Source organism: Mycobacterium montefiorense (genome assembly GCF_003112775.1).
Lineage (GTDB): Bacteria > Actinomycetota > Actinomycetes > Mycobacteriales > Mycobacteriaceae > Mycobacterium > Mycobacterium montefiorense.
In genome coordinates, this window is sequence record NZ_BFCH01000017.1 from 57,260 (window position 1) to 114,930 (window position 57,671).

Below are 57,671 nucleotides of genomic sequence, written 5' to 3' on the forward strand. Positions count from 1 at the left end.
CCTGCCCGGCTCGACGGTGTTGGGCCTGCTCGACGACTACCCGACGCGATCCGGATACGTCATCACCCCAGTGGTGATCTGGGGAGGTGGACGGCTCGATCCCCATCCCGCCCCAGACGAGGTCGTGGCGGTGTACCGGGTGGGGCTACACCAACTGCAACGCGATGACTCGCCGCGGTTCATCACCATCTCGGAGAGCCCACGACCGGTGGTGCAGATCCCGTTGGGAAACGACCTCATCCACGCACCTACCGGCGCGGTGCTGTTGCAGCTGCGCTGGCTGTGTCTGGAAGGACGCCATGATGCGGTCGATCAGCTCGAGCAACCGGTCTTCGCGTGGAAGTAACCATCCGACAGCCGCTTTCGCCCGGATGGCTGTCAGCGGAGGTATGCCAGAGACGAGTGTAGAATTTCGTTAGCTGTGTGAACGAACATTCCGGCGCAGCGTGGCGCCGGCAGTCGTACTGATCTTCGTGAAGGGAGGCCGTGATGCCCCGAACCGCCGGTGACACCTGGGACATCGTGACGAGTGTCGGATTGACCGCGCTGGGAGTGTGCGCTGGACGCGCCCTCGATGCCGCCCTCGATCCGCCGTTGGCGAACGACGACTTCGCCGCCGGCGATCCGAATCTTAGTGCCGCGGTTGCTAACACCGATTTGAACAGCGCGGCGGCGTTCAACGCACAATGGGTGGGCGTGCGCACCCGGTTCTTCGACGACTACTTCACGCAGGCCGGACGCTCCGGGACCCGACAGGCGGTCATCTTGGCGGCCGGCCTGGATTCCCGTGCGTACCGATTGGCATGGCCTGCCGACTATGCGGTTTTCGAAGTCGATCAGCCGCGAGTGCTGGAGTTCAAGCAACGCGTCCTTGACGAGCGGGGCGCCGAGCCACTGGTGCGACGTGTCGTGGTCGCCACCGACCTGCGCGATGACTGGGCGGGTGCGCTGGTCGCGGCGGGATTCGACCCGAGGCAACCGACGGCTTGGGCGGTCGAAGGCTTGCTGCCGTATCTGCCTGGCGCCGCGCAGGACGCACTGTTCGAGAAGCTGCACGAGCTGTCGGCCGAGGGCAGCCAGATAGCCGCCGAATTGGGCGCCGAACCTGGGGAGGTCCGGGAATTCGCCGAGGGCATAGCCGCAATCGGCCAACTCGGCGGACAGCACCCGGTCGCCGACCTGTGGTATGACGATCCACGTGCGAGCACCAAAGATTGGCTGGCCGAACGGGATTGGTCAGTCATCGGCATCGACCTGATGGATAAGGCCGCCAACGAATACGGCCGACCACTCGACGGTCTACCGCCGGTCTTCGAGCGGTTGCTGCGGGACAAATTCTTCACCGCCGCTCGCGATCGCTGAACCGGCTACCTCGCAACGGGGCAGCACTATCAGGACGCACCAATCTGCGCGGTCGCGCACAAACATCGAGTCGATCTAGCCAGATATCGATGCCAGGAGCAAGATAACTGAGCAACGTTGCCGCTGATCGATTCAGGAGCGCCACATGACGACCTATGCGTTCGACCCGGAAATCGCTGCGGTGGTTCCACTTTTGCCCGATCTGCCGGGCGGCGACCCGTTGGCCATCCGGGCGGCGCTGTCGGACATGATCGCTCAATTTCCGCCACCGGACACCACCGGAGTGCAGATCGAGGACCGTGAAATCCCGGGCCGCGACGGCGATCCCGCGGTGCCGATCCGCATCTACCGTCCCGAACAGCGCAGCGCCCCGGCCGCTCTGTACAGCGTGCATGGGGGCGGATTCATCGCCGGCGACCTTGAAACCGAGCACGCCTTCAACGTCGTCCTTGCCCGCGAACTCGGCGTCGTCGTGGGGTCGGTGGATTATCGGCTCGCACCGGAAACACCGTTCCCCGGAGGGCTCGAGGACGTGTACGCCGGGCTGGTCTGGATGGCGGCGCACGCGGATGAATTAGCCATCGACCCGCAACGCATCGCGATTCAGGGCACCAGCGCGGGTGGCGGGCTAAGTGCGGCGCTGGCGCTGCTGGCTCGTGACCGGGGCGGGCCGCACATCGCGTTCCAGTATCTATCGGTGCCCGAACTCGACGACCGACTCACCACCGCGAGCATGACCGACTTCACCGATACGCCGATGTGGAGCCGGCCCCGAGCGATCATCAGTTGGGACTCCTACCTGGGGACCGGTCGCGCCGGCGCCGACGACGTGTCGATCTATGCCGCGCCGTCTCGCGCAACTGATTTGGCGGGCCTACCGCCCGCGTACGTCTCGGTTATGCACTTCGATCCACTGCGAGACGAAGGCGTCGCCTACTCGCTAGGCTTGCTTGCCGCAGGTGTGAGCGTCGAATTACATTTATTCCCGGGCACTTTCCACGGATCGATGTTGATCCAAGACGCGGCGATATCAAAGCGTGAGGGAGCGGAGAAGCTCGCGGTGCTGCGTCAAGCGCTCGCACTGTAACGCAGGGATCACACACGCAGGGCAAAACTAGCTCTGGCGGTGGCTATTTCGCCGCAACCGAATGGCCCGGCTTACGGCGGCGGTCAACGCCAGCGCAGCCATCACCGCCAGGATCGTCGTATCGGCCGCGCCGGACTCGACGGTGCTCAACAGCATCGGCAGGCCGAAGCCGAGGTAACTCACGGTGTAGAACGTTCCGGTGAGCACGCCGCGCAATCGTTGTGGCGCGGCGGCTTCCAGGTCGATCAGACCTTCGCGGAGCAGCAGGCCGGACGCGCAACCGAGAATCACCAGCAGTGACAAGCCCACGCCCAGCGGCATCGTCGAGGGCACCGCCGCGGTGACCGCGAAGCCGAGCGCAGCCAGCATCGCGCCAGAGGTCCCGGCTTGCGGGCCCCAGCGACGCGCTCGGGCGATCAGTTGAGTAAGGCCGCTGATGCCGTTGGCAATCAGGGCGGCGGTCCCCGCGGCAATCGGGGCCGCAAGCCCGGTGTGCACATGGGCGGGGATGGTGATGAATGCAAGAGTCGCCGAGGAATACACCCATGGTGAAAGTGGCAGCGCCCAACTCAATGCCCGCGTGATGTCCTGACGCACCGGAACCGACTGCTCGCCCCCGGCCGCGGCGACCGGCGCGGCCACGGCTGCGCGCTGGGCCGCCACCACTGCGACGACGGTCGCCAGCACGACAAGGGCGGCAGCAACCCCGAACGACTCCCAAAGCCCGGATTGCACAACCGAGGCCATCACGCCGGATGCGAACGGGCCGATCGCAAAACCGGCAGTGAGGACGGCACCGGCGACGGCGGCGCCACCCGGTCCCTTCATATCCGAAGCCCAGGCGGTGCAGGAACTGATCACCAGCCCGACACCCGCGCCGACCACTAGACGACCCCCGAGTAACACAGCGGAATGCTGTGACAGCAACATCGCGACCGTGCCCGCCAGCGAGGTGATCGACCCGGCCCACGCAACCGATTGCCGCCCACGCAGATCCGACACACGACCACCGACAAGCAGGGCGGGCAGCAGGCCCACCGCATAAATACCGAAGATCGCGTCGACCGTAGACCTACTGAGATGCTGCCGATCGCTGAGCGCTGGGATTAGCCCGGCGAAGTGGTTGGCTGCCCAGCCGGTCGCCAGCAGGATAGCCAACACCGCAGCGAATAACAGTTCATATCCATCAGATTCGCCGCGCTCGCTACGCCGATGCGGTTCCAACGACACCAGGCGCTCCCGGCAGGGCGCTGCCACAGTCGACCTGCACACTGAATTCCTCCCCCGTCTCTGCACGCGGGTTAATCGACGAACTCTGCGTTGCGGTGATATCAGCCACAGCGCTGTAACTCGACGTGCGCCGCGACAATATGCGCCGCAACCCCGTTCACAGACGGCGCCGTTCAAGCGCTTATTCCGCCGCCGCGCTACAACGCCGGTTGTCACGCGAGAAGCCTGCCCTGCGAGGACGGGTTTGAATCATCCCTATCGCGTTGCCATCGTGGGCGCCTTCGACCAGCGGCTGTTGCGGACCGGGCGGTAGAGGTCGCCGGTGCTATCTGCGCGGGCGCAGTACGGGTGTCACCAGCTCACCGGTTTCCAGGTAGCTGTCGAGGTTGCGAATGGTCAGCAGCGCCATCGCCCGCCGCGTTCGCGCTGTTGCGCTGCCGATGTGCGGTAACAGCACCACGTTGTCCAGATTGACCAGCGCCGCAGGCACATTGGGCTCATCGGCGAACACATCGAGTCCGGCACCCGCCAACGCGCCGCCAGCCACCAACTCCACCAGCGCGTCCTGGTCCACGACACTGCCCCGCGCAATGTTGATCAGATAGCCTTCGGGCCCCAACGCCTCGAGGACGGTGCGATCGACGAGATGACGAGTCCGCTCATCGCCGGTGGTAGCGACGACCAGCACGTCGACCGATTCGGCCAACTGCAGCGGGGACTCCGCGTAGCGATACGGCGACCCGTCAATGCGGTGTCGATTGTGATAGGCAATCGCACAGTCGAATCCGAGCAAACGGTCTGCGATAGCCAAGCCGATACGACCCAATCCCAGGATGCCGACCGCAAGGCCGCTGACGTCCCTGGCGTACGGGAACGCTCCCTCGCGTGCCCAGCGCCCCGCCCGCACGTAGCGGTCAGCGGCGCCAAAGCCGCGCAGCGTCATCAGAATCAGCCCCAGTGCTGTATCGGCAATGGTGTCCGACAACACATCTGGAGTGTTGCTCACCCCGATGCCTCGCAGCTTTGCCGCCTCTAGATCGATCAAATCCACGCCGGCCCCGTTGTTGACGATCACCTCCAGATTAGGCAGGGCCGCAATGGTTTCCGCGTCTACGCCGTATCGTCCCGAGGTTACTACCACGCGAAATCGCGTCGAATGCTCAGCCAGAAACGCGGTTCGCTGCGGCTCCGTGGGGAGCTTGGGGATTTCGTAGCGTGCCAGCAGCTCGTCTTCGAATGTGGGCTCGAAGTTGTCGCCGATCCGCAGCACGTCGTTCATCTTCTGCACCGTCACTGTTGCATCATCTCCCAAGTCGCCCGGCTTGGCGGCGCCGAGTGGCCAACAGGCAGGCGCCGGTGAGCAACTGCCAGAGGGTAATCGAGTACACGCTTGCGCGTTCCCAGGCCCCATCGGGCAGCAGGATGGTCTTTGCCGTCGCCGAATTGAGCATCAACACGACCATGCTCAACAGGCCCAGGGCGGCAAGGAGTTTAGAGATCCGGCGGTACCAAGGTCGCTCGGCAACCACCCGGATGGCCGTGATTCCCGTCAGAATGGCGGCGTTTCCTGCGACAATGGCCAATACAGCGCCGACGATGTGCACACTGCCGCTGTGGATTGTCCCAATCACGAAATTGCCGACGGCATTCACGGCAACCGTGCCCAAAAATATTCGGGCCCTTCGATTATCGGATACGCCGACCATCAAGGATGCTCCGAGAAAGAACAGCATGCCCTGCAGGTAGAACGCGATATGCATCAAGTAAGCACGCGGCGAATAGACCATCTGGCCGTGAATCAGCTTGCCGCGAGAAACGCCGAGATCGCTGATGTAGTTGTGCGCGTAGCTGTAGCCGGGCTCAAAACCCGCAGCGGCGACCGCCTCGAGGGCCAGGTAACCGATGGCCGCGACGACCCAGAGGGCTGCCCCACGCGTGGTGGCCAAGTTGGGCTGAACCTCCCGGGCAGGGCGGGCCGAAGCGCCCGCGGTAGCGCAATCTTCCCCAGAATGCTGTCACGCGGGGCCGGCTACCCGCACAATGGCGCGATGCCCAACGCTGACGGCGCCCGCCGATTCCTGTCGACTCTTCCATTACTGGCCGTGCTGGTGGCATGCGGTGGCCACCCGGGGAACAACCGGACTTCAGGCGCCGGTGGCGACGTCGCCAATCCGATCGAGATCGGCAATGGCCGGCATCTCTATCTGGAATGCCACGGAAAAGGCGGGCCGACAGTCATTTTGGAATCCGGCTACCACAACTCGTCGGATCCATGGAGTCTGTCCGACGTGGCCGTGCCGGCGGTAGGTCCCGGCGTCCTGCCTGCCCTCGCTGACGACCACCGGGTCTGCGCCTACGACCGGCCCGGCACCTTGCGATTTCCCGATCCACCCAGCATCACCGACCGCAGTTCACCGGTTGCAATGCCACGCAGCGCGCAGGATGTTGTCCAGGATCTGCATGCGTTGCTTGCCGCCGCGCATGTTCCGGGCCCCTACATTCTGGTCGGGCACTCGCTGGGCGGGCTGTTCGTTCGGCTGTACGCCCAGACCTATCCCGACCAGGTGCGCGCGCTGGTGTTCGTCGACGCATTTCCCGTCGAGATTCCGAGCTTGCTGGGATCGGACTGGCCGGTTTATCGCCAGCAGCTGGACCAGCCGTTGCCGCAGTTCGCGAATGAGCCTTCGTTCGAGGAGATCGACATCGAGAAGAGCGTCGCGCAGGTCGCCGCGGCCCCGGCTTTTCCGCCCGTTCCCACCGTCGTGCTGACCAGGACAGAGCCGTTCGCGATTCCCGGCAGCGTCCCAGCCGAGCAGGGCGAGAAGCTGGAACAGGCGTGGCGAGAAGCCACGGCGGATCTGATCACGCTGCGGCCACAGACGCCTCACCTGATCGCGACCGGCAGCGACCACTTCGTCCAACTCCACCAGCCCGACTTGGTCGTCGCCGCAGTCCGTCTGATGATGCAAAGGTCTGCCTCTAACCGCTGACCCACCGCAGCCGCCGTAGCAGTGGCCGGCGCCGACGGCGTCAGCGAGTCCTTGTCCGAGAGCGTTTGTCAGAAGAACGTTCCGGCATGGGGGGCTTCGCGAACCGCGAACAGCTCATCGGCCACGGCCAGTGCCGCGGGGTCCCCGGCCCGGACCATCCCGGCCACCCCGAGACTGCGCCAGCTGGTGCCGCCCAGCAGCACCGCCCCCAGCCCCTCGATCCCGACATGGAGGTCCGCGCGCCCGGTCGTCGATTCGGCACCGCCGCCGGTGATCGTGAAGCTAGCTGAATTGTGCAGCAGCAGTGGATCATTGACGGCGATGGTGACTGCGCCGTCTCCGATGTAGGACCGTGCTGCGAGCGCCCTGTGCGCGTCGATGACGCGTAGCCAGGTCTCGTCATGCATCGCGGTCACCTGCACCGCCCGGCGGTCGACCAATAGCGACGGCAGCGGATCGTCGAGCGGCAGCATCCAAAACGTCACTCGGTCAATGAGGTCCAGGCCGAGCAGGAAGCGCAGCAGCCCCAGATAGGCGGTGGTGGTCGGTGCGAAGAAATCCTCGACCACGATGGTGCGCTGGTCGCTGACGAACCACCGGTCGGTGTCGATCGGGCGGTAGCGAGCGAAACCAGACTCGGCACCGGGCTCACCGCACACCGCGACATACCAAGCCTCCGAGGATGCGTGCGCGCGACGGCGCACGCCCTCCCACCACATACTCGGGCGGGAGATGGTGCCCGGACGCGATGGCCGGTTGGCGTCATAGATCCGGGGCAGGATTTCCCAAGCTTCGTCGGCGGATACCAGTCGGACCGGACCCCCGGACCCGACATCGGCGCGAAATGTCGCCCGCGCGGTCGCAATCTGGACACTCTGCGCGCAACTTGCCACGCCGTAGCCGTATCGCTCATAGATGGTCGCCTCCGAGGCCCGCAACGACGCGACCACCTCGCCTCGCGCCGCGAAGTCGTTCAGCTGGTGATGCACCAGATCGGTGGCGATGCCTCTTCGGGTGAACGACGGCAGCACGCCGATGTCTGTGACGGCGGCGTGGCCCACATTGGCTCCGCCGGGCAGGGTCAGCGTGCTCGTCGCGGCATACGCGGAGCCGACCAGTTGTCCATCGACGAATGCGCCGATCATCCGCCCGGGGTCGAGCAGCTTGGTGATCTGCCCGGGCGGGAGATCCGGCATCGGCGGAAAGCCCACCATCGAGACGCGAAACACATTTAGCGCAGCGATGAGGTCGCACTCGCTGTCGAGAACGCGGATCTCGGTGGTCATTGCGCCATCATGGCTTGTCCGCGCCGCGGCTGCGTCGACGCCCCGGGAACTTAGTCCAACTGAACGCGCAGCCGATCAGTTAAACCCACCCAGAATCCAACTTGTCCTGCGCTCCCGGGACACCTAGCTTGGCGAGAGATGTCTGCGAAATTCTTCTGGTTTCTGCCCACCACCGGTGATGGCCGGTCGATCGTCGGCGGTTCCCATGCGTCGTCCAACCGCGATCTTCCCAACGGGTATCGCGCCCCGAGCCGGCGCTACCTGGCCGAGGTGGCTCGCGCCGCCGACCGGCTCGGCTTTGAGGGAGTGCTGACGCCGACCGGGACCTGGTGTGAAGACGCCTGGCTGACCTCGGCCGCGTTGTTGTCCGAAACGGAAAGGCTCAAGTTCCTGGTCGCTTTCCGCCCCGGACTGGTGCCGCCCACCTTGGCCGCACAGCAGACCGCGACGCTGCAACGGTTCTCCGAGGGCAGGGTGTTGCTGAATGTGGTCAGTGGCAGCGACGACGCCGAGCAACGCCGTTTCGGCGATTATCTCGGACACGACGAGCGCTACGCACGCACCTCCGAGTTCCTGCAGATCGTTCGATCGGTGTGGACGCAGGATTCGGTGAATTTCGCCGGGAAGCACTACACCGTTGAAGATGCCCGAGTCTCGTCGCCGCCGGATCCGTTGCCGGGAATCTACTTTGGTGGCTCCTCGGGGGTGGCGTTGCCGATCGCGGCCGAGTTTGCGGACGTCTATTTGACCTGGGGTGAGCCGCCGCAGGCGGCGGCCGCCAAGATCGAGAAGGTCCGCGCGGAGGCCACCGCGCGTGGCAGGAAGATCCGATTCGGGATTCGCCTGCACACCATCAGCCGGGATACCTCGGCGGCAGCCTGGGCTGTCGCCAACGAGTTGCTTGCCGATCTCAGCGACGAGCAGATCGCCAAAGCCACGGCGCTACATGCTAGTTCGGAGTCCGAGGGGCAGCGACGGATGACGGCGCTGCACGGTGGGCAGCTCGACAAGCTGGAGATCTATCCCAATCTGTGGGCGGGTGTGGGTCTGGTCCGCGGCGGTGCCGGCACCGCGCTGGTCGGCAGCCACCAGGAAGTCGCAGACCTGATCGGCGAATACCACGCGCTGGGCTTCGACGAGTTCATCCTTTCCGGCTACCCCCACCCGGAAGAGGCGTACTGGTTCGCCGAAGGCGTGTTGCCGCTGTTGGGAAAGACTGAACGAAATCGCGTTTCGGCGTAGCGTCTCGGCGCGGCAGCCTAATCGGGTCGCCGCATCCGGCGCATGACCGGCAGCAGGAGTAACGCCGCGGCCAGCCATGACACGGTGGGTAGCCAGGGCAACGCGGACGCCACCGCAGCAACCCGATCACCGTGAGCGGTCACCAGCGCGATACGCGCCATCGTCGCCACCGCGATCACCGAGAAGGTCGCACCGACCACCGTTCCCTCACGGCCGTCGCGGCCGATCGCAAAAGCCGCAACCACCGCGCTGACCATCACGGCGCCCCATGCCGCGCCGCAGACGAATTGAGCGATGCAAAGCGAGACGACGTCGGTGGCTTGTGCTGCGGCCCAGGCTGATCCGGCTGCCAGCAGTGCCCCCGACACCATGGTGAGCGCGCCGCCGAGGCGCTTCGTCAACAAGGAAGCCAAGGGCGTCAGCAGTGCGAATGCGACCCAGAACACCGACAACAGGGTTGGAACATCGCTGGGGCTAGCGTATTTGGCGAAGAGTCGCTGCGCATTGATCGAGGAATGCACCTGGAATCCCGTATGCGCCAATAAAACCGCCACCAGGAACACAACCAAGATGCCAACCCGGAATCTAGTGGGTCCGGCCCTCTCGGGCGGCGCGGCGCGGTGCAGCGTCTTTTCGGCCCAGCCGATCGACAGGGTCACTACAAGGACAGAGACGGCCGATGCGCCGAACAGGATTCGCGGATCGTATGCCGTGATACGTCCGGTGAGGAAAGGCGTCGACGCGGTGGCGACGCCCGCACCGAGGACGAACAGCGATGAGAGCCACGGTTGCCGGTCCGCTGTCGTGTAGCGACCGAGCAGCGCCAGCGGCGGCGCGCGCAGGGCAGAGGAGGTGATCGCCCACACGATGATCAACACGACGAATAGGTGAGTGCCGGAACGTGATACGAAGGGCAGCAGCAGAAAGGCCAGCGTCGAGACCGCCGTCACCGCCGCGATGATCTTGCCCACCCGGCCGACCACCCGCGCCACCCGGTCGACGGCGGCGCCGGCCGCCCAGTCGCACATCGCGAAGATGACCTGGTCGAACACCAGAAGCCAGCCCACCACGCCGGCGTTGATGCCGGCTTGCGCCGCGAGCCGCGGCAGGTAGATGACGTATCCCACCCAGGTCAGGCCGAAGACAAGCTGGAGCAAGCTGAAATAGAGCCCGACTCGGGTTGACACCGCACGAGGCATGATGGGGCCCTTCCGACGCAAGTACCTTCTTGAGTACTACGTAGCGGGCAGTCAAAGCTATTTAGGCCCGGACGATTAGCGCGCGGAAAGGGACGGAAAGCGCACCGTCATCCAATGGTGGTGATCCCCGCGTCAGAGATCGTGAACCCGTGACCCGGGGAGGTGGTGCAGGTGATTCCGTCGGGTTTCGACGTGCAGCTGAATGGTCCTACGCCGGCGGTTTGGCGGTAAGCCAGGGTCGGCGTGCCCTCACCCGCGTTGCCGACGCAAGACACACCCTTACAGCTGGTGATGACTCCGCCCGTGGACAGATGCGCGGACTGCGGCGGCTCGTTCGTCTGGCAATAGGCTTCATCGGAGATGCCCGGATCACGCTTGTAGTTGATCTCGCAGCTGATGTTTCGCGACGGAGACAAGAACGCGCACATCGACGCCGTGCAGACCGGGTTATCCGCGGCGGCCTGAGGAGTTCCCGCACAGCAGCCAACGAAGACAAATCCGATTGCCGCGACGACCGCACGCCTCACGAATCAGAAGCTATCAGAACTGACGGACCCGTATCCGGTGTTAACGGATGGGCAGTCCGGTCAGCGCCCGCGAGATCACCAGGCGCTAGATTTCGCTGGTTCCCTCGAAGATCGTGAAGATCTTCGCGTCGCGGTGCATCCGCTCAACGGGGTAGTCGCGGGTGTAGCCGTTGCCGCCGAGGATCTGGATAGCCTCGTCGGTGACGTATACCGCGGCCTCGCTTGCCACCAGCTTGGCCATCGACCCCTCCGCGGAGTCGAAGTTCTGGTTGTTGCGGGCCATCCAGCCGGCGCGCCACACCAGTAGGCGGGCGGCGTCGACCCGGCTCTTCATGTCGGCCAGCTTGAAGGCCACGGCTTGGAACTCGCCGATCTTACGGCCGAATTGCTCACGCTGGCAGGCATATTCGAGCGCGTACTCGTAGGCGGCGCGAGCCACGCCGACGGCCATCGCGCCGACTGTGGGCCGGGTGCGCTCGAAGGTCTTCATCGCCGCCTGGTTGCCCGCGGAGGTGCCGGATTTGACCCGGGCGATCCGGGCTTCGAACTTCTCGTGGCCACCGAGAATGCAATCCTCGGGCAGCCGGACGTTGTCGAGCACCACTTCGGCGGTGTGTGAAGCGCGGATGCCGTGCTTCTTGAATTTCTGACCCTGAGCCAGACCCTGGGTGCCGGGCGGGATGACGAAGGACACCTGTCCGCGCGCACCCAGTTCGGGATAGACCGATGCCACGATGATGTGCACATTGGCGATGCCGCCGTTGGTCGCCCAGGTCTTGGTGCCGTTGAGAACCCATTCGCGCGTCGCCTCGTCGAAGCGCGCCCGAGTGCGGATGGCACCTACATCGGAACCCGCGTCGGGCTCCGACGAACAGAACGCACCGAGTTTGGGGTCCCCCGGCGTACCGAACATCTCGGGCAAATACTGACCCAGCTGCTCGGGAGTTCCGTTGCCCGCCAAGGCCGCTGCGGCCAGCCCGGTTCCCATGATGGAGAGCGCTATTCCGGCGTCGCCCCAGAACATCTCCTCGAACGCGGTCAAAAAGCCGAGGCCCGTCGGCTCGGCGGCCTGCTGCGCGAAGAAGTCAGGGGAGTAGAGACCGACCTTTGCGGCCTCCTGAATCACCGGCCACGGGGTTTCCTCCCGTTCGTCCCATTCGGCCGCGGCGGGGCGGATGGTCTCGGCCGCAAACTGGTGCACCCAATCGCGCACCGCGATCACGTCGTCGCTCAGTTGCATTGAGAAGGTCACGATATGTCTCCTGGAAGATGTTGATGGGCTGGGTTTTCTAGGGTTTTTTGGGGTTGGTGTGCTGAGCGAGGACGCCGACGGTCTGGGTGACCCAGGCCTGGAAGTAGCGATCCTCGTCGACGTTGCCCGGCAACCGGCCGGACAGCGCCTGCAGCGTCGCCGCGTAGGACAAGGAACCGATCGCGACGGCCGCGGCGGCCTCGGGATCGGGAATGCTGGTACGGCCGGCGCGATTGGATGCCGCGAGCTCATCGGCGAACCGCTGATAGGCGTTGTCGGTGATGACCTGCCACGTCTTCTCGTCGAGATCGCCGAGCACTTCGGGTTCGCGCAGCATGACTTTGAGCAAATCCTCGCTCTGCTTCAGGTTGCTCCAGATCAGTTGGCCTGCGGTACGCACCGTCTGTTCGACGCTGCCCGGCCGCCCGGCGTCGAACTGCTCTCGTGCGGCCACAATGCTGTCGATCCGGTGGGTGACCGCGGCCTCTAACAGCTCGCGTTTGGAGGCAAAGTGCTTGTACAACGCGCCCGATCCCGGAGCGAGGCCGGACGCCCGCTGGATATCGGCGACCGATGTCGCCGCGTAGCCCTTGGCGGCGAACAGCTTCAGCGCCTCCGCCAGCAGCCGATCGCGCCCCGAGTCAGGCATGGTGAGAGAGTACTCACTCACTATCGCGGAAGGCAAACACAGGTCCGGGGTGTGCGCCCATCCGCAGGCGGTAGCCGGATGGGGCGGCGGTGCGCAATGCTGGCACTCGGGGGCCGCGGGTTCTCGGCATCCGGCCCCGAGCCCGGATCAGGCACCGACGGAGGGATCACAGTGAACGAAGAGCAACGCAACGCGATGGCGTCGGGGCGTGGCTTTATCGCCGCCCTGGATCAAAGCGGCGGCAGCACGCCAAAAGCCTTGAAGCTGTATGGGATTGAGCAGGACGCGTACGACAGCGACGAGCAGATGTTCAATCTCATCCACGAGATGCGTGAGCGCCTGATGGCGAGCCCAAGCTTTTCCGGCCAGCAGGTGCTGGCAACGATTCTGTTCGAGCAGACCATGGACCGGGCGATCAACGGCGAGGAGACCGCGGCGTTTTTGTGGAGGCAGAAGCACATCGTGCCGTTTGTGAAGGTCGACCAGGGGCTCAGCGATGCCGAAAACGGTGTGCAGCTGATGAAGCCGATGACCAAGCTCGACTCCCTGTTGAAGCGGGCCGTCGATAAGCGCATCTTCGGCACCAAGATGCGCTCGTTCATCCAAGAGCCCAACGAGGCGGGCATCAAAGCCATCGTCGACCAGCAATTCGAGTACGCCGACAAAATCGCCGAGCGCGGACTGATGCCGATCGTCGAGCCCGAGGTCAGCATCGAGTGCCCCGACAAACCCAAGGCAGACGGCCTGCTGGCGGCGGCGCTGCACACGAAACTCGACGAACTCCCTGGCGACCGGCAGGTCATGCTCAAGCTGACGTTGCCCGACGAAGACAACCTCTATGCGCCGCTGATCGAGCACCCCCGGGTGCTGCGGGTGGTCGCGTTGTCCGGCGGCTACCGCCTCGTTGAGAGTTGCACAATCCTGGCCCGTAATCACGGACTGATCGCGAGTTTCTCGCGGGCGTTGACCGAGGGCTTGACCGCCCAGCAGACCGACGCCGAATTCGACTCCAAGCTCGGATCCAATATCGACGAGATCTACGCGGCCTCGATCACATAACCGCTGCCCACGGCGCACGCTCGGGATGACGCCCACTAGTGTTCAAGCCATGGCTCCGAAGCTGCCCTCGCCCAAGATTTTCCTCGAATGGCCCGTCATCCGTCAGCTGCGTTCGGGCGACGTATTCGGCCGCGGGCCGGCGGTGACGTCCAAGCAAACCCGTGCCATCACCCCGCGCACCACGACCGCGGACCGGGTCGTGCAAAGCGTGTGCCCGTACTGCGCGGTGGGCTGCGGCCAACGGGTGTTCGTCAAGGACGAGAAGGTTGTTGCGATCGAAGGCGACCCCGACTCGCCGATCTCGCGCGGCCGGCTGTGCCCCAAGGGATCGGCGAGCGAGCAACTGGTCAACTCGCCGGGCCGGCAGCTCGAGGTGCTCTATCGCGCTCCGCGGGCGACCGAATGGCAGCGCCTCGAGTTGGACACCGCCATCGACATGGTGGCCGACCGCTTCCTCGAGTCCCGCCGCCACACCTGGCAGGACATCGACAAGAAGGGCAATCTGCTGCGCCGCACCATGGGGATCGCCGCGCTCGGCGGCGCCACGTTGGACAACGAAGAGAACTATCTGATCAAGAAGCTCTTCACCGCCGCGGGCGCGATTCAGATCGAGAACCAAGCTCGTATTTGACACTCCGCCACGGTTCCCGGTCTGGGAGCCTCCTTCGGGCGCGGCGGCGCCACCCAATCACTGCAAGACATGGCCAACGCCGACTGCATCGTCATCCAGGGCTCCAACATGGCCGAGTGCCATCCGGTGGGATTCCAGTGGGTTGAGGAAGCCAAGGCCAGGGGGGCGCGGCTGATCCACATCGATCCGCGCTTCACTCGCACCTCGGCGGTGGCGGACAAGCACATCCCGATCAGGGCGGGCTCGGACGTGGTGCTGCTCGGTGCGCTGATCAACCACATCATCTCTGGCGACCTGTGGTTCAAGGAGTACGTCGTCGCGTATACGAACGCGGCCACGCTGATCAGCGAAAACTTCTGCGACGCCGAAGAACTCGGCGGCCTGTTCTCCGGCTTCGATCCAGAGACCGGGCAGTACGACCCGTCGTCATGGGCCTATCAAGAAGTAGGGACCGAATCCGACGGCGGCGCCGGCCCGGCGTCGGCGCACGCTGCGGTGCTGCGCGACGACACTCTGCAGCATCCGCGCACGGTGTTCCAGATCCTCAAGCGGCACTACGCCCGTTATACGCCGGAGATGGTCAAGAACCTCTGCGGCATCAGCCTGGAGGACTTCGACTATCTGGCGCGTTCCATCGTCGAGAATTCCGGCCGCGAACGCACGACCTGCTTCGCCTATGCTGTCGGGTGGACTCAGCACACTCTCGGGGCCCAATTCATCCGCACTGCAACGATTTTGCAGCTGTTGCTCGGTAACGTGGGCCGTCCCGGCAGCGGCATCATGGCATTGCGCGGCCATGCCAGCATCCAAGGCTCCACCGACATACCTACGCTGTTCAATCTGCTGCCCGGCTACCTGCCGATGCCCAAGGCGGGCACGCACGACACCCTTGCCGACTACCTCGACGCCGTCAGCTCCAAGCAGCAGAAAGGCTTCTGGGCCAACGCAGATACCTACACCGTCAGCCTGCTCAAGGCGTGGTGGGGTGACGCGGCCCGGGCGGACAACGACTTTGCCTACGACTACCTGCCGCGGCTGTCCGGACCGCACGGGACCTACCAGACCGTGATGGGCATGCTCGACGACGAGGTGGAGGGCTACTTCCTGTTGGGCCAGAATCCGGCGGTCGGCTCCGCCCACGGCCGAATGCAGCGACTCGGCATGGCACACCTGAAATGGCTTGTGGTGCGCGACCTTAACCTCATCGAGTCGGCTACCTGGTGGAAGGACGGTCCGGAGATCGTGTCCGGGGAGTTGGAAACCGAGAAGATCGAGACCGAGGTGTTCTTCTTCCCGGCGGCCACCCATGTGGAGAAGGCGGGATCGTTCACCCAGACGCAGCGACTCTTGCAGTGGCGGCACAAGGCCGTCGAACCGCCGGGCGACTGCCAAAGCGAATGTGAGTTCTTCTACGAGCTGGGCAAGCGGATCAGGGCGCGGTTGGCCGGTTCGACCGACGAGCGCGACAGGCCGCTGTTGGACCTCACCTGGGACTATCGGACCGACGAGCACGGCGAGATCGATGGCGAGGCAGTGCTGGCCGAATACAACGGCTATCACCTCACCGGCCCCGACGCCGGCAAGCCGGTGTCGTCGTTCACCGAGCTGCGCGCCGACGGGTCGACCGCGGCCGGCTGCTGGATCTACTCCGGGGTGTACGCGAACGCCACCAATCAGTCCGCCCGCCGGGTACCCCACGGCGGAGCCAGCCCGAGCCAGTCGGAGTGGGGTTGGGCCTGGCCCGCCGACCGCCGGATTCTGTACAACCGCGCTTCGGCCGACCCCGACGGCAACCCGTGGAGTGAACGCAAGCGCTACATCTGGTGGGACGCGCACCAGCAGCGCTGGATCGGTCACGACGTCCCCGACTTCGTGGTCGACCGGGCGCCGAACAGCCACCCCGACCCGGCGCTGGGCGGCCCCGCCGCGCTGGCCGGCGACGACGCGTTCATCATGCAGGCCGACGGCAAGGGCTGGCTGTTCGCGCCCACCGGAGTGGTCGACGGGCCGCTGCCCACGCACTACGAGCCGCAAGAGTCGCCGGTCGCCAACGCGCTGTACCCGCAACAGCAGAACCCCTCGCGAGTTATCTTCCCGCGCAAGGACAATTTGAGCGCGCCGAGCGCGGGCGATCCCGGCGCCGATGTGTACCCGTACGTCTTCACCACTTACCGGCTCACCGAACATCACACCGCGGGCGGCATGAGCCGGTGGCTGCCTTACCTGTCCGAACTGCAACCGGAGATGTTCTGCGAAGTCTCGCCGGAGCTGGCCGCCGAACGCGGACTCGAGCCCTACGGGTGGGCCACCATCATCTCGCCACGCTCGGCGATCGAGGCGCGGGTGCTGGTCACCGAGCGGATGACGCCGCTGCGGATCGGGGACCACACGGTGCACCAGATCGGGCTGCCCTACCACTGGGGTGTGGGCAGCGACGCGGTGGTGAGCGGCGACGCGGCCAACGATCTGCTGGGCGTGACGCTGGATCCGAACGTGCAGATCCAGGAGTCCAAAGCCGGCTCCTGCGACATTCAACCGGGCCGCAGGCCGCAGGGCGCGGCGCTGTTGCAGTTGGTGGCCGAGTACCAGTCTCGTGCGGGCGCCACGGTCGAGACGGACAATATCCGAGTCACCGAAGCCGTTTGGGACATCATCGACCCGCCGCGCGGGAAGCACAGAAGGGCAGCCGATGGGGCAGCTGACCGGGCCGACTGACCCCGCCGCCGACGCCGGTTGGGCAGCGGCCAAGCCGCGCAAGGGTTTTTTCACCGATACCTCGATCTGTATCGGGTGTAAGGCCTGTGAAGTGGCGTGCAAGGAGTGGAATCGCAATCCCCGCGACGGCGACCTCGAACTGCTGGGTTCGTCCTACGACAACACCGGCGCGCTGGGGGCGAGCACCTGGCGGCACGTGGCATTCATCGAGCAGGGCCGCGAGCGCATTGAGGAGGCCCGCGAATCGGGCCGGGCGTTGGTGGGCTTGGGCATGCCGTCCCTGCCGGGCTCACCCAAGGCCCCGGACACGCGGGCGGATTCGAAGCCGCCGGACACCCCGGAGTTTCGCTGGCTGATGTCCTCCGACGTCTGCAAGCACTGCACCCACGCGGGTTGCCTCGACGTCTGCCCGACGGGTGCGCTGTTTCGCACCGAGTTCGGCACGGTGGTGGTGCAGCACGACGTGTGTAACGGCTGCGGGACGTGCGTGGCCGGCTGCCCGTTCGGTGTGGTCGAGCGCCGCAGCGACGGCACGTACGCGACACCGGTGGAACGGCCCGGCCGCCCGCAAGAAGAATTCGTCACCGGCGTCGCCCAGAAGTGCACGCTGTGCTACGACCGACTCATCGAGGACCAGATTCCCGCCTGCGCCCAGACCTGCCCGACCACCTCGATCAAGTTCGGCGACCACGCCGACCTGGTGGACACCGCACGCGAGCGGGTCGCGCAACTGCACGCCGAAGGGCGTACCGAAGCAAGGCTTTACGGTGCCAACGAGCGCGACGGCGTCGGCGGCACCGGGTCGGTCTTCTTGCTGCTCGACGAGCCCGAGGTCTACGGTCTGCCGCCCGATCCGCGGGTGTGCACGGCCGACCTGCCGACGATGTTCAAGCGCGCCGGGATGGCTGCGGCCGGCATGGTCGGCGCGGCGGCGTTGGCGTTCTGGACGAGCCGATGAGCACCTCGGAATTCGACAGCTTCCGTCCGCCGGAGCCCCCGGGCGGTAAGCGCCGCAAAGGCAAGCGCGCGGGCCGTCGGGGCGGTGGCAGTGGTTCCGATGGCTCACGCGAGATGCCGATGGTGCCCGACGCCGAGTTCACCTCGTATTACGGGCGTCCGGTGGTCAAGCCCGCGCCCTGGGGACACGAAGTGGCGGCGTACCTATTCCTGGGCGGCGTCGCGGGCGGATCCGGTCTGTTGGCGGCCGGCGCGCAGCTTACCGGACGAAAAACGTTGTGCCGCAACACAAGACTGTCCGCATTGGTCGCGGTGTCGCTGGGCGCGGTCGCGCTGGTGAAGGACTTGGGCCGGCCCGAGCGTTTCGTCAACATGCTGCGGACGGTCAAACTGACGTCTCCGATGAGCATCGGCTCGTGGATTCTGAGCCTCTTCAGCGCAGGCATCGGGGTCGCCGCGGTGTCCGAGATCGACCGGATGATCGGCGAGCGAATCCCGTTGGGCCCGTTGCGGCCCGCGCTGCGCGCCGTCGAAGGGCCGGCGGGACTGGAAGCCGCTGTCTTCGCGGCACCGCTGGCCGTCTACACCGCTGTGCTGCTGACCGACACCGCGACCCCGACGTGGAACGCCGCGTACAGGGACCTGCCGTTCGTCTTCGTCAGCTCGGCGAGCCTGGCCGCATCGGGGCTGGCAATGATCACCACCCCGGTCGCCGAGGCCGGGCCCGCTCGCAAGCTCGCCGTCATCGGGGCGATCGGTGACCTGATCTCCGCCAGGTTCACGGAGTTCCGGATGGACCCGGTGTCCAGAGAACCGCTGCATCACGGCACACCCGGACGGTTGCTCGCATGGAGCGAAAGACTAGCCGCCGCAGGCGGTTTGGGCGCGCTGCTGGGCGGGCACCGTCGCGATGTCGCCGCCTTATCCGGCTTGGCGCTGCTGACCGCGTCGGCGATGCTGAGGTTCGGCTTCTTCGAAGCGGGCAAGGAATCGGCCCGCGACCCCCGCTACACGATGGAGCCGCAGAAGCGGCGGCTTGCCGCCCGCCGCGCGGCGGGCATCACGGACGACTCGATCACCACCGCCGATTGACCCGGACTAACGGACCTCGATGCCCTCGCCCGCGACGGTGTGGCCGATCACCGGGTGACCCGGTAGCTCGCCAACCACGAGCAGACCACCCGAGGTTTGCGCATCGGCGAGCAGCAGCAGGTCGTCTTCGGTTACGCCAGCGCCGGGACGCAGATGCGGGCGAACCCAATCGAGGTTGCGCCGAGTCCCGCCGGACACGAAGCCGTCGCGCAGCGCCTCGCGTCCCGCGTCGAGCACCGGTACCGCAGTGTGGTCGATGACGGCCCCCAGCTTTGAGGCCCGGCACATCTTGTACAGGTGGCCGAGCAACCCGAAGCCGGTCACATCCGTGGCCGCACGCACACCCGCTGCCAGCGCGGCCTCGGCGGCGTCGCGGTTGAGCCGGGTCATCGTCGCGATCGCATCCGCGAACACCTGACCGGTCTGCTTGTGCCGATTGTTGATCAGCCCGATACCAAGCGGCTTGGTGAGGGTCAGCGGCAGGCCCGGCCGGGCGGCGTCGTTGCGCAGCAATCGGTCCGGGTCTGCCACACCGGTCACCGCCATGCCGTACTTCGGCTCGGGGTCGTCGATGGAGTGGCCGCCGATCACCGGGCAGCCCGCCTCGGCGGCCACCGCCAGTCCGCCGCGCAGCACCTCGGTCATCAGCTCGAGGGGCAGCACGTCGCGCGGCCAGCCGACCAGGTTGATCGCGACCACCGGGCGTCCGCCCATCGCGTAGACATCGGACAGCGCGTTGGCCGCGGCGATCCGGCCCCAGTCGTAGGCATCGTCGACGACTGGTGTGAAGAAGTCCGCCGTGGACAGCACGGCAAGATCGCCAACCAGCACCGCGGCCGCGTCGTCGCCGTCATCGAGCCCGACCAGGACGTTCCCGCTGGTCTGTCCGACCAGGCCGCGGACCGCTTCCTCGAGCTCGCCGGGCGGGATCTTGCAGGCACAGCCACCGCCGTGCGCATAGCCGGTGAGCCGCGTCCGGATCTGGGTCATGCCACGAGCCTACGAGCAGCCGGCCGGCCCACAATCTGCCCGCCTCGCGGCGACAACTGTCAACGTCGTCACACGCTTGTGCGCGGGTGCGTTCCGCTCGTTGCGTGTGCGCCTAGGGCGGTGACACGCCAGGCGAGGCCGCCACACCCGCACACTCGACGCCCTAGCCGCACCCGCAACGCGGTACCAGCGTGTCGACGGTTTGTCGTTCGGAGGCGGGCCGATCGGTATCGGCGCAGACCAAGCTACGTTGTGCAGGGAGGCGTTTGGGTTCCTGGTGGTCCCCCCGGTCTTCAAAACCGGTGAGATCGAGTATCTCGGTCTGGCGGGTTCGATTCCCGTCCGCCTCCGCCAGTCGCGGACCGAGGAGGTCGAGGAGGCAAGTGAAACGGGTCGACCCGCGCCGCCTGATTCCGCGCACAGATCAAATGCTTGCGCTTCCGCCGGTGCAGCAGGCGCGAGAGCGGCTGGGCGAGCAAGCGGTCAGGGTCGTGGTGCGTGACGTCCAAGACCGGGCCCGCCGCGGAGACCTGCCGCCCGATCAGGTGCAGGAAGCGGTGCTGGCGGCCCTGGCCGCGCACCGGAACACGAGGTTGCGGCCCGTGCTCAACGCCACCGGTGTCGTCGTGCACACCAATTTGGGTCGTGCGCCGTTGGCCGCGAGCGCGGTCGAAGCATTGGTGTCCGCGAGCGGCTACGTCGACGTGGAACTCGACCTCGCCACCGGCACCCGGTCCAAGCGCGCCGTCGCCCTTCGCCAAGCACTGCTGGATGCCTGCCCCGCGGCCGAGGACGCGTTGGTGGTCAACAACGGCGCCGCCGCGCTGGTGCTGGCTACCACGGCGCTGGCGGCCGGCGGTGAGGTAGTGGTGAGCCGCGGCGAACTGATCGAGATAGGCGCCGGTTTCCGGCTGCCCGACCTGATCGCCTCCACCGGCGCCCGCCTGCGCGAGGTCGGTACCACCAACCGCACCCACCTGAAGGACTATGCCGACGCGATCGGGCCGCAAACCGGATGCGTATTGAAGGTGCACCAAAGCAACTTCCGGGTGCAAGGATTCACCTCCGCCGTCCCGGTGTCCGAGCTGCGGGCGCTGGCCGCCGAGAAGCGGGTGCCCTTGGTCGTCGACCTCGGCAGCGGGCTGCTTGCCCCCGATCCGCTGCTGGCCGACGAGCCCGACGCCGCCACTACGCTGTCCGAGGGCGCCGACGTGGTGACCGCCAGCGGCGACAAATTGCTCGGCGGGCCACAGGCCGGCATCGTGCTCGGCCACGCGGAGATGGTGACCCGGATGGCGCGGCATCCGCTGGCGCGCGCGGTTCGAGCCGACAAGCTCACCCTCGCTGCGCTGGAGGCGACGGTGCGGGCCGGCACGTCACCGGTGACGCAGGCCCTGCATGCCGACGCCGGTCGGTTGCGGCTGCGCGCCCAGCGTCGCGCACGACGGGCGGGTCGGTGGCGGTGGAGCCCCGGGCGTGCCGTTACCCGGCTGGGCGGTTCGTCTCCCCGAGACTGCGGCCGCCGCCTTGCGCGCGGGCGACCCCGCGGTGCTGCCGCGCGTGCACGACGGTGCCTGCCTGCTGGATCTGCGCTGCATCCCCGAGTCCGACGACGATCGGCTGCTGGACGCGGTCCGTACCGCGTTGGCAACAATGCCCGAGGCGGACCGCTGATCACCCACGTCGTCGCCACCGCCGGCCACGTCGACCACGGCAAGAGCACCCTCATCCGCACCCTGACCGGAATGCAGCCCGACCGGTGGGAGGAGGAGCGGCGCCGCGGCCTGACCATCGACCTCGGCTTCGCCTGGACCACGTTGCCGTCGGGCCGCGAGGTGGCCTTCGTCGACGTGCCCGGGCACCAGCGCTTCCTGACCAACACCCTGGCCGGTCTCGGCCCCGCGCCGGTGGTCTGCTTCGTCGTCGCCGCGGACGAGGGCTGGCAGGCACAGTCCGGCGACCACCGCGATGCGCTCGCGGCGCTGGGAATCCGGCACGGCCTGATCGTGATCAGCCGGGCCGACCGGGCGCCGGACCGTGCCGTCGCGGTGCTGGCGCAGGCCCGCGACGAGCTGGCGGGCACCGGACTGGCAGACGCGCCCGGTGTCATTGCGTCCGCGGTCGACGGGACCGGGCTGGCCGAGTTGCGCGCCACCCTGGACCGCGTCCTGGGGCAGCTGCCCGCGCCCGATACCACCGCTCGGGTGCGATTGTGGGTCGATCGCTCCTTCACGATCACCGGCGCGGGCACCGTGGTGACCGGAACACTCACGGCCGGCACCGTGGCTCGCGGCGACCGGCTGGACCTGCTCGGCGCGGACCAGCAGCAGTCGGTGGTGATCCGCGGTCTGCAGAGCCGGGGCGAGCCGTATCCCAAGCTGGACCCGGTGGCCCGGGTGGCACTCAACCTGCGCGGCGTCTCGCGCGATGTGATCCATCGCGGGCATGCCCTGGTCACGCCGGACGCGTGGCCGAGCACCGGCACCCTCGACGTGCGCCGCACCACCGGCGGCTCGTTGACCGAGGCACCGGCGCAACTTGTGGTGCATGTCGGCACCGCCGCGGTGCCGGCGCGGCTGCGGCCGTTCGACGACGACCATGGCCGGCTCACCCTCGACCGGCGATTGCCGCTGGTGCTCGGCGACCGATTGGTGCTGCGCGACCCGGGCAGCCAGCGCGTGCTCGGTGGAGCTCTGGTGCTCGATGCCGATGCCCCGGCGTTGCGGCGCCGTGGCGACGGAACCCGCCGCGCCGCGTTCCTGAGTGGCATGAACGCCGCCGGTGACGTCGGCGCCGAGGTGGCTCGGCGCGGTGCGGTGCGGGAAAGTCATCTGCGCCGGCTGGGGCTGCTGTCGTCACCGGACGCAGTACCTGCGGGCGTGCGGGTGCTCGACGGCTGGTGGGTGCACGGCGCGACGTATGACGCTTGGCGGCGGCGGTTACGCTCCGCGGTAGAGGAGCTACATACGCGAGATCCATTGGCAAAGGGGCTATCTCGTGGTGCTGCAGGTTACCTGCTGGCCCTGCCGGATGAGTCGCTACTCGACGCTGTCGCCCGCGATGCGGGACTCGAGCAGGCAGCCGGCCACCTTCGAGTGGCCGGCGCCGGCGACGACCTCGGTGGCGCCGAGGCCGCGGTGGCCGAGTTGGAAGCGCGACTGCGGGCCGAACCCTTCGGTGCGCCGGAGGTCGACGACCTGTCGGCGCTCAAGCTCAGTGGCCGCGAGCTGGCCGCGGCCGAGCGTGCCGGTCGGGTGCTGCGGCTACGCGACGGGGTGGTGCTGTTGCCCACTGCACCTGCACTGGCGATGCGCGAGTTGGCCCGGCTGGACCAACCGTTCACCACGAGCCAGGCGCGCCAGGCGCTGCGCACCACGCGGCGGGTGGCGATTCCGTTGCTGGAACACCTCGACGCCCGCGGCTGGACCCGCCGGCTGGACGCAGGTCATCGCGAGGTGGTCCGTTGAGCCACCAATTCCATTGCCGCGCCCAGCATTAAGGAGGTTGACGAATGATCATTGTCGTTGGTGCGGGAACTTGCGGACTGGCCGCCGCCTACGAGCTGGCGCGGCGGGGCGAGCCCACGGTCGTGTTCGAACGCGGTGAGCCGTTCGCCGAGCAGTCCGCGGGGCTGGCGCGCATCTTCCGGATCGCACATCAGCGCCCAGCGCTGTGCAGACTCGCCATCTCGGCGCGCGCCGGCTGGCAGCGCTGGGAGAGCGAGCTCGCCGCCGGGCGGCTGCTGGGTTCGGAAGGCTTCATCGCGGCAGCCCCACAAGAGGCGACCGCGACGGCGATGACCGAGGCCGGTGCCGAGTTCTGCTGGCTTGACCGCCGCGAGATCGAGGCCCGGATCCCCTTCGTCGCCGCTCCGTGGGAAGCCGGGATCTTCGATCCCCTCGGCGGCAGCCTGCGTATCCGCCGTGCGCTTGCCACGTCGTCTCGCTCGGCGACGACGGCTCTGTCCGGTTGGCGGACGGCACGGTGACGCGCGGCGACCAAGTCCTGGTTTGTGCGGGAGCCCAGAGACCAGACCTGTGCGGCCCGGTCGATGTGCAGTTCGTCCCGCATACCCGTTTCACCTACCAAGGCGCCGACGCCTCCGGTGCCGCCTGCCTGGCCGCGCCGCAAGGCTACGGCTTGGCGCTGGGCAGCACGGGCCGCTGGGCGTTCGGCCAGGAAACGCCGGAGCCGGCCAGCGTGCGCGCTCTTTTCCCGTCGCTGTCCCCGGTGGGTCAGGTGGACTGCGTCTCGGTTCGCGCTCCATGGCTGGACGCGGGCGGCGATGGGTGGATGGCGTGGCGCCGCGGCCGCGGCGTTACATTCGCCGGAAGCAACCTGATGAAGTTCGGCCCGCTGCTCGGCGAACTACTCGCGCAGGCCGCGCTCGGCGGCGGGCTGCCCAGCGCGTTGACCCTTTCGTGATCCGAGTATCGGTGCATCGCAACATATTTCACTTCGATCGGCGCCACAGCCAGCTCAACATGTCACCGCCGTAACGCAGTGCCGCGACCCGGTAAGCGGTCAATGGGCGATGATGGTCGTGAAGCAGCAGTAGCTCAGTGAGGGAGCCCGACATTCGCGCGTTGAGAAAAATCCAGCTGCCGATGCGTGTGTTGTCGTTGCGCACCATCGTCATCGTCTCGCAACTAGGTGTGATCGCCGTCGTCGTCACGCTGGGCGTATGGGTGTGGGTCGGTGTCACCAACGACCAATACAGCCAGCTCGATCGCCGGCTGGACTCCGTGAGCAGCCTCGGCGACATCAACACGCTGCTCAACAGCCCGCAGCAGAACACGCCCGACCGGCCCACGCCGGACGGCAACCTGGTTCGCACCGCACGCATCGGGCCCGTGACGGTGTCCGCGCCCAGCGACATCGTCTTGCCCAAACTCGCCAACGGCTACGCCAACACCACTATTCACGGCGTGCAGTACCGGGTGCGTACCTTCGAGGCGGGTTCGGCCTCGATTGCGCTGGCCGCCCCGCTGGCCGAGGCGCAGCATCGGATCAACGAACTGCACCTGCGGGTGCTGTTGATCTGCGCCGGCGTCATCGGCGGCACGTTCCTTGTCGGCTGGGTGATCTCGTTGATCATGGTCAATCCCTTCCTGCTGCTGGCCCGCCAAGCCCGCGCCATCAATGCCCAGTCCAGCCCCGACGAGGTCCAGGTCCGCGGTGTGCGGGAGGCCGTCGAGATCGCCGAATCGGTCGAGCAGATGCTGGCCCGCATCGGCAACGAACAACAGCGCACCAAGGCCGCACTCGAATCGGCACGCGACTTCGCCGCCGTCGCCTCACACGAGCTGCGCACCCCGCTGACCGCGATGCGCACCAACCTGGAAGTGCTGTCCACCCTGGAGCTGGCCGCCGAGCAGCGCGAGGAAGTCATCGGCGACGTCATCCGCACCCAGAGCCGCATCGAAGCCACGCTGACGGCGCTGGAGAGATTGGCGCAGGGCCAGCTGACCACCATCGACGACTTCGTTCCGTTCGACATCACCGAGCTTTTGGATCGTGCCGCGCATGACGCGCTGCGCGTCTACCCGGACGTGGAGGTGGCGCTGGTGCCGTCGCCCACCGTGTTGATGGTGGGACTGCCCACGGGTCTGCGGCTGGTGATCGATAACGCCATCGCCAACGCCGTCAAACATGGTGGTGCTTCCAAGATTCAACTCACCGTGAGCAGTTCGGGCGAAGGCGTCCAAATCGCGATCGACGACAACGGCACCGGCGTTCCCGAATCCGAACGCACCGCGGTGTTCGAACGCTTCTCCCGCGGGTCGACGGCATCGCGTTCAGGTTCCGGGCTCGGACTCGCACTGGTTGCCCAACAGGCCGAATTGCATGGCGGGCGCGCATCCCTACACGCCAGCCCGCTGGGCGGGACGCAACTTCTGTTGAAGTTGGCCGGTGACGGTCGCGGCCCCGGCTGAGTCAAATACATTTCAAATATATGGTGGGCCAAAAGGTTTAAAAAATCGGGTCTAGCGTGACGGCACATTAGGAATTCGTCACAGCCCGGCCACAAAGATTTGCATTCCATATGCGCGCGGCTGGTCCAGTTGACCCGCGCTGATAGCGCACATACCTTCAAACAGAAGCCAGGCGAAACCCAGCCGAACAACGGAGTTGGTGACTAGTGTAATCGCCTGTGTGTCAGCCTGTTACGTCGACGCTAACTATCGCAGGGCGGGGCGATACTTTCTGACGTCCCCCATAATCTCAACTAGGGAGGTACCGATGCAACTGATCGAACAGCATCGGGCCGCGTCATTCAAGAGCCGGCTACGCCCGGTGCTACGACACGACTTGTCCGCGTCACTCGTGGTCTTCTTGGTCGCACTGCCGTTGTCGCTGGGAATCGCGATCGCTTCCGATGCGCCGGTACTCGCCGGCCTGATCGCTGCCATCGTTGGTGGAATCGTGGGCGGAGCCATCGGCGGCTCGCCGCTGCAGGTGAGCGGGCCCGCCGCCGGCCTGACTGTCGTAGTGGCCGACCTTATCGGTCAATTTGGTTGGAAAATAACGTGTTTCATTACTGCGTGCGCGGGAATCATGCAGGTTCTGTTGGGGTTCAGCCGGGTTGCGCGTGCCGCCCTTGCCATCGCGCCGGTCGTCGTGCACGCCATGCTGGCCGGAATCGGCATTACCATCGCACTTCAGCAGGTTCATGTGTTGCTGGGTGGCGAATCCAAAAGCAGCGCGTGGAGCAATGTCATTGAGCTCCCGCACCAAATCATCAACGCGCATCGGCCCGGAGTCCTGTTGGGCCTGCTCGTCATTGGCATCATGATCGCCTGGCGATGGGCCCCCGCCAAAGTGGCGCCAGTTCCGGGTCCGCTGGTGGCAATTGTGGTGGCGACGATCGTGTCGCTGGTTTTTCCGTTCCAGGTCTCCCGGATCGAGCTGGACGGGTCGGTGCTGGAGGCGCTGCAACTGCCGCGCATCCCTGACGGAAATTGGGGTGCGGTCGTCATCGGCATCATCACCGTGACGCTGATCACCAGCGTGCAGAGCCTGCTGACGGCGGTGTCGATCGACAGAATGCACCATGGCCCTCGGACCGACTTCAACCGCGAGTTGATCGGACAGGGTGCGTCCAACATTGTGTCGGGGGCGATCGGCGGCCTGCCCATCGCCGGTGTCATCGTGCGTAGCGCGGCCGATGTCAATGCGGGCGCGAAGACCCGAGCCGCGACGATCCTGCACGGCTTCTGGATCCTGCTGTTCGCTCTTCCGTTCGCGGAGTTGGTCGAACAAATCCCGAGCGCGGCACTCGCCGGTCTGCTGATTGTCATCGGGATGCAGCTGTTGGCGCCGGCGCATATTGAAACAGCCTTGAAGACAGGCGATTTGACCGTCTACCTGGTGACCGTCGTGGCCGTCGTGTTCCTCAATCTACTACACGGCGTGATGATCGGATTCGCTCTGGCCATCGCCCTGACCGGGTGGCGGGTGATCCGCACCAAGATCGAGGCCAAGCCCGCGGGCGACGAATGGCGGGTAGTTGTCCAGGGAGCGTGCACGTTCCTTGCCCTGCCCCGGCTCACTCGGGTGTTGGCGTCCGTTCCGGAGGGCACCACGGTCACCGTCCACCTGCTGGTCAGCTACATGGATCACGCCGCGCACCAAGCAATTAGCGATTGGCAGCGGCAACATTACGCGACGGGCGGGGCGGTTGAAATCCACGGTGTGGTGGAGCTGGGCCGTCCGATGCCGGTCGAGGCTGTTCCAGACCCGGTCTAGCGCAGTCGAGATTACTTAGGGTACCCTAACTCGATTGACCACGTTAGGAGGCCCGATGCCGACGGCCTGGATGGAAGCCCTGCTCCACAAGCGGCGCAACAAGGGGGCCGCGCCCTATCCGCATCAAGCGGCATTCCTGCTCAACAATCCGCTGCGCCGGATCATTTCCAACCCGGCGCGCAAGGTCGACAACATCGGTCTGACCGGATCTGAGCGCGTGCTGGAAGCCGGGCCCGGTCCGGGCTTCTACAGCGTGCAGATCGCGCGCCGCCTCACCTACGGACGACTCGACTTGTTCGACCTCCAACCCGAGATGCTAGAGAAGGCCGGGCGGCGACTCGAGCTGGCAGGATTCCACGACGTCGGTTTCACGACAGGCGAGGCAAGCGACGGATTTCCCTAACCTGACCACACTTTCGACGTTGCTTTTCTGGCGGCAGTGATCGGGGAGGTGCCGGACAAGTCGGCGTGCATTCGGTCGCTGGGCCGGGTACTCAAGCCGGGCGGAAAGCTGGTCTTCGCCGAAGCCTTTCCCGATCCGGACCGGATGAGTGTTGGGGAACTGCGCGATCTCGTCGAACCCGAGAACTTCGAATTAGTCCTGGCGACCGGCAATCGATGGCACGACGTCGTAAGCTTCCGCACGCCCGCCTGAACTCCGTACCAACGGCGTCCCACCGCTTCTGCTGTGCACCAACGGTTTTGAGTGTGCCCCCACGGAGCGCTCGACGGGCGTGTCGCCGCCCTGGATGCAGACGCGAAGCCCAGGACGCGCACTCGACAAAAAAAGGGGGCGCTGACGCCGAATGCCCTACAGGGGCGTCTGGTCGGCCAGGTTGAGCATCACGTAGGCAAGGCAGAACAGGAAGTTCAGGACAAGCAGAATCATCCCGGCAAACATCAAGGAGCGGGTGCCCTGACGTTGTAGGTGTCTGCGCTTCGCGTCGCGCTCGTCGCGCTTTATCTGGGTCGCAATGAGGGCGAAATTGACATCGGTCACCTCTTCGTCAGTGACCGGCATGCCCGCGAGCATCTGCTGGAGACGAACCGGCCCGGTGTCGACACCGACGTCCGCGAAAGTACGGCATAGCCGTCGCGCCCGCCTCTCGCCGACGATCTGATATCGCATATGCAACCGGTATGGCAGCTGTCCTCGTTCGTCACCACAGGGATTCGACGCGGTCGTCACAAGCCGGAAGTCTAGACCCGTTGCGGCCCTTTCGGGAGGCGCTCGCCGATTAAATTGGCGACCCGGATGTGCTGGGTTCCGGTATGCCCCCGGTCATCCGGTCGGGTGCCGGTAGGTCGAGGTAGCGCTCGAGATTGCGGTGCATGTTGATCACCCGACGCTCCTCGCCGGAGAGCACTACGTGGGTGAATCCGGGTTGATGCATGCCGCGCTGGAGGCCCGGGAGCACGCGGATGTCCTGAGTGAGCACCAGGCCCGGTTCGGCTTCCCCGGCGCTCATGCGAACGTCCGTCGGCTTGTTGCGCGCCGCGCCCGGAGCCATCCGCGTCATCAAGAACATGACCAATTCACCGTTGTCGGGATCTAGTCCGGGACGCGAGCACATGATCGTCAAGTGGTCGGCGTTAGCCAAAAGCGTCATGTTCGGGAACACGTTGTACTGGTGCAGCCGGGTGATCCGGTCGGTGTCGGCCCAGTCGAGGCTTACCCCCCGGGAAGCCGCGAAATCCCGGGTGCGTGCCGCGATCGCCTCCTGGACCGTCTGCCCGGGGTCGGCGGGAAACGGCGTGCCTTCGGCCGCGCCCATCAGCGCACCCTGGGTGTATACGTAAGCGTCCCAGACCTCTTCGTCGCTCAACGCACCGTCGAAGCGCGGGCTTTGCACACCGTAGGGCTGGTCGGACTTGCCGGTATGGCCCCAGATTTGTTGCGGTGCATGGATGTCGTCGACGCAGCGCAGTAGCTCGGGATGCAGGGTCTGGATGTGGTAGGTCTCGCTGTAGCCGTCGGCGATGGTCTTCCAGTTCGCCTCGACCTCGACCGTGAGAGTCGCGTAACACCGGAAGTCCTCCAGATGACACCACGCGATGTCATCGGGCATCTCCTCTAGATACTCGGCCAGCGGCATCGCATTGATGTCGAGATTGACGAAGACGAGTCCTTCCCAACTTTCGGCCAAGGCCTCGACCAGTGGCAAGTCGGACATGCGCAGCGCGCCGAAGCCCTTGCGATTGGGCACCCGCTTGAGCGTGCCGGCCAGGTCCCAGGTCCAACCGTGATAGCCGCATTTGAGCTCGCGCAGTCCCGAACCCGATCCCACGCACAGTGAGTTACCGCGATGCCGACAGGCATTCTGGAATGCACGCAGCACGCCGTCGTCGCCGCGGACGATCAGCACCCCGTAAGGGCCGCAGCGGTATTCGAAGTAGTCGCCCGGCTCGGCGACGTGGTCGACCATGCAGGCGACCTGCCACACCCGCGGCCACATTCGCTCGATCTCGAGTTGTGCGAATGCCGCAGAGTAGTACCGCTCGGCCGGCACCAGCGTCGGACTTTCGGGCGGGGTGCCGATAGCATCCTCGTCCCGGGTGCGTGCTGGATTGCCGGCAGCCGCTGTCACTGATGCAGCCCTAGCGCGCTCCGCGCACCAGGCGGCCGGGTCGGGCTCCGGTGTCGACATCTTTGCGACGGGTCACCGTCCCGCTGACGATGGTCGCCGCGTATCCGCTTGCGCCCTGCAGGATCCGGTTGCCGCCGGCCGGCAGGTCGAACGCCATCGCCGCGGGGTGCAGCGTCAGCGCGTTCATGTCGATGACGTTGATGTCGGCCTTCTTGCCCCGCTCGATGGTGCCTCGATCGGTGAGACCGAACAGGTGAGCGGTGTCGCGCGATTGCTTGCGGATCACGTACTCCAGCGACAGTTTCTCGCCGCGGTGCCGGTCGCGCGCCCAGTGCGTGAGCAGAAAGGTGGGATAGGAAGCGTCACAGATCATCCCGCAGTGGGCGCCGCCGTCGGACAGCCCGAGCACGCCGGCGGGGTGCAGCATCATCTCGCGGATCGCGTCGTGGTTGCCCTCGGCGTAGTTGAACAGCGGCAGCATCAACATGGCGGTCGCGTCCTGTTCGAGCATCAGGTCGTACAGGGTCGACAGCGGGTCTTCGCCGCGGGCTTTGGCGATAGCCGCGACGGTGCGCTCCGGGGTGGGCTCGTAGTCCGGCGGGTTGCCGAGCGCGTACAGCCGTTTCAGGGAGTGCTGCACCAAGGCGAACATTCCGTCGAACAACAGGTTCGGGTCGACGGGCAGGTCCTCATCGGACAGGATCGCGGCCTTCACTGCGGGGTCGGCCAGCCGCTGCGCGAGCTCCTCGCGGCTGCACTCCGCCTTCAGCCGGCGGAAGGTGGGCCGGTGGCTGAAACCGTTATGGCCCTGGAACCCGAACATCATGCCGAACGGCCGCGCCGCGATCTGGGGGTACAGCCGGCTGCCCGCCGCGTGCGCATCCGCGGACAGGTCCAGCATTTCGCGCCACAATTTCGGATCGGCGTCGACCTGGATCAGAGCAAACGACACCGGCCGGTCGATCTCGCCGCTCAACCGCCGCATCCATTCCAGTTCCTTCTTCGGTGCAACGATGTCCTCGCCCGCGGATCCCTGCGGTGCCAGCTCGAACACCGCCTGGCCCCCGGCCGCCATCGCGCGGCCAAGACCGAACAGCTCGTCTTCGGCGGCAAACGTGCCGGGCACCGGCTCGCCGTCCATTGCCCGGTGCCCCATCGTGCGCGACGTCGAGAACCCGAGCGCGCCGGCTTCGATCGCCTCGGTGACCAGTCGGCCCATCGCTTCGATGTCTTCGGGGGTGGCCGGCTCATTACGTGCCCCGCGCTCACCCATCGCGTAGGCGCGGATGGCGCCGTGGGCGACCTGGCTGCCCACGTCGATCGCGAACTTGTGCTTGCCGATTACGTCGAGGTATTCGGGATAGGTCTCCCAGGCCCAGTCGATGCCCTCGGTGAGCGCGGTGCCGGGGATATCCTCCACACCCTCCATCAGTTCGATCAGCCATTGCTCGCTGCCGGGCCGCACCGGCGCGAAGCCGACACCGCAGTTGCCGGTCACGATCGTCGTGACGCCGTGGCCGCTTGAAGGCTCGAGCAAACTGTCCCAGCTCACCTGGCCGTCGTAGTGGGTGTGGATGTCCACGAAACCGGGGGCCACCACATGCCCTGTTGCGTCGATGGTTTCAGCAGCCTCGCCACCCATGTCGGGGTCACCGGCACCACGTCGGACAACATCGACGATCTGGCCGTCTTTGATGCCGATATCGGCGCGGTAGCGCTCGGCGCCAGTGCCGTCGACAACGGTTCCACCGGTGATCTTGAGATCGAACACGAGCCTCCTCCGAGTCTCTTCGGGGTCGCCATGGGCTGGCTGGCCGGAGATGGTGGACGCGAGACCGGGGTGCGCCCGGCCTCGGCCGCCCATTACGCTACGCCTCGGAGCGTAAATAGTGAAGGTCTTCGTGAGAGTTGAACGAATCCTCTTGCCGCGTCGTGGTCCGCATTGTGTGCAGCGGTAGCCCCTAAGAGTTGCGCACCAAAACAGCCCATGGATTGAATTGCCTTCAGCGACTTAGTTCCACGCTGCGCGGCAGTAACGGAAAGGACGGTGGGCCATGGAGCCCGCTGATCGTGATCGCGAGCGGCAGGATCGGCCCCACGAAACACAGTCCAGTCAACGCCGCTTCGGCGCACTCACCCGGCGCGGCGCGCTCTTGGGGATGGGTGCGGTGGCCGGCGTCGCCACCGTGGACGTGGGCGGGTTCGCCTACGCGGGCGGATGGCTGCGGCCCGACGACTTGACCCCACCGCGCTTCGCCGATCGCTTCGAACACGTCTTCGGCCGCCACGATGGGTTTCGGCGTAATCACGCCAAAGGGCTCAGCGCGACGGGATCGTTCGCGAGCACGGGGGCAGGCGCGGCCATCTGCCGGGCAGCGGTCTTCCAGCAGGGCAGTGTTCCGGTGATCGGCCGGTTTTCACTGGGCGGGGGTCTGCCCGACCAGAGCGACAAGCCCGACACGGTCCGCGGTCTGGGGTTGGTCTTCCAGACTCCCAACGGCCAGCAGTGGCGCACCGCGATGGTGAGCTTTCCGGTGTTCACCGATCGCACTCCGGAAGGCTTCTACGAGCGGTTGCTCGCATCCAAACCCGTTGCCGCAACCGGCAAACCCGATCCGCAGCAGATGGCCGCATTCCTCGACCGGCATCCCGAGACGGTCGCTGCACTGAAAATCATCAAGCAGACACCACCGAGCGCGGGCTTCGCGGACAGCGCGTTTCACGGTCTGAATGCCTTCTACTTCACCAACAGCGCCGGCGCGACTGTGCCGGTGCGCTGGTCGTTGGTGTCCCTGCAGACCGCAGGGCAGGCAGCTGCCCCGCCGGCGGCTTCGGTCGACAAGGACTACTTGTTCAACGACCTCATCCACGCGGTGGCGCAGCGGCCGCTGACATGGAGGCTCGTTCTGACCATCGGCCAGCCGGGCGATCCGACTAACGACGCCACCAGGCCGTGGCCGCAATCGCGGCGGGCGATCGACGCCGGCACCATCACCATCACCGGGGTGCAGACCGAGGAAGCGGGCAACGCTCGCGACATCAACTTCGACCCGACGGTGCTGCCCGACGGCATCACCGTGTCCGACGACCCGCTGCTCGCTGCGCGGTCGGCCGTTTACGCGCGCTCGTTCACCCGCCGTGCCGAAGAACCCAAGTCGGCCAGCGAGGTCAACGTCCGCCAGGTGCTGTCATGACCGGCGACAAGATCGAAACCGCAGATGCATCAACACGTTTCACCCTTGCGTCCCGGCTTCTGCACTGGACGATGGCGCCAATGGTCGTCGTGCAGCTGCTCATTGGGGTGATCATGATCGCGTCGCTGAGCTACTACCCGTTGCTATTAGCCATCCACCGGCCGTTGGGTGTGGCGATCCTGATCTTCGCGATTGTGCGGCTGGCGAATCGGCTTACGCACCGGCCGCCGGCGTTTTTGGCCACCATGAGCCGCGTCGAGCGGCGCATCGCGACGTGTTCGGAATACGCGCTTTACGGCTTGCTTCTGGTGCAGCCGGTGATCGGCTGGGCCACGCTGTCGGCAGCCAGGCTCCCGGTCTTCCTGGTGGGGCCGGTTCGGCTGCCCGGCATCGCGCCGGTGAACGTGGATCTGTACGCGCTACTACGGGAGTGCCATGGGGTTTTCGCCTTTTTGCTGTTCGCGGCGTTTACCGCGCACATGTGCGCGGTGCTGTTCCATACGCTCGTGCTGAAGGACAGGCTGATCGATCGAATGGCACTGTGGCCCAACAGGTTGCGAGCTGCGCGGCAGGGTGAAGCAAAAATCGGCTCCTGAGTCGCGGCATCTGATCGGGATTCCCTTGGCCAGCAAGATGAATCGCCCACCGCACCCGGACTGCGGTGGGCGTACCGTCAGTACCTTTCCTGGTAGCAACGGGGTTACCCATGCTGGGCGTGTTAGCGCTATCGTCGCCATATGCACGATACGCAGTCGTTGGCGACGTTTCTGCGCGCTCGCCGCGATTTGCTGAAGCCCGCCGACGTCGGGCTGGTAGAAGGTGAGCGCCGCCGGGTTTCGGGGTTGCGCCGCGAGGAAGTCGCGATGCTGGCCGGGATCAGCGCCGAGTATTACCTGCGACTCGAGCAAGGTCGCGAACGCCAGCCTTCCGATCAGGTGCTGGAGGGTTTGGCCAGCGCGCTACAGCTCAACGACGACGCCACCCAGTACATGCGTAACCTGGCACACCCGGGGCCCCGTCGGCGACGGCGCGGCGGCACACCGGCCGAGAAGTTCGATCCCGGGCTGCAGACCCTGATCGACAATTGGCACCAGACCCCCGCATATATACAGAACCGGCAGATGACGATCCTGGCCGCCAACGCGATGGCGCGTGCGCTGTCGCCGTACTTCGCGCCGGGCATCAACCACATGCGGGCCGTATTTCTGGAACCCGGATTGCGCGACTGGGTCCGCAACTGGGACGACGTCACCTGCATTCTGACGTCATGGCTGCGCTACAACATCGCTGAGGAGAGCGCCGCCGATCCCGAACTGCAGTCCCTGATCGGTGAACTCAGCATCGCCAGCCAACGGTTCCGCACCCTGTGGGCTCGCCAGGAGGTCAAGCAGAAAACCCGCGGCCCGGCCGTGATCGACCATCCGCAGGTGGGCTTGCTGGAGCTGCGCTACCGCACCTTCGTGCTTCCCGATACCAAGCAGGTGCTGGTTACCTATTACGCCGAATCCGGCACGACGGCCGAGGAGAGGCTGCAATTGCTGTCCACCCTCATCGCCCCGCAACCGTCGCCGTGATCGCCGGCACGTAACTGACCGCGCAGCTACCAGTAGCGTCGCGGCCTGGCGGGTCTTCGTCACGCGCGAAATGCTGGACCCATACGTCTGGCAAAGGAGCGGTCGATGACCGTAGCGGGGGAGCGCGCAACCGATTCGCAAGACGCAGCGAACTTTTCGCAGCGCGTTCGGGCCAATCAACAACAACTCAGGGCTGCGCTGAAACCGCGCTATGACTTCATCGTCTGCGGCGCCGGCTCCGCTGGCTCGGTGGTGGCTCGACGATTGGCGGAGAATCTGGATGCCAGCGTCCTGTTGGTGGAAGCCGGCGGCTGCGACACCGTCCCGGCGGTCACGGAAGCAAGCCAGTGGCCGACCAACTTGGGAAGCAAACGAGACTGGGCCTTCCGCGCGGCGCCGAATCCGAGAATCAACGGGCGATCCGTTGCGATGCCGATGGGCAAAGTACTGGGCGGTGGATCCGCGGTTAACGTGATGGTTTGGGCCCGTGGGCATCGACTCGACTGGGACTTCTTCGCTGCCGAAGCCGCTGACCCGGCCTGGGGGTACGACGCGGTGCTCGAGATCTATCGCCGCATCGAAGACTGGCACGGACCCGCTGATCCGCTTCATCGCGGCACCGGCGGCCCGGTCTTCGTGCAGCCGGCTCCTGAACCGAGCCCATTGGCACCGGCCACGCTGGAGGCGGCCCGGTCGATCGGTATTCCCACGTACGAGAATCAGAACGGCCGCATGATGGAGGGCCCGGGCGGTGCGGCTATCACCGATGTCCGATTGCGTAATGGCAAGCGGCAGTCGGTCTTCCGCTCCTACACGTACCCAGTGATGGACCGTCCGAACTTGACGGTGCTTACCGACGCGCTGGTGACCCGCGTGTCGCTGGACGCAAACCGCGCGACCGGTGTGGAGATCTCTTACCACGGTTCAACTCTGGCCATCGGGGCGGATTCCGAAGTCGTGCTCTCATTGGGGACGATGCACACGCCCAAGGTGCTGATGTACTCCGGCATCGGCGACGAAGCAGAACTGCGAGGTTCGGGAATCCCAGTACGTCAGCATCTTCCGGGTGTAGGACGTAACCTGCACGATCACGTCGCGCTCTACTGCGTGTGGCAGGACCGGACGCCGCTGCCGCCGCAGAACAACATGGCCGAGTCCACGGTGTACTGGACGGTGTCCAGCTCTGATGCCCCCGACGTGTTCATCTGCCAAGTCGAAGCGCCGCTGGGAACCGACGAGACCATCGCCCGGTTCGGCTTGCCCGACGCTGGGTGGACAATGGTCGCCGGCGTCGCGCATCCCAAAAGTCGCGGTCGCGTGCGGCTGACGGGTCCGAACCCGAATAACCCAATCTGTATCGATACCAACACTTTCGGCGATCCCGATGACTTCAAAGCCGCCAATTGCGCGGTGCAGCTCAGCCGCGCAATCGCCAACGCGCCCGCGCTGGCGCCCTTCGTCAGCCGAGAGATCATGCCGGGCAACCTCAAAGGTTGTGAACGCGACCAATTCGTCCGCGACGCCGCCACCAGTTATTGGCACCCGTGCGGCACCGCGAAGATGGGCCGTACCCGCGACGCCGTCGTCGACGCAGCGCTGCGGGTCTACGGGATCGAGAACCTGCGTATCGCGGATGCCTCGATCATGCCGCGAATCACCAGCGGCAATACCATGGCGCCATGCGTGATCATCGGCGAACGGGCCGCGGAGCTACTCATTGCCGACCATTCGCGCTGACGCGGATCGCAATTCGACACCGCCCCATGGCAACCGGCTTTGCCAGAGCCCGACGATCCCCGACTTGTTCGGACAACCACGACGAGATCGGCCGTCAACATTCACCTGTCGTACACCTTCACGAAGCCGTCGCGCCAGGGGTCACCCAGACCGTTTCAGCAACCCTTCGGAGGAGACGGACATGATCAGATTGGCCTGCCTCGACATGGCGGGTACCACAGTGCTCGACGACGGTGCCGTCGTGGATGCTTTCGACGCGTCCCTGTCGGCATCGGGTTTGTCGGCCGGCAGCCCTGACTATTACGCGGCCATCCGCTATGTGCACGAGACGATGGGTCAGTCGAAAATCGACGTGTTCCAGGCGATCTTCGACGGCGATCTGCACCGCGCCGATGCGGCGAACAGTGCGTTTGAAGCGGCGTACGCCGAAGCCGTCCAGAACAATCGGCTGGCGCCGATTCCGCAGGCCGCCGAGACCATCGAAAAGCTGCGCGGATCAGGTTGTGCCGTCGTGCTCACGACGGGCTTCGCCCCGGCCACCCGCGACCACATCATCGCCGCCCTGGGGTGGGGCGACTTGATCACAATGGCGCTGTCACCGGTGGATGCGGGCCGCGGACGTCCCTACCCGGACATGGTGCTTACGGCTTTGCTGCGCACCGGCATTGAAGCCGTCGATCAGATCGCGGTCGCCGGCGACACAACGAGCGACCTGTGGGCGGGTAGCCGTGCCGGCGCGGCGATCGTCGCCGGAGTCCGCACCGGGGCACACAGCGACGCTGACTTTGCCACCGTGCCGCATACCCACGTCCTGGACTCCGTCGCCGAACTGGTCGCCTGCATCGACACCCATAACCAGGCGGTGTCGCGATGGCCACGCTGAACACCACCGGGGTGGGATTCTTGGCTGCGCTGGACACTGTCGGCATCGATTCGGGTACGCGGAAACGCCACGTGGGCAACCTCATTGCGCCGCAGGGTGCACAGCCGGTGTTGGCATGACGGCGCTCAATGGCTCCGTCGGAGCGCGGTACGCCCGCTGGGATGGGGTAGGGCAGCCGATCACGGTGGTCACGACCAGCGCGGCGACCGACCCCGGTCCGGGCCGGGTCCTGGTCGCGATCGATCTGGCCACCATCTGCGGTAGCGACCTGCACACCGTGCATGGCCGCAGGGACGCTCCACATCCGGGCATCCTCGGCCATGAACAGGTCGGCCGGGTGGTGGCAGTCGGATCCGGCTCACGTCCCCGCTACCAGAACGACGTCGAGGTGGCGATCGGCGACCGGGTGGTGTGGTCCATTACAGCGTCCTGCGGACGATGCCGCAATTGCGTGTGGGGACTGGAACAGAAGTGTCTGCATCTCAAGAAGTACGGTCACGAGGCGCTTGATAGTGCCTGGCCGCTCAACGGCGGGTTCGCCAGCCACTGTGTCCTGTTGCCGGGCACCACAATCGTCGAGGTACCCGACAGCGTGCCGGACACGGTGGCCGCACCCGCGTCGTGTGCCACGGCGACAGTTGCGGCAGTGCTCGACGCGGCCGAACTCGATCGGCACCGTGATCCCACCCGGATCCTGATCACCGGCGCGGGCATGTTGGGAGTCACCGCGGCCGCGATGGCAGACGCCCTGGGGGCCTGGGTTGCGGTATGCGATCCCGACCCGGTCCGGCAGGAGGCGGCGTACAGCTTCGGCGCCGACCTCGTTGTCGGTGATGCCGACGAGGTGCCTCCGGTCGACGTGGCGCTGGAACTGTCTGGCAGCCCGGTTGCGGTCCAGGCGTGCCTCGCCAGCCTGGATGTCGGCGGCCGGGCCGTTCTCGCGGGATCGGTGGCCGCCAGTCGGCCCGTTTCGGTCGACCCCGAGCATCTCGTTCGCAATCTCACGACGATCACTGGAGTGCACAATTACCGCCCCCTGCATCTTCGGGCTGCCGTCGATTTCCTGGCCGCTCACCACGACCGTTATCCCTTTGCCGAGCTGGTGGCAGCGGCGGCCGATCTGGATCACCTCGACGATGCGCTGCGGAGTGCGGCGGCGTCGCAATTGTTACGCCAATCCATTTGCCCCGCATGGTAATTGGTCCGTAATCCGTCCGGGTGTTGACGGGATTCCGGGTGCTGTGTCCGGTCTTACAGCGACTCCGACAACACCTGAGCGCCAGAGGTCTGCAGAAATTCAATGAAACGCGCTGCCGCAGGGGATAATTGGCGATCCTTGATCCAAACCGCTACAACTTCGCGACTGGCCAGGGGTGATGCAATAGGAATCTCGACAATGCCCTCAGAACAATGTGAATCCGGCGGTAACACCGCGACACCCAGCTTCGCTCGGACTAGACCGCGCAGAGTCGCAATCTCCTGTCCCTCGTACATCAGGCGGGGAACGAAACCTGCCGTGTGACAGAGAAGATCGAAGACCTGTCGCAAGCCGGTGCCTTCGGTCAGCGCTACGAAGGACTCTGACTCAACCTCGCGCAGATCGACATGATCTCGGTCGGCCAAATGGTGTCCCGCCCCCACCGCCAGATACAGACGCTCAGTGTCAAGAGCTACGGCACCAAAGTTTGCGCCGTCAGGAATCGGGGCCAGGATCGCTACGTCGATTAGTCCGTGACCCATTGCGTCAAGGAGTGCATCAGCGGATCCCTGCTGAAGGCGGAAAGAGATGTCGGGATACGCTGCGAGGAACGCGGCAATGAGGATTGGAACGTCGGTTCCGCCGCGGCTGGTTACGAATCCGAGGCTGACGCGGCCCCGGTCGGGATCGATGACCTCGCTCAGCTCCAATCGGGCGTTCCGTAGGAATGCCAACGCTTCTCGAGCGCCGGGCAGAAATGCTTGCCCAGCTGCGGTGCTGACAATTCCGCGACCGGACTGCTTTACCAGCGGTGCACCGGTCGCCGCCGCCAGGCGACGTATGGCCGCAGTGACTGTGGGCTGCGGGACCCCGAGCTTTTGGGCAGCACGGGTGATGTGCTGCTCCTCCAGGACGGCGACCGCAATGCGAAGGTGTGGCGCCAAAAGCGCCGACCAATCGGAATCTGACTCGATCACACCACGCAGCATATTCATTCCATATGGCGGCGCATCCCGGCACAAAGAATTCTAATTAAGCCCATTAGATTCAGCACGAGAAATGACACGACAGCCCGCTCGACATCTGGCGGTCGCTTAACCCACGCCGAGGCTGCCCATCTGATTATGGGCATTATATGAGTCGCGTCGCAACCTATGCGTACGGCCGACGAAGTCCCCGTGGGGATGGCATCCTCGGCTAGTGGATAGCGGTTCTACTGATGTAGGTGTGCAGGCGCCGCCGAGAGATGAGCGGACCGAATCGCCGCGCACTAACCACCAAACTCACATGCAAGGCGTTCATTCGAACGACTTGATGCGGAGTGAACAGTCGATCGACTGGCTGAAGCCACAACAATTCGCGGTCGCGCGCGACAAGCTTCAATCACGAAGGTGGATATGATCGATTCAGATGCCGATTGGTGGAGTGCATTCGCGCCACAACTGAGGATCGTGGTCGCGGTTTTGGAAGAGCAGCACATCACTCGCGCCGCTCGAAGGCTCGGCATTCCGCAGCCGACGGTCTCGGCAGTCATGCGCCGCGTCGGCGAAGCCGTCGGCACTCCCCTTTTCCAGCAATCGGGCCGCGGACTCATCGTCACTGCGGCGGGCCACGCACTACTGCCCAGCGCTCGGGGCGCGCTAGCGAGCCTGCACCGCGCCCGCCTTGACGTTGCTCACGCGCTCGCCCCCGACCGCGGGCGGGTCAATCTGGGATTTCTTCAGAGCCGTGGGATCCAAGAGGTGCCCTTTCTGATCGAGGCTTTCATTGCGAAATACCCGGATATTTCATTCGGACTTCAGCAAGGGTCGGACAACGAAATCATTGCGCTGATGCATAAACAAGTAATTGACGTCGCACTGGTGGCGCCGCTTCCTGACGATACCTGCCTTGAAGGCGTGGTGCTTGATGTCGAGCAGTTATATCTCGTCGTCCCCGATACCCACCGCCTTGCTTCGAGATCGTCTGTCAGGATGGAAGAACTTGGTACAGAGGGAGTCGTAGCGCTGACAACATCGTTTGGCTTGCGGCAGGTGTTTGAGAGTCTGTGTGCCGAGGCGAATTTCCGGCCGACTATAGCCTTCGAAGGACAAGGAATCGCTACCCTGCGCGGGTTCACTCGTGCGGGGCTGGGAATTGCGGTGTTACCCCGCGCATCCCAGCCTGTCCCAGGCATCGTTGAAGTACCCATCTGCAGCCGAAAAGCGTACCGAGAAGTCGGTGCAGTGTGGTTGAAAGGGCGTCGGCTGGCTCCCGCAGCACAACGATTCGTCGAACTTCTCGGTACTTTGGGCAGTCGTGGCTTGAATGAATCTCGGATCGCAGACCCGGCGATGGACCGGCCCATGATCACCGGGACCGGTTAACCTGAGGATAACGCGAGGTCGTCCGGTGTCGGTACCGATGTTGTCGGGGACGGCCCGCGGTGGCAGGGTAGGGCTCAGTCTTCGACAGGAGTTGTAGCTCTTGAGGATTGCATCACCACGGCGCGCTTGGCATCACGGTACTTGGTTTGCCGTAGCGCGGTTCCACCGATGCACCTCGCTTTGCGTAGGTACCAGGCGTGCAAGGAACCGGCGAGTGCCAGGTCTCGGTACCGGGCACTACGGCCATCGTGGTTCCCGACATCGAAGCGGATCGGGCGCCGCCGGTAAGTGCCGTCCATGACGGCGGGACAGCCAGATGCCCAACCTTTGCGGCGTGGCCGACGCCAGCCTGCACCGCGGTTGACGATGCTGAGCTGAGAGTTGGTGCACCTACCATGCCTGCCGCCGCGGCTGGGCCATTCGCGGCGACCGCGGCGGCAGGCTTTATAGCATTACCCAATTGACCAAAATTAATAAACGGATTCATCAAGTTTGAGGCCAACGAGGAGGCGTCGTTATTCGCAGATATCGTGTTGTAGCCGAATCGCGCAAAATCAAGAGGGTCGGGAACCGAAGGCGCCTGGGGTGCCGCAAGTTTTTGCAGAGCCCGCGCTATTAACATTTGAGAATGCGGTTCTTGCGACCTGGCTGCGCGAGCAACAGAATTTCCATCGCGATTAGGTGTCTCTTGCGGTGGAACAAAGGGATCCAGCCTAGCTGCTAATGACGAAGCACCCGCGTAGGTATACATGGCCTCGGCATCACACGCCCACATCTCGGCATATTCGGTCTCAGCAACGGCAATAGCAGGCATGTTTTGGCCGAAAATGTTAGTTCCGTTGAGCAGCATCAGATCCTGACGATTAGCCGCTATCAACGGGGGGGCGACACTCGCAGCGCGCGCAAGCTCGTATGCTGCGGCCGCCGCCTTGGCTTGGCAGGCAGAGCGTGCGGCCTGGTCAGCCGTCATCGCCAGCCAACTCGCGACAGTACTTGCGGCATGAAGCATGGATGCTGATGCAGCGCCCCTCCAGTGCATCCCGACAAGGTTCAGCGCCACCGATTCGTAGGCATCGGCCGCCACCCTGAGTTCGGCCGCAATTTCGTCCCAGCTACACGCGGCCGTCAGCAAGCAGCTACACCCCGGCCCGCTGTAAATTCGAGATGAATTAATTTCAGGCGGCAACATCGCATAGTCCATTTTCGGTTCGCCCCCCCACTCGCATTAATAATTTCGTCTAGCCACTACGAAATCAACCGTGTGAAAACACTTCCGCGCTGCATTTCATCGGCGTAGCCCTGAGGTACGTCCCTTATGGAGTGGATACTTGGGCTAAATCGTAGATCGACAGCCGAACAAGTCAAATGCGATTTATGATTGGATTCATTACTAATCAGATCGATTCGCCCGGCTACGACTCCGAGGGTTTAAGCACTGCCCGGGCAGGATTCGGGAATGCCTAGCCCAGCTGTGTTCGACGTCGTCGCACTATCTCGAGCGCTGGCTCGCTCGTTGAACACGTTGCGATGATGCGGCTGCCGCGTCTTGCATTGGTTGGACATGCGCCGAGTTTGGCCGTCCCAATCACACGGGCGTCGTCATGCCCGTAATGCGGCGAATTTCTATGCAGCAGAAGTATTGCGCCGCAGTTGTATACAGGCCGCCGGACTTGGTCACGGTTGGCACCGAGCCGACAGCTCAGCGATCTCGTTCTATGGTGAAGCGCCGCAACGGAAGACGTCGCCGGAATCAGTACGGCGACGACTGTTGGGCCAGATTCAGTAGGGCATAAGCCGCGCAGAGGAGGAAGTTGAGTGCGAGCAAGGTCATGCCTGCGATCAGCAGCGATCGCCCCCCCTCGCGCCGCATCTGCTTGTACTTCGCGCTACGGGCTTCACGGTCAATTTCGGCGGCGATCAACGCGAACCGGACGTCCGCCTCTTCCCTGGCTAGACAAGGTGCACCGGCCAGCATCGCCCTGAGTCGGTCCGGCGACGTTTCAACGCCGACACGCGCGAAGCGGTGGCATAGTCGCCGCGCGCGCCGGCGGCCAAGAACCTCACCGTTCATGTCCAACTGATGCGACAGACGCCCTCGCTCATTCCCCCACGGACTCGGCCGGTTCGTCATAAGCCGGAGCCTAATTCGTTGGCGCGAGGTTTCGGGTAGCCGCGCGGCTACCACCCTGGGTAACTAGGTAACCCACGACACAGTTGCTCGGTGGGTTCGGCGAAGCAGTTTGCGAGTTCCACACTCGCTCAATAGACAGATCCATTGCTGGGCTCCTGGATTGTCGTCCGGTCGAGGTACTGAACGGATCTTTACATCCGCCCGGAACGAGGTCCAATCCGAATTCGTGATGCGCGATATCCGGATTGATGATGCTGTAGCCCAGCCACTTTGGGAACCCGCGGGGCACTGGTGGGTAGTGCTTTGCGGAGCCGTTAATTTCGCGGACACCCCGCGGAGATGCCTCGCCTAATCTTCGCGGACCATAGGCCGTGTATGAGCCAGAATCCGAAGCGGTCAAGCCGCTGCGTTAGCGCTTGCGCTTCAAGGACTTGACGATGATTTGCGTGGTCAATTCGGCACGCCGACGCGAATACTGCCGCGCGTTCGACAGGATTGGATAGACCACGCCACCGACAATCGCATCGGCCGCCGACTCGGCGGTGTCCGAGTCGATGCCGTCGGCCAGCAGCCTGGTGCGGACACTGTCGTGCAGCGGCAAACTAAATCCGGCACGCAACTTGACCGCGGTCTCCTCGTGCTCCATGCCGGCGACAGTCAACGTTCGCAGCATCGCCGAGCCGCGCTCCGTGGTCAGGGTTGCGGTGAGCTTGCCTACCCACCCCAGTAAGTCGGCGGCCAGGTCGTCGGCGTGATCGACCGACGCGAGAATCTTGTCGGCGTCTTCGAGCATGACGTCGGCGACGAGGGCGGGGCGGCTGGGCCACCACCGGTAAATCGTCTGTTTTCCCACGCCGGCACGTGCTGCGACCGCCTCGATCGTCAACCCGTCGAATCCGCGCTCGAGAAGCAGTTCGCGGGTGGCGGTGACGATCGCCGTACGCGACTTCTCGCTGCGTCGCCGCGGCGTGCTCGCGTGGGTGAGATCGCTTGGCATCTGGTGATCCTCGTCTCTGTGGTCCCTCGCCGTCGTCGCCGCTGGCAGCGGGGACCGGGGTCGCTTTACATAGCTCGACCCGCCCCGGTAATCTTCCACAAGACGAGACGGTTCGTCTTGTAAGACGGAAGGATATCAGCCGGTGCGGCCGAAGCCCATGTTCGCCACAGCGCGGCCCCGGTCATGACGCTGGGGTTGACGCCGGAGCAGCAGGATCTCAGCGAAGCCGTCGGACAGTTCGCCGGCCGCCACGCCCCGATCGCCGCAACACGCGAAGACTTCGATGCCCTGGCCATCGGTCAGCTCCCCAAATGGTGGGACGCGTTGGTCACCAACGGCTTTCATGCAGTCCATCTGCCCGAACACCTCGGCGGCCAGGGTGGTCGGCTGATAGATGCCGCATGCGTGCTCGAGTCGGCGGCCAAAGCGCTGTTGCCGGGACCGCTACTTCCGACCGTGATCACCGGAGCCGTTGCGCTGCTGGCCGATCCGACACCGATCGCCGAGTCACTGCTGCGAGAGCTGGCGTCCGGGGTGCCCGCCGCGGTCGTTCTACCCGACGACGCAGACTTCCACGCACACCGTGACGGTCAGCGTTTTCTGGTCACGGGCAGCTCGACGGTCACCGCTGGCGCCTGCGCGGCTGGGGTCATCCTGGTCGGTGCTCACGCCGAGGGCGGCGAGATCATCTGGGTGCCGGTGGACACCGGATCGCCCACTGCCGTGGTCGAATCCGTCCATGGCACCGACCTGGTAGCCGACGTCGCAACACTGCGGCTCACCGACCATCTCGCGCACGAGTCTGGCATTCTCACCGGAATAGACCCGGACCGTGCGGCATGTGTCGTGGTGAGTCTGGTGGCCAGCACGACGGCCGGCATCGCACAGTGGTGCGTCGACGTGGTGACCGCACACCTGCGCACGCGAGAGCAGTTCGGCAAGGTGATCGGGACCTTCCAGGCTCTGCAGCACAGTGCGGCGATGCTGTTGGTCAACAGCGAGTTGGCCACCGCGGCGGCCTGGGACGCGGTACGGGCGGTCGACGAATCGGTCGATCAACATCGCCTCGCCGCGGCCGGGGCGGCGGCGATCGCGGTCTCGCCGATCCCGGACCTGGTGCTCGACGCCCTGACGATGCTCGGCGCCATCGGTTTCACTTGGGAACACGACGTGCATCTGTACTGGCGGCGGGCCATCAGCCTGGCGGGTTCGATCGGTCCGGCGAATCGCTGGGCGCGGCGGCTGGGCGAGATGACGTGCACCCAGACGCGCGACATGTCGGTGAATCTCGGCGACGCCGAGGCGGAATTCCGTTCCTGGGTCGCCGAAAAACTGGATGCGGCCCTGCAGCTGCGCAATGACACGCCCGCACCGCACGGCGACTATCCGGACCAAGCATCCGGGCCGCAGCGCACGTTGATCGCCGACGCCGGTCTGATGGCCCCGCACTGGCCGGCGCCGTGGGGCGTCGATGCGGGTCCGTTGAAACAGCTCATCATCGACGAGGAGTTCGCCAAGCGACCCGCGCTGGTTCGGCTGTCGCTGAACATCGCCGAGTGGATCCTGCCCTCGGTGCTGGCAGCCGCGCCAAAAGGGTTGCAGGAGGCACTGATTCCGCCGACACAGCGCGGGGACATCCATTGGTGCCAGCTGTTCAGTGAGCCGGGAGCCGGCTCGGACCTCGCATCGCTGGCCACCAGGGCGACCAAGGTCGACGGTGGCTGGCGGATCAACGGCCACAAGATCTGGACGTCGTTGGCGCAGTATGCCGACCTGGGCGCGTTGCTGGCCCGGACCGACCCCGAAGCCAGCAAGCACCGCGGCATCGGTTACTTCATCGTCGACATGCGATCGCCCGGCATCGAGATCCAGCCGATCAAGACGGCGACCGGTCAGGCGCATTTCAACGAGGTCTTCCTTAACGACGTCTTCATCCCCGACGAGATGCTGCTGGGCGGCCCCACCGACGGCTGGGGCCTGGCGATCGCGACCATGGCCGAAGAGCGTTCGGCCATCAGCGGATACGTAAAGTTCGACCGCGCGGTCGCGATCCGTCAGCTGGCGGCGCAACCCGGACCCGATCGTGACGACGCGCTGCGCGAGCTGGGCGAGCTCGACGCCTACACCAACGCGATCAGGGCGCTCGGAGTGCGGGAAACCATTCGATTGCTCGACGGGCAGGCGTCCGGTCCGGCGTCGAGCATCGCGAAGGTAGCGATGAACGTGCTGCTGCGGCGAACCTTCCAGGCCACACTCCAGCTGACCGGTCAGGTGGCGATGGTCGATGACCCCGACGCCGCGGTCGTGGAGCCCTATCTGCATCTGCCGGCCGAGTTGATCGGTGGCGGGACACGGGAGATTCAGCTGAACATCATCGCGCAGATGATCCTCGGTTTACCACGGAAATAAGGACACGGCATGGGATTACGTGGCGAAGCCGCGATCGTCGGGTATGTCGAGCTGCCACCTGAGCGGCTGAACAAGGCCTCACCCGCACCCTTCGTCCTCGAGCAATGGGCGGAACTATCCGCCGCGGCACTCGACGATGCGGGACTGTCGGGGGACGTGGTCAACGGGATCGTCGCCTCCCATCTTGCCGAGTCGGAGATCTTCGTCCCCTCCACAATTGCCGAATACCTCGGCGTAGGAGCACGATTCGCCGAGCACGTGGATCTCGGCGGAGCCAGCGCCGCCGCCATGGTGTGGCGCGCTGCGGCCGCGGTCGAACTCGGCATCTGTGATGCCGTGCTGTGTGCACTGCCGGCGCGCTACATCACGCCGTCGTCCAAACGGAAGCCCAGACCGATGGTGGACGCGATGTTCTTCGGCTCGTCAAGCAACCAATACGGCTCTCCGCAAGCAGAATTCGAGATCCCCTACGGAAACCTCGGCCAGAACGGGCCGTACGGCCAGGTGGCTCAGCGTTATGCGGCGATCTACGGATACGACGAGCGGGCGATGGCCAAGATCGTCGTCGATACCCGCACCAATGCCAATCACACCGACGGTGCGATCTGGAAGGACAAGCCACTGTCCGTCGAGGACGTACTTGCCAGCCCGGTGATCGCCGACCCGCTGCACATGCTCGAGATCGTCATGCCTTGCGTCGGGGGCGCCGCGGTCGTCGTCGCCAACGCCGACATCGCCAAGCATTCGCGCAATCGTCCGGTGTGGATCAAGGGATTTGGCGAACACGTGCCGTTCAAGACACCCACCTATGCCGAGGATCTGCTGTCGACTCCGATCGCGGCGGCCGCCGATACCGCCTTCGCTATGACGGATTTGACCCGCGCGCAGATGGACATGGTGTCGATCTACGACTGCTACACAATCACCGTGCTGCTGTCGCTGGAGGACGCGGGCTTCTGCGAAAAGGGCACCGGGATGGAGTTCGTCGCGAACCACGACCTGACCTTCCGGGGCGATTTCCCGCTCAACACCGCCGGCGGTCAGCTCGGCTTCGGCCAAGCGGGATTGGCCGGCGGTATGCACCACGTCTGCGATGCCACCCGCCAGATCATGGGACGTGCCGGCGCGGCACAGGTTGCGGACTGCAACCGTGCTTTCGTGTCGGGCAATGGCGGAATCCTTTCCGAGCAGACGACGCTCATCCTGCAGGGAGACTGAGGACACATGGTAAGTTTCGATCGTCCGATGCCTGTCAAAACGCCTACCACCGCACCATTTTGGGATGCGCTGGCCCAGCACCGCATTGTGATTCAGTACTCGCCGTCGTCAGAGGCGTATGTGTTCTATCCGCGGATACGTGCGCCACGCACGCTGGCTGATGACCTGGAATGGCGCGAGATATCCGGTATGGGCACGTTGTATTCCTTTACCGTGGCGCACCGTCCCGTCAGCCCGCATTTTGCCGACGCCGTACCGCAACTGCTCGCCATCGTCGAATGGGATGAGGGACCAAGGTTTTCCACCGAAATGGTCAATGTCGAACAGGCCGACCTCAGCGTCGGTATGCGGGTGCGGCCGGTGTTCTTCGACTATCCCGAACACGACGTCACGATGTTGCGCTACGAGCCGGCGGACTAGGCGCGGCGAACGTCCGGCCAGCTGCACGCTCGGCAGATCGCCGTTACTTGAGTTGTTCGGTCGGAACGTGGTAGCGCTCCTGGTAGGCGCGCACTCGTTCACGCACCTCGTCGGCATCTAAGCCGGTGTCCGACCAGGTGTAGCGGCCGTGGCCGCCGTCACCGGGATGGGCGGCTAAAAAGTCGCGCATCTTCTGCTCGGCTTCGGGCCGCAGTTCGCGGCCCAGCTTCTGGTAGATGTCGGCGATGGTGTGCAGGGGATCCTTCATGAAATCCGTGAACTGCACGTCGATTATCCGGCCGTCCGGGACTACGCCCTTGTCGCGCAGCGCGATCCCGCGATCGAGGCCGACGACGATTTCCTCGTACGACTGTGCCGCGCACTCGGCGATGTTCGTCTCGTCGCTGCCCATCCGCCGCAAGTGATTGGTCAGCGCGGCGATCGACGAGATGACATTGAGCGGATCGCGGTGCGTCTGCACCACCAACGCGTCGGGGTATTCGGCCAGCAACTTATCCAGCTGCCACAGATGGGCCGGCGACTTCAGCAGCCACTGTCCTTGGACACCAGATTGCAGATGCTGCAAGAAGATTCGATGGAAGCGGTAGGCGCCGGTGTGGTCGGCGTCGTACATCAGCCAGCGGGAGTAGCTCGGCAGACGGTACTGCACCGAGAAGATCATGCTGGTGAATTCACTGGCCGTGATGCGAACACACTCCTGGCCGACGAGGGCGCCCATCGGATGAAATTTCAGGAAGCCGGGAATGATCTGCTCGGACATTTCGATGGTGGCCTGCGTCTGTGCGATACGCGGATCGGTCTGATAGGTCTCGGGCTGCGGGACCGGGCATGGTGCGTCGACCTCCCACGTCAACGGTGCCCGCAGTTCGGGATCCTGGGCCAGCAGGTCAAAGATGATCGTCGTCCCGGTGCGGGGTTGACCGACGATGAAGATCGGCGAAGTGATTGGCTTGTCCCCGATTTCGGGGTGCTCCTTGCGCCACGCGGTCACGCCGAGCCGGCTGGTCAGGGCGCGGATCATGTCGAGGTGAGCGACCTCCACGCCGATCGCCGATAGCCGCGCCTCGTTGATCAGGCCGTCGGCGACCCGCTCCAGTCCGGGCTGCCAGCCGTCCTCGCCGAAGTCGTCGCTGCCGGCCTGGTCGCAGGCGGCAGCGATAACGTTCTCCGGGGCGAAGCGCTCCTGCAGCGTCATGCCTGTGCCTGGGCGTCGCGCACCCAAACCTTCACGTCGGGTGCGGTGGGGTTGTCCAGCCAGCGCAGGACCACGAATCCGCGATGGCGGCCACCGGTATCGAGCCAATGCCCAAACCCGAAGTCTTGTGCGGAGATCGCGATGCGCACCCGCCCGTCGGCGTCTGGCCGCACTCCGCGATTGGTCACCGAACTGTGCCGGCGGCGCGGCTCGTTGCACTCGTGCCAGACGCTTTCCAGCGTGACGTTCCAATACCGGGTGTCGGGCGGCTCGATGTCGAGCACCAGCGCCTGGCCGGGATCGAGCCGGTAGGTGCCCATCATGTACAGGTTGTCCGGTGTGGTGTCGGCCGCCCCGAGGTCGGCGGCCTCGGCCGTCAGCAGCGTGTTCGGCTGCTGCAACAGCTCCGGCTTGATGGTGCGGTGCAGCGTGGTGAGCTTCATCAGCGACCACGCCATCGCGGTGAATTGCTCGGCCAGTTCGCCATCGGACAGCGGGGTCACCGGATCGGGGTTGAGCGCCTCGATCCGGATGGTCGCCAGCTGTTCGGAGTTGCGATCACCGATGTACTCCCGGACGACCACCGACGACGCGTCATCGGGGATCTGTATCCACTGCACGTCGCCGAGGTCGGCGGGCTCGTCGGCCGAGAGCACCAGCGTGAACTCACCGGAATTCAGGTCCAGGTTCGTGTCGCCGAGGTAGTTGGACATCCGCCGCGGAGTCAGGCCGGTGCCGGCCAGGATCTGGAACCCCAGGTAAGCCGTCGTGCCGCGGGTACCGGTGATCCGATAGCGCCGATCGCCGCGGATCATCGCCAGGAAGTAATTGCCGTCGGGATTGGGCCCGCCGATCATCCGGGTGTCCGAACACATATCGAAGAAGGCCGGGCGGGCAGTGTCGGCCTCGACTGCCATCTGTGAGCACAGCGACGACACCCGGGCGATGACCCGCAGTCCTTCGAGCAGCTCGCGTTCGGATTCGGCGTCCTCGGTCACGATCTTGGTGACGTCGGTGATCATTTGCTGAAAGAACTGCCACGCGGCCCGCGCTTGCGGGGCTACCTGATCGGCCAACCCCGACGCCAATGCATGAGACATAGTCTCATGTTAAGCCAATGGGCGGCGTTCTGAACAGTGATTCGCCGGAATAACGCCCACGAAGGCGGATCACTTGAAGTGCGACTTGTCGATCTGTGCGTGCACCCCGACAGTGCGGTCGACCACCTGAGAGACGGAGAAGTCGGCCGCGGCGGACAGGTACGCGTAGGCCGTCGCCCGATCCATGCCCCGGTCGGTCTCGAGAAAGTCCAGGGCATTGACCACCGCCCGGCGCATCGCCACGTTGAGGTCGTTGATCTGCCCGTTGACACTGGCATCGGGATCGGACAACCCGATCGGCACCCAGAGATCGGCAGTCTCGGCAAACGGGTAGCGGAAGGCCACCGACGGCGCATCGCCCGATTTCGGTTTGCACACCGTGAGCCGAAAAGTTCCCCGCAACGACCCTTCCATCGCGGTGAGCGCGACTTCGCCACTTCCCATCGCATGGTGCGGGTCACCGGCATAAAAGAGCGCGCCTTCGGCGAACACCGGTAGATAGAAAGTGGAACCCACGCCCAGCAACCGAATATCGATGTTGCCCCCGCCCAGCGTGGGCGGAATCGAATTGGCACTCGCCGCCGTGAGGTCGGAATCCTGAGAGAAGGCGACCCCCATCATGCCCATGAACGGGTTGAGTCCGAATCGCACCGACGCTTTGCCGTAGCGCATCACGCCGTGCCCTTCCTCGATGGCGGTGAACGTGAAGGAATTGCCGTACTTCGTCGAGTCGGGGTTGGGCCGGTGGTCTTGGCTCACCGGCGGCATGACCTCCCCGAGGGCGATTCCCGCGGGTGCCTTCCCGTCCGGGGTTCTCGCCAATGCGCCCTTGCCGTGCCGGCTGGAGACGACGCCGTAGGGTACTCGCGGTATCGCTTCAAGCGTCTCGATCTTGAGCACATCGCCCGGCTGTGCGCCCTCGACGAACACCGGCCCGGTGACGACGTGGGGCCCGTCCTTGTCGAAATCGCGTGGGGTGCGCCGATATTCCGCCGCGATCGCAATGGCGTCGGCGAGAACATCGGATTGGGGCACGCCGTTGGACCCGAAGTACGCCACTGGATTGCGGCCCTGGTCCTCGAGGATGCCCTCGTGTGAGACGGTGTCGATGGTGATGGTTTCGCCCGACTTCATTCGCAGCACCGGTTTGGCGTGCACGTTGGGGACATAGCCCCAGAGCACCTGGTCGGGTGTGGACTGCAGGTAGTGATTAGCCACGAGATTGCCCTCGCCCGGCTGCAGAATCCTCGGCACACCCAGAGTCGAAGCGGCCGCACCGGTTCTGGTGCAACCGGCTGCGATGCCGACTACGCCGACCCCGGCACCGATTGCCGCGACGGCCCTGACGAAATCGCGTCGGCCAACACCTTCGACAAGGGTGTCGCGTGCGCTTTGCCCAAAACTTTGATCCATTGGTCGTCTCCAGGAATGTCGAGTTGGTCGACGTGTTCAACGGATCTTCGCAGCCACGAATAATCGCGGTCCAATAGGAATTCGTGATGAGCGCGATTCGTGTTGATGATAATGCTGCACAACGACTTTCGATTTTACCGCGCACGTCATGACCATGTTCTGGATGAATTAATTCGGGATAACGATAGTTTGGATCGATTAGGATGCGGCGTGTGATCTCGGCTCGGTCGGCGGGCTGGGCCGGATATGGTGGGCAAATGTCTGTGACATCTACATCGATGTCCCTCGCGGAGCAAAAGCGCACGGCGACACGTCAGCGTATCGCCAAGGCTGCCGCGCAGCTGGTGATCAGCCGCGGCCTGGCCGGGGCGACGGTCGACCACATAGCCGACACGGCTGAGATCGGCCGGGCAACGTTCTTCCGCTATTTCAACTCCAAGGAAGACGCCGTCGCAGAGGGTATGAACACCCACTGGCTGGATCGGATCACTATCGCGCTGGCTGCGCAGCCCGCGGGACTGAACGCCATCGAGGCCGTCGCCGGCGCGGTTGGCGACCTCGGGCGGGGGTTCGACGAGATCGAGGACCAGGTGCGCGAGTTGGCCACCCTCACCCGCTCGTCGGAAACCCTCGACGCGTGGACGTTGCGTATCTATGTGCGGTACGAGGCGGCGATCGCCGCACTCGTCGCGCCCCGGTTGCCCCAGTTGGCGCCCCAGGACCCCAGGCCCCGACTGATCGGCGCGCTGGCGATGGCGGCGGTCCGCATCGCCCTGGACGACTGGCTCATCCACGGAGGATCACTGCCCGACCGGGTGCGTCACGGCCTGGCCGCGATCACGATCGCCTGAGGCGACGAATTCTTATTGCGGTGCAGGCCATTTCAGAATTTGGCGGGCCGCTTCGCCCAGGATCCAGGTCTTCTCGTCCTTCGAGAGCGACGGGGAGTCGCGGATGCTGAACAGCGACTCGGCCCAGGTGGCGCGATGCCGAGTCATCGTGTAATCGCTGGCCCACATGACGCGCTGCGGCCCGAAGGCGTCAACGGCGCGGCGCAGCGTCGGCTCGAGGTCGGGGAACGGGTAAGGATCGGTCGACAGAAACGACGTGGCGTGTGCCCATTTCAAGGCGACGTTGGGAAAGCGGGCCATCGCAATGGTGTCGTCGACGCTGGCTTTTCCGGGCGGTGCGTCGAACGCGACGCCGCAATGATCGATGACGAACTGCACGTCGGGAAAGCGCTCCGCGTACTGCGCCAGGTGCGGCACCCTGCCAGGACAGCTAACGAAAACCGGGAAGCCCTGGGCCCGTGCGGCTTTCAACATCCGATCGTGGCCGCCCTGCTCGAAAACCGCGCCTTCGGCGGGGGTGAAGGCAAGGGTGCGCAGCGCTTTGCAACCGGGTGCGGCGCTCAGCGTTTCAACCCAGCATTCGATGCCGGGATCCGTCGGATCGACTCGCATCAAAAAGGCGAAGCGCTCCGGATGGCGTATCGACGCCGCCTCGGCGTTTGGCCCGACGGTGCGAAAGGCGCCGCCTGGCAGGCGATAACCGGGCAGCAACCTCCCGTCGTCGGCCATCCCGTCGAACTCGTCGAACAGCACGGCCGCAATACCCAGGGCATCCATGATCGCCAGCGTCACCTCGGTGCCGAGCATGTTGGCGTGCACCTGGGCGTCGACGATGTCCATCTAATTGCTCCTCTGTGGCGGGGCGCTCAGACCGGAGTATGCTAGTGCGGTTGCCGCTAGGTCGACGAGCGCACGATCAGATGGGCGATGTCGGATGGCGCACTCGAGGGTGGGGCGGGGTACCCCAACCGTTCTAGGAGCGCAGCCAGGGCGATGTCGGCGACGGCGCGCGAAACGAATTGCACGGTGGTCAGCGGCGGGCTGCTCACCACACCCATTGGGGTGGCGTCGACACCCATGACGGCAAGGTCGCTCGGGCAGCGCAGCCCGGCTTCGTGAATGCCGTGCAAGACGAGGCAGGCGATCTCGTCGCTTTGCGCACACACGGCCGTCACGCCGTCGTGCACCCACCCGCGCACCACCTCCGCGGCATTGTCGACGGTCACCTCGGCGACGGCTAGCCGTGGCAGGTCACGTGACCTCGTGGCGCGCACGACGCCCTCATACCAGTAGTCGCCCAGCGTGCGCCATCGCTGAATTCCTGTGTAAGCGAATGCAATCTGTCGGTGACCACGCGAGACGAGGTGTTCGACCCGCATCTCGCCAATGGACAGGTGCGGGTCTCCGAGTGCGGGGAGCGTCCCGATCTCGATGTTCGGTATGCCCGCCGCCCGCACCGAGCTCGCGGCGGCCTCGCTGAGCGGGAACAGGCTGGTGACCGCGATCGGGTCGAGGTTCTCGATCGCATCGACGACGTGCTGATCGTCGTCGGTCTCGAAGATCTGTACCTGGAGCAGACCCAGGCGGGTCAGTTCGGTGGTCATTCGGCTGCCGGCGATCATCGGCATCTCGCCCACCGCCACATGCGGCACCACGTACAGGACCACGCCACTGCCGCCCCGGGCGAGGTTTCGGGCGGCGAGGTTGGGCCGATAGCCCAGTAGATCCGCGGCGCGGCGCACCGCCTCGCGGGTTTTCGCGGAGATTCTGCGGCCCTCGGCGTTGTTCAGGACATAACTGACCGTCGCGGTCGACACGCTGGCCAAACGGGCCACGTCAGCATTGGTCGGCCGCGCCGTCCTCGGCGTATTCAACTCGTGCCCAACCATGACCAATGGTCGCATGAGACGACGACCGGCAGCCAAAGATCCGCAATCCGGTGGGGAAGGCTCGCGGTGAATATGGACTAATAGTCACTAGATGCGAAGGTGGCGTGCCAATGGCTACCTGCACCCGAAGGAACGATGTACTTCGTCTATAACGGCACTTCGACTTCCCAGAAGCGGCGATGCCAGGCGTTGACTCTGTGACTGAAATCATTGTCTACTAGTCGCTGTAGGCGAGGAGTGCGGCATGAATAAAGACGACCTAATTCTGATCAGCGTGGACGATCACATCGCCGAGCCGGCGGACATGTTCGACGCGCATGTTCCGGCGAAGTACAAAGAGCTCGCCCCGCGGGTGGTGCTAGAGCCCGACGGCGTCCAGCAGTGGTACTACGGCGAGGTTCGCGGGCGGAACATGGGTCTGAACGCCGTCGCGGGCAAGCCCCGCGAGATGTACAACATCGATGCCTCGCGCTACGACGAGATGCGGCCGGGCTGCTTCAACGTCGACGAGCGGGTCCGCGACATGAACGCCGGCGGCCAGCTGGCGGGTTTAAACTTCCCGAACTTCACCGGCTTCTCCGGCCAGGTTCTCAACCAGGGTCCAGACCGCGACGTCAACTTGGTGATGATCAAGGCCTACAACGACTGGCACGTGGACGAGTGGTGCGCGGCCTACCCGGGCCGGTTCATCCCGTGCGGAATTTTGCCACTCTACGACGTGAATGAAGCCGCCAAGGAAGTCAAGCGCTTGGCGGACAAGGGATGTCACGCGGTGACGTTCTCGGAGAATCCAGAGGCGTTGCAAATGCCTAGCATTCACACCAAGTACTGGTATCCGCTGTTCGAGGCGGTCTGCGAGAACACAACGGTGCTGTGCACGCATGTCGGGTCCGCGTCGCGATCTCCGCAGGTCTCGACGGATGCCCCGCCCAGTGTTCAGATGACCGCGTCGTCGATGATGAGCATGTTCACCTTCACCGAACTGATCTGGGCCGAATTCTGGGCAGATTTCCCGCAACTGAAGTTCTCCCTCACCGAAGGCGACGTCGGCTGGATACCGTATTTCCTGTGGCGGGCCGAGCACGTCTACAACCGCCACTCGGGCTGGACCCTTGCGGAATTCCCACCCGGCTACCACGGGCCCAGCGATGTGTTCAAGCGGCACTTCTACACCTGTTTCATCAGTGACAAAGTCGGCGTGCACAACATGGACTGGTTCAACGAGGACATGCTGTGCTGGGAATCCGACTTCCCGCACTCCGACAGCAATTGGCCGTTCGCACCCGAGGACATCGTCGCGACGATGGGCCACCTCGACGATGCGGTCATCAACAAAATCACCCACGAAAATGCAATGGCCGCGTACTCTTTCGATCCTTTCCGGTACATGCCGAAGGAGCACGCCCGGGCCGGCCAGCTGCGCGCACAGGCTACCGACGTCGACGTGGTCACTCATGTCGGTCGCCACGCCAGCCAGCGCGACCGTGACGCGTGGACCCGGATGACGCAGTTCGCCCTGCAGGCACAGGCCTGCGCGCAGGTACCGGTGACGGCCGAGGTCACCAGCATCGCCGGCCGCGCTACCACGCTGGGCAACTGAGCGTGGCGCCCCAGGCACCGTTCGCGGACTGGCGTGTGCTGGAGTTGTCCAACGGGATCGCGGTGTCGTACTGCGCGAAGATGTTCGCCGATGCCGGCGCCGAGGTGGTGAAGATCGAATCCCCGCAAGGCGATTCGCTGCGCGGATGTTCAGCCGGAGGCCCGCCCGGGGCATTGTTCGGCTACCTCGCGGCGGGCAAGAGATCGGTGCTGCGTCGCGACGAAGCCGAGATCACCGCGCTGCTGGCCGGCACTGACATCGTGCTCACCGATCTGACCGACGGCTGGACGCTCGACGACATTACCGCGCACACCGGCCCATCGGCGGTGGTCGTCACCGTGACGCCGTTCGGCACGACGGGGCCCTACGTCGACGACCAGGTGGTCGCCAACGAGTTCATCCTGCAAGCATTGTGCGGCTCGATCTCCGGCCGGGGCTGGCCGGGCGACGAGCCGGTGCAGGCCGGTGGGCGGCTGGGGGAGTGGCTGGCGGCGTCGTTCGCCGCCCCGGTCGCCGCCGCCGCGGCCCGGCACGCCGCCCGGGGTGGTCGCGGCGAAATCATCGACGTCTCGACGTATGAGGCGATGGCGATTGCGATGGGTGGGCTTTCCGCCATGTCCGCCAGCGTTCTCGGCGCGGATTCCCTGCTCTACCAACGCAGTCTGGAGCTGCCGTCGATCGTCCCCACGGCCGACGGCCTGGTCGGCTTCTGCACCATCACCGCACAGCAGTTCCAGGATTTCCTGATCATGATCGATCGCGCCGACATGGTCGACGATGCCGAGCTGGCATCGTTCGTCGGTCGAGTCGAGCGCCGCGACGAATTCCTCGGCATGGTCACGCAGTGGACCCAAACCCGGACCACGCAAG

47 protein-coding genes, 1 tRNA gene and 4 pseudogenes (2 of these 52 running past the window's edge) are annotated in these 57,671 nt (G+C 65.2%); 30 read left to right on the forward strand and 22 right to left on the reverse strand.

Features of this window, described 5'->3' with window-relative positions; all coding sequences use genetic code 11:
- From DB708_RS10245 to DB708_RS10255, 3 genes are all read left to right on the forward strand, one after another.
- A protein-coding gene (locus tag DB708_RS10245) for an NUDIX hydrolase (protein ID WP_108921842.1) crosses the window boundary here: on the forward strand, window positions 1-346 show its 3' portion. Its footprint begins 374 nt before the window's first position; only the last 346 of its 720 coding nucleotides appear in the window; its start codon lies off the left edge, out of view; it ends in the stop codon at window positions 344-346.
- A gap of 143 nt (window positions 347-489) precedes the next feature.
- Window positions 490-1,362: an SAM-dependent methyltransferase gene (locus tag DB708_RS10250; protein WP_108921843.1), complete on the forward strand. Its 873-nt coding sequence runs from the start codon at window positions 490-492 to the stop codon at window positions 1,360-1,362.
- Window positions 1,363-1,507: 145 nt separating this feature from the next.
- Complete coding sequence (locus DB708_RS10255) at window positions 1,508-2,449, forward strand: alpha/beta hydrolase (protein ID WP_108921844.1); 942 nt, start codon at window positions 1,508-1,510, stop codon at window positions 2,447-2,449.
- A gap of 27 nt (window positions 2,450-2,476) precedes the next feature.
- Here the strand turns inward: DB708_RS10255 and DB708_RS10260 are convergent, their stop codons facing one another.
- The 3 genes from DB708_RS10260 to DB708_RS10270 all read right to left on the reverse strand — a co-directional run bounded on the left by DB708_RS10260 (window position 2,477) and on the right by DB708_RS10270 (window position 5,625).
- Window positions 2,477-3,679 (reverse strand): MFS transporter, encoded by a 1,203-nt coding sequence (locus DB708_RS10260; RefSeq protein WP_235616715.1) that lies wholly within the window; start codon window positions 3,677-3,679, stop codon window positions 2,477-2,479.
- Window positions 3,680-4,004: 325 nt separating this feature from the next.
- Window positions 4,005-4,958: a 2-hydroxyacid dehydrogenase gene (locus DB708_RS10265; RefSeq protein WP_409347592.1), complete on the reverse strand. Its 954-nt coding sequence runs from the start codon at window positions 4,956-4,958 to the stop codon at window positions 4,005-4,007.
- A gap of 22 nt (window positions 4,959-4,980) precedes the next feature.
- Window positions 4,981-5,625, reverse strand: a complete 645-nt coding sequence (locus DB708_RS10270) for a DUF998 domain-containing protein (RefSeq protein WP_108921846.1) — start codon at window positions 5,623-5,625, stop codon at window positions 4,981-4,983.
- A 102-nt stretch (window positions 5,626-5,727) separates the two neighbouring features.
- Here DB708_RS10270 and DB708_RS10275 point away from each other — a divergent pair, with 102 nt between their 5' ends.
- Window positions 5,728-6,669: an alpha/beta fold hydrolase gene (locus tag DB708_RS10275; protein ID WP_165839795.1), complete on the forward strand. Its 942-nt coding sequence runs from the start codon at window positions 5,728-5,730 to the stop codon at window positions 6,667-6,669.
- Window positions 6,670-6,737: 68 nt separating this feature from the next.
- Here the strand turns inward: DB708_RS10275 and DB708_RS10280 are convergent, their stop codons facing one another.
- Entirely contained in the window at window positions 6,738-7,955 is a 1,218-nt protein-coding gene (locus DB708_RS10280; RefSeq protein ID WP_108921848.1) for a GNAT family N-acetyltransferase, read from the reverse strand.
- Between the two features lie 138 nt (window positions 7,956-8,093).
- On the opposite strand from DB708_RS10280, the gene DB708_RS10285 reads away from it, so the two are divergent.
- Window positions 8,094-9,197, forward strand: a complete 1,104-nt coding sequence (locus DB708_RS10285; protein ID WP_108921849.1) for an LLM class flavin-dependent oxidoreductase — start codon at window positions 8,094-8,096, stop codon at window positions 9,195-9,197.
- 17 nt (window positions 9,198-9,214) lie between these two features.
- Here DB708_RS10285 and DB708_RS10290 read toward each other — a convergent pair whose 3' ends face one another.
- From DB708_RS10290 to DB708_RS10305, 4 genes are all read right to left on the reverse strand, one after another.
- The gene (locus DB708_RS10290) at window positions 9,215-10,396 is read right to left on the reverse strand and encodes an MFS transporter (protein ID WP_133250998.1); all 1,182 of its coding nucleotides are present in this window, start codon (window positions 10,394-10,396) and stop codon (window positions 9,215-9,217) included.
- Window positions 10,397-10,503: 107 nt separating this feature from the next.
- A complete protein-coding gene (locus DB708_RS10295) occupies window positions 10,504-10,923 on the reverse strand; it encodes a hypothetical protein (protein WP_108921851.1) in 420 nt (139 codons plus the stop codon).
- An 85-nt stretch (window positions 10,924-11,008) separates the two neighbouring features.
- Window positions 11,009-12,175 carry an acyl-CoA dehydrogenase family protein gene (locus DB708_RS10300; RefSeq protein WP_108921852.1) on the reverse strand — a complete coding sequence of 389 codons (1,167 nt, stop codon included), beginning with the start codon at window positions 12,173-12,175 and terminating at the stop codon, window positions 11,009-11,011.
- A 37-nt stretch (window positions 12,176-12,212) separates the two neighbouring features.
- Window positions 12,213-12,824 carry a TetR/AcrR family transcriptional regulator gene (locus DB708_RS10305; RefSeq protein ID WP_108921853.1) on the reverse strand — a complete coding sequence of 204 codons (612 nt, stop codon included), beginning with the start codon at window positions 12,822-12,824 and terminating at the stop codon, window positions 12,213-12,215.
- Between the two features lie 171 nt (window positions 12,825-12,995).
- On the opposite strand from DB708_RS10305, the gene DB708_RS10310 reads away from it, so the two are divergent.
- The 4 genes from DB708_RS10310 to nrfD are packed head-to-tail and all read left to right on the forward strand — an operon-like array spanning window position 12,996 to window position 19,278.
- On the forward strand, window positions 12,996-13,883 hold the full coding sequence (locus DB708_RS10310) for a fructose bisphosphate aldolase (RefSeq protein ID WP_261859420.1): 888 nt from the start codon (window positions 12,996-12,998) through the stop codon (window positions 13,881-13,883).
- 49 nt (window positions 13,884-13,932) lie between these two features.
- Window positions 13,933-17,229 (forward strand): formate dehydrogenase, encoded by a 3,297-nt coding sequence (fdh, locus tag DB708_RS10320; RefSeq protein ID WP_235616716.1) that lies wholly within the window; start codon window positions 13,933-13,935, stop codon window positions 17,227-17,229.
- The gene (locus DB708_RS10325) at window positions 17,204-18,187 is read left to right on the forward strand and encodes a 4Fe-4S dicluster domain-containing protein (RefSeq protein WP_108922232.1); all 984 of its coding nucleotides are present in this window, start codon (window positions 17,204-17,206) and stop codon (window positions 18,185-18,187) included. The genes fdh and DB708_RS10325 overlap by 26 nt, the downstream gene beginning before the upstream one ends.
- Entirely contained in the window at window positions 18,184-19,278 is a 1,095-nt protein-coding gene (gene nrfD / locus DB708_RS10330; protein WP_108921857.1) for an NrfD/PsrC family molybdoenzyme membrane anchor subunit, read from the forward strand. Before DB708_RS10325 ends, nrfD begins: the two co-directional genes overlap by 4 nt.
- Before the next feature lie 6 nt (window positions 19,279-19,284).
- On the opposite strand, the gene selD is transcribed toward nrfD, so the two are convergent.
- Window positions 19,285-20,268: a selenide, water dikinase SelD gene (selD, locus tag DB708_RS10335; protein ID WP_108921858.1), complete on the reverse strand. Its 984-nt coding sequence runs from the start codon at window positions 20,266-20,268 to the stop codon at window positions 19,285-19,287.
- A gap of 258 nt (window positions 20,269-20,526) precedes the next feature.
- Between selD and DB708_RS10340 the strand changes: the two genes are divergently transcribed.
- The 7 genes and pseudogenes from DB708_RS10340 to DB708_RS28185 all read left to right on the forward strand — a co-directional run bounded on the left by DB708_RS10340 (window position 20,527) and on the right by DB708_RS28185 (window position 28,672).
- Window positions 20,527-20,622 (forward strand) — tRNA-Sec (locus tag DB708_RS10340).
- Between the two features lie 29 nt (window positions 20,623-20,651).
- A pseudogene (gene selA, locus DB708_RS10345) lies at window positions 20,652-21,942 on the forward strand (L-seryl-tRNA(Sec) selenium transferase).
- Entirely contained in the window at window positions 21,942-23,735 is a 1,794-nt protein-coding gene (selB, locus tag DB708_RS10350) for a selenocysteine-specific translation elongation factor (RefSeq protein WP_201263504.1), read from the forward strand. Before selA ends, selB begins: the two are co-directional and overlap by 1 nt.
- A gap of 44 nt (window positions 23,736-23,779) precedes the next feature.
- Window positions 23,780-24,693: pseudogene (locus DB708_RS28180) on the forward strand (NAD(P)/FAD-dependent oxidoreductase).
- Window positions 24,694-24,875: 182 nt separating this feature from the next.
- Window positions 24,876-26,204: a sensor histidine kinase gene (locus DB708_RS10360; protein WP_108921859.1), complete on the forward strand. Its 1,329-nt coding sequence runs from the start codon at window positions 24,876-24,878 to the stop codon at window positions 26,202-26,204.
- A 307-nt stretch (window positions 26,205-26,511) separates the two neighbouring features.
- The gene (locus DB708_RS10365) at window positions 26,512-28,017 is read left to right on the forward strand and encodes a SulP family inorganic anion transporter (protein WP_108921860.1); all 1,506 of its coding nucleotides are present in this window, start codon (window positions 26,512-26,514) and stop codon (window positions 28,015-28,017) included.
- Between the two features lie 70 nt (window positions 28,018-28,087).
- Window positions 28,088-28,672, forward strand: a pseudogene (locus DB708_RS28185) (class I SAM-dependent methyltransferase).
- Between the two features lie 156 nt (window positions 28,673-28,828).
- Here the strand turns inward: DB708_RS28185 and DB708_RS10375 are convergent.
- From DB708_RS10375 to DB708_RS10385, 3 genes are read right to left on the reverse strand one after another with little or no spacing between them, the layout of a single operon-like run.
- Window positions 28,829-29,206 (reverse strand): hypothetical protein, encoded by a 378-nt coding sequence (locus DB708_RS10375; RefSeq protein ID WP_108921861.1) that lies wholly within the window; start codon window positions 29,204-29,206, stop codon window positions 28,829-28,831.
- Window positions 29,207-29,255: 49 nt separating this feature from the next.
- The gene (locus DB708_RS10380) at window positions 29,256-30,605 is read right to left on the reverse strand and encodes an aromatic ring-hydroxylating oxygenase subunit alpha (RefSeq protein ID WP_108922234.1); all 1,350 of its coding nucleotides are present in this window, start codon (window positions 30,603-30,605) and stop codon (window positions 29,256-29,258) included.
- A gap of 10 nt (window positions 30,606-30,615) precedes the next feature.
- A complete protein-coding gene (locus DB708_RS10385) occupies window positions 30,616-32,469 on the reverse strand; it encodes an N-acyl-D-amino-acid deacylase family protein (RefSeq protein ID WP_261859421.1) in 1,854 nt (617 codons plus the stop codon).
- Between the two features lie 190 nt (window positions 32,470-32,659).
- On the opposite strand from DB708_RS10385, the gene DB708_RS10390 reads away from it, so the two are divergent.
- From DB708_RS10390 to DB708_RS10415, 7 genes are all read left to right on the forward strand, one after another.
- Complete coding sequence (locus DB708_RS10390) at window positions 32,660-33,799, forward strand: catalase family peroxidase (protein ID WP_409347584.1); 1,140 nt, start codon at window positions 32,660-32,662, stop codon at window positions 33,797-33,799.
- Window positions 33,796-34,395 (forward strand): cytochrome b, encoded by a 600-nt coding sequence (locus DB708_RS10395; protein ID WP_108921863.1) that lies wholly within the window; start codon window positions 33,796-33,798, stop codon window positions 34,393-34,395. The genes DB708_RS10390 and DB708_RS10395 overlap by 4 nt, the downstream gene beginning before the upstream one ends.
- 141 nt (window positions 34,396-34,536) lie before the next feature.
- Window positions 34,537-35,373 (forward strand): helix-turn-helix domain-containing protein, encoded by an 837-nt coding sequence (locus tag DB708_RS10400; RefSeq protein WP_108921864.1) that lies wholly within the window; start codon window positions 34,537-34,539, stop codon window positions 35,371-35,373.
- A 105-nt stretch (window positions 35,374-35,478) separates the two neighbouring features.
- Window positions 35,479-37,110, forward strand: coding sequence for a GMC family oxidoreductase (locus tag DB708_RS10405; protein WP_108921865.1), 1,632 nt, complete (start codon window positions 35,479-35,481; stop codon window positions 37,108-37,110).
- 181 nt (window positions 37,111-37,291) lie between these two features.
- Complete coding sequence (locus tag DB708_RS10410) at window positions 37,292-37,993, forward strand: HAD family hydrolase (RefSeq protein ID WP_108921866.1); 702 nt, start codon at window positions 37,292-37,294, stop codon at window positions 37,991-37,993.
- Window positions 37,981-38,112 (forward strand): hypothetical protein, encoded by a 132-nt coding sequence (locus tag DB708_RS27940; RefSeq protein WP_261859422.1) that lies wholly within the window; start codon window positions 37,981-37,983, stop codon window positions 38,110-38,112. Before DB708_RS10410 ends, DB708_RS27940 begins: the two co-directional genes overlap by 13 nt.
- Window positions 38,109-39,191, forward strand: a complete 1,083-nt coding sequence (locus tag DB708_RS10415; RefSeq protein ID WP_108921867.1) for a zinc-binding dehydrogenase — start codon at window positions 38,109-38,111, stop codon at window positions 39,189-39,191. The genes DB708_RS27940 and DB708_RS10415 overlap by 4 nt, the downstream gene beginning before the upstream one ends.
- A gap of 53 nt (window positions 39,192-39,244) precedes the next feature.
- On the opposite strand, the gene DB708_RS10420 is transcribed toward DB708_RS10415, so the two are convergent.
- Both DB708_RS10420 and DB708_RS28190 read right to left on the reverse strand, forming a co-directional pair.
- Complete coding sequence (locus DB708_RS10420; protein ID WP_235616722.1) at window positions 39,245-39,901, reverse strand: LysR substrate-binding domain-containing protein; 657 nt, start codon at window positions 39,899-39,901, stop codon at window positions 39,245-39,247.
- 63 nt (window positions 39,902-39,964) lie between these two features.
- A pseudogene (locus DB708_RS28190) lies at window positions 39,965-40,186 on the reverse strand (helix-turn-helix domain-containing protein); the annotation flags it as partial.
- Between the two features lie 402 nt (window positions 40,187-40,588).
- Here DB708_RS28190 and DB708_RS10425 point away from each other — a divergent pair.
- Window positions 40,589-41,557 (forward strand): LysR family transcriptional regulator, encoded by a 969-nt coding sequence (locus DB708_RS10425; RefSeq protein ID WP_108921869.1) that lies wholly within the window; start codon window positions 40,589-40,591, stop codon window positions 41,555-41,557.
- Between the two features lie 112 nt (window positions 41,558-41,669).
- Here the strand turns inward: DB708_RS10425 and DB708_RS10430 are convergent, their stop codons facing one another.
- The 3 genes from DB708_RS10430 to DB708_RS10440 all read right to left on the reverse strand — a co-directional run bounded on the left by DB708_RS10430 (window position 41,670) and on the right by DB708_RS10440 (window position 44,685).
- Window positions 41,670-42,758 (reverse strand): PPE family protein, encoded by a 1,089-nt coding sequence (locus DB708_RS10430; protein WP_108921870.1) that lies wholly within the window; start codon window positions 42,756-42,758, stop codon window positions 41,670-41,672.
- 549 nt (window positions 42,759-43,307) lie between these two features.
- The gene (locus tag DB708_RS10435; RefSeq protein ID WP_108921871.1) at window positions 43,308-43,628 is read right to left on the reverse strand and encodes a hypothetical protein; all 321 of its coding nucleotides are present in this window, start codon (window positions 43,626-43,628) and stop codon (window positions 43,308-43,310) included.
- A 469-nt stretch (window positions 43,629-44,097) separates the two neighbouring features.
- Window positions 44,098-44,685 carry a TetR/AcrR family transcriptional regulator gene (locus tag DB708_RS10440; protein ID WP_108921872.1) on the reverse strand — a complete coding sequence of 196 codons (588 nt, stop codon included), beginning with the start codon at window positions 44,683-44,685 and terminating at the stop codon, window positions 44,098-44,100.
- A 183-nt stretch (window positions 44,686-44,868) separates the two neighbouring features.
- Between DB708_RS10440 and DB708_RS10445 the strand changes: the two genes are divergently transcribed.
- Genes DB708_RS10445 through DB708_RS10455 form a run of 3 tightly spaced genes read left to right on the forward strand, consistent with a single transcriptional unit; the run spans window position 44,869 to window position 48,732 of the window.
- A complete protein-coding gene (locus DB708_RS10445; RefSeq protein ID WP_108921873.1) occupies window positions 44,869-47,094 on the forward strand; it encodes an acyl-CoA dehydrogenase in 2,226 nt (741 codons plus the stop codon).
- A gap of 9 nt (window positions 47,095-47,103) precedes the next feature.
- Window positions 47,104-48,312: a thiolase family protein gene (locus tag DB708_RS10450; RefSeq protein ID WP_108921874.1), complete on the forward strand. Its 1,209-nt coding sequence runs from the start codon at window positions 47,104-47,106 to the stop codon at window positions 48,310-48,312.
- A 6-nt stretch (window positions 48,313-48,318) separates the two neighbouring features.
- Complete coding sequence (locus DB708_RS10455; RefSeq protein WP_108921875.1) at window positions 48,319-48,732, forward strand: Zn-ribbon domain-containing OB-fold protein; 414 nt, start codon at window positions 48,319-48,321, stop codon at window positions 48,730-48,732.
- 43 nt (window positions 48,733-48,775) lie between these two features.
- On the opposite strand, the gene DB708_RS10460 is transcribed toward DB708_RS10455, so the two are convergent.
- The 3 genes from DB708_RS10460 to DB708_RS10470 all read right to left on the reverse strand — a co-directional run bounded on the left by DB708_RS10460 (window position 48,776) and on the right by DB708_RS10470 (window position 52,461).
- Complete coding sequence (locus DB708_RS10460; RefSeq protein ID WP_108921876.1) at window positions 48,776-49,948, reverse strand: sulfotransferase family protein; 1,173 nt, start codon at window positions 49,946-49,948, stop codon at window positions 48,776-48,778.
- A complete protein-coding gene (locus DB708_RS10465) occupies window positions 49,945-51,048 on the reverse strand; it encodes a DUF1214 domain-containing protein (protein WP_108921877.1) in 1,104 nt (367 codons plus the stop codon). Before DB708_RS10465 ends, DB708_RS10460 begins: the two co-directional genes overlap by 4 nt.
- 69 nt (window positions 51,049-51,117) lie before the next feature.
- Window positions 51,118-52,461, reverse strand: a complete 1,344-nt coding sequence (locus DB708_RS10470) for an acetamidase/formamidase family protein (protein WP_108921878.1) — start codon at window positions 52,459-52,461, stop codon at window positions 51,118-51,120.
- 257 nt (window positions 52,462-52,718) lie between these two features.
- Here DB708_RS10470 and DB708_RS10475 point away from each other — a divergent pair, with 257 nt between their 5' ends.
- The gene (locus DB708_RS10475) at window positions 52,719-53,312 is read left to right on the forward strand and encodes a TetR family transcriptional regulator (RefSeq protein ID WP_108922236.1); all 594 of its coding nucleotides are present in this window, start codon (window positions 52,719-52,721) and stop codon (window positions 53,310-53,312) included.
- Between the two features lie 12 nt (window positions 53,313-53,324).
- Here DB708_RS10475 and DB708_RS10480 read toward each other — a convergent pair whose 3' ends face one another.
- Both DB708_RS10480 and DB708_RS10485 read right to left on the reverse strand, forming a co-directional pair.
- The gene (locus tag DB708_RS10480) at window positions 53,325-54,152 is read right to left on the reverse strand and encodes an amidohydrolase family protein (RefSeq protein WP_108921879.1); all 828 of its coding nucleotides are present in this window, start codon (window positions 54,150-54,152) and stop codon (window positions 53,325-53,327) included.
- Window positions 54,153-54,208: 56 nt separating this feature from the next.
- Window positions 54,209-55,201 carry a LacI family DNA-binding transcriptional regulator gene (locus tag DB708_RS10485; RefSeq protein ID WP_108922237.1) on the reverse strand — a complete coding sequence of 331 codons (993 nt, stop codon included), beginning with the start codon at window positions 55,199-55,201 and terminating at the stop codon, window positions 54,209-54,211.
- Window positions 55,202-55,445: 244 nt separating this feature from the next.
- Between DB708_RS10485 and DB708_RS10490 the strand changes: the two genes are divergently transcribed.
- A complete protein-coding gene (locus DB708_RS10490; protein WP_108921880.1) occupies window positions 55,446-56,801 on the forward strand; it encodes an amidohydrolase family protein in 1,356 nt (451 codons plus the stop codon).
- Between the two features lie 2 nt (window positions 56,802-56,803).
- Window positions 56,804-57,671 carry the 5' portion of a CaiB/BaiF CoA-transferase family protein gene (locus DB708_RS10495; RefSeq protein ID WP_108921881.1) on the forward strand. Its footprint extends 1,472 nt past the window's final position, so the window shows 868 of its 2,340 coding nt (coding positions 1-868); it begins with the start codon at window positions 56,804-56,806; its stop codon lies beyond the right edge, outside the window.

Bases quoted from the DNA above. Each gene is read 5' to 3' on its own strand.
- DB708_RS10250 (WP_108921843.1), top strand. From the start codon at position 490: ATGCCCCGAACCGCCGGTGACACCTGGGACATCGTGACGAGTGTCGGA.
- DB708_RS10255 (WP_108921844.1), top strand. From the start codon at position 1,508: ATGACGACCTATGCGTTCGACCCGGAAATCGCTGCGGTGGTTCCACTT.
- DB708_RS10265 (WP_409347592.1), bottom strand. From the start codon at position 4,958: ATGAACGACGTGCTGCGGATCGGCGACAACTTCGAGCCCACATTCGAA.
- DB708_RS10275 (WP_165839795.1), top strand. From the start codon at position 5,728: ATGCCCAACGCTGACGGCGCCCGCCGATTCCTGTCGACTCTTCCATTA.
- DB708_RS10280 (WP_108921848.1), bottom strand. From the start codon at position 7,955: ATGACCACCGAGATCCGCGTTCTCGACAGCGAGTGCGACCTCATCGCT.
- DB708_RS10285 (WP_108921849.1), top strand. From the start codon at position 8,094: ATGTCTGCGAAATTCTTCTGGTTTCTGCCCACCACCGGTGATGGCCGG.
- DB708_RS10290 (WP_133250998.1), bottom strand. From the start codon at position 10,396: ATGCCTCGTGCGGTGTCAACCCGAGTCGGGCTCTATTTCAGCTTGCTC.
- DB708_RS10305 (WP_108921853.1), bottom strand. From the start codon at position 12,824: ATGCCTGACTCGGGGCGCGATCGGCTGCTGGCGGAGGCGCTGAAGCTG.
- DB708_RS10325 (WP_108922232.1), top strand. From the start codon at position 17,204: ATGGGGCAGCTGACCGGGCCGACTGACCCCGCCGCCGACGCCGGTTGG.
- nrfD (WP_108921857.1), top strand. From the start codon at position 18,184: ATGAGCACCTCGGAATTCGACAGCTTCCGTCCGCCGGAGCCCCCGGGC.
- selD (WP_108921858.1), bottom strand. From the start codon at position 20,268: ATGACCCAGATCCGGACGCGGCTCACCGGCTATGCGCACGGCGGTGGC.
- DB708_RS10360 (WP_108921859.1), top strand. From the start codon at position 24,876: ATGCGTGTGTTGTCGTTGCGCACCATCGTCATCGTCTCGCAACTAGGT.
- DB708_RS10365 (WP_108921860.1), top strand. From the start codon at position 26,512: ATGCAACTGATCGAACAGCATCGGGCCGCGTCATTCAAGAGCCGGCTA.
- DB708_RS10385 (WP_261859421.1), bottom strand. From the start codon at position 32,469: ATGGGCGGCCGAGGCCGGGCGCACCCCGGTCTCGCGTCCACCATCTCC.
- DB708_RS10390 (WP_409347584.1), top strand. From the start codon at position 32,660: ATGGAGCCCGCTGATCGTGATCGCGAGCGGCAGGATCGGCCCCACGAA.
- DB708_RS10395 (WP_108921863.1), top strand. From the start codon at position 33,796: ATGACCGGCGACAAGATCGAAACCGCAGATGCATCAACACGTTTCACC.
- DB708_RS10400 (WP_108921864.1), top strand. From the start codon at position 34,537: ATGCACGATACGCAGTCGTTGGCGACGTTTCTGCGCGCTCGCCGCGAT.
- DB708_RS10405 (WP_108921865.1), top strand. From the start codon at position 35,479: ATGACCGTAGCGGGGGAGCGCGCAACCGATTCGCAAGACGCAGCGAAC.
- DB708_RS10410 (WP_108921866.1), top strand. From the start codon at position 37,292: ATGATCAGATTGGCCTGCCTCGACATGGCGGGTACCACAGTGCTCGAC.
- DB708_RS27940 (WP_261859422.1), top strand. From the start codon at position 37,981: ATGGCCACGCTGAACACCACCGGGGTGGGATTCTTGGCTGCGCTGGAC.
- DB708_RS10415 (WP_108921867.1), top strand. From the start codon at position 38,109: ATGACGGCGCTCAATGGCTCCGTCGGAGCGCGGTACGCCCGCTGGGAT.
- DB708_RS10425 (WP_108921869.1), top strand. From the start codon at position 40,589: ATGATCGATTCAGATGCCGATTGGTGGAGTGCATTCGCGCCACAACTG.
- DB708_RS10430 (WP_108921870.1), bottom strand. From the start codon at position 42,758: ATGGACTATGCGATGTTGCCGCCTGAAATTAATTCATCTCGAATTTAC.
- DB708_RS10435 (WP_108921871.1), bottom strand. From the start codon at position 43,628: ATGAACGGTGAGGTTCTTGGCCGCCGGCGCGCGCGGCGACTATGCCAC.
- DB708_RS10440 (WP_108921872.1), bottom strand. From the start codon at position 44,685: ATGCCAAGCGATCTCACCCACGCGAGCACGCCGCGGCGACGCAGCGAG.
- DB708_RS10445 (WP_108921873.1), top strand. From the start codon at position 44,869: ATGACGCTGGGGTTGACGCCGGAGCAGCAGGATCTCAGCGAAGCCGTC.
- DB708_RS10450 (WP_108921874.1), top strand. From the start codon at position 47,104: ATGGGATTACGTGGCGAAGCCGCGATCGTCGGGTATGTCGAGCTGCCA.
- DB708_RS10455 (WP_108921875.1), top strand. From the start codon at position 48,319: ATGGTAAGTTTCGATCGTCCGATGCCTGTCAAAACGCCTACCACCGCA.
- DB708_RS10460 (WP_108921876.1), bottom strand. From the start codon at position 49,948: ATGACGCTGCAGGAGCGCTTCGCCCCGGAGAACGTTATCGCTGCCGCC.
- DB708_RS10465 (WP_108921877.1), bottom strand. From the start codon at position 51,048: ATGTCTCATGCATTGGCGTCGGGGTTGGCCGATCAGGTAGCCCCGCAA.
- DB708_RS10470 (WP_108921878.1), bottom strand. From the start codon at position 52,461: ATGGATCAAAGTTTTGGGCAAAGCGCACGCGACACCCTTGTCGAAGGT.
- DB708_RS10475 (WP_108922236.1), top strand. From the start codon at position 52,719: ATGTCTGTGACATCTACATCGATGTCCCTCGCGGAGCAAAAGCGCACG.
- DB708_RS10480 (WP_108921879.1), bottom strand. From the start codon at position 54,152: ATGGACATCGTCGACGCCCAGGTGCACGCCAACATGCTCGGCACCGAG.
- DB708_RS10485 (WP_108922237.1), bottom strand. From the start codon at position 55,201: ATGGTTGGGCACGAGTTGAATACGCCGAGGACGGCGCGGCCGACCAAT.
- DB708_RS10490 (WP_108921880.1), top strand. From the start codon at position 55,446: ATGAATAAAGACGACCTAATTCTGATCAGCGTGGACGATCACATCGCC.